At 59.2% G+C, this 56542-nt stretch carries 54 protein-coding genes and 7 pseudogenes (2 of these 61 cut by a window edge); 39 read left to right on the top strand and 22 right to left on the bottom strand.

Going from position 1 to position 56542, the window contains the following annotated elements; genetic code table 11:
- The 7 genes from RHIBUN_RS0111450 to RHIBUN_RS0111415 all read right to left on the bottom strand — a co-directional run.
- Positions 1-219, bottom strand: partial view of an aldehyde dehydrogenase (NADP(+)) gene (locus RHIBUN_RS0111450; protein WP_025659693.1) — the beginning only. The gene continues 1317 nt to the left of window position 1, outside the view; the window shows 219 of its 1536 coding nt (coding positions 1-219); it begins with the start codon at positions 217-219; the stop codon falls past the left edge of the window.
- Positions 220-885: 666 nt separating this feature from the next.
- A complete protein-coding gene (locus RHIBUN_RS0111440) occupies positions 886-1284 on the bottom strand; it encodes a nuclear transport factor 2 family protein (protein ID WP_156932695.1) in 399 nt (132 codons plus the stop codon).
- A gap of 34 nt (positions 1285-1318) precedes the next feature.
- Positions 1319-1834 (bottom strand): cytochrome P460 family protein, encoded by a 516-nt coding sequence (locus RHIBUN_RS0111435; protein WP_025659690.1) that lies wholly within the window; start codon positions 1832-1834, stop codon positions 1319-1321.
- A gap of 34 nt (positions 1835-1868) precedes the next feature.
- Complete coding sequence (locus tag RHIBUN_RS0111430; protein ID WP_025659689.1) at positions 1869-2570, bottom strand: aquaporin; 702 nt, start codon at positions 2568-2570, stop codon at positions 1869-1871.
- Positions 2552-2884, bottom strand: a complete 333-nt coding sequence (locus RHIBUN_RS0111425; protein WP_025659688.1) for an SH3-like domain-containing protein — start codon at positions 2882-2884, stop codon at positions 2552-2554. Before RHIBUN_RS0111425 ends, RHIBUN_RS0111430 begins: the two co-directional genes overlap by 19 nt.
- Positions 2881-3549, bottom strand: coding sequence for a nitrile hydratase subunit alpha (nthA, locus tag RHIBUN_RS0111420; protein WP_025659687.1), 669 nt, complete (start codon positions 3547-3549; stop codon positions 2881-2883). The genes RHIBUN_RS0111425 and nthA overlap by 4 nt, the downstream gene beginning before the upstream one ends.
- The gene (locus RHIBUN_RS0111415) at positions 3536-3892 is read right to left on the bottom strand and encodes an SH3-like domain-containing protein (protein ID WP_025659686.1); all 357 of its coding nucleotides are present in this window, start codon (positions 3890-3892) and stop codon (positions 3536-3538) included. The genes nthA and RHIBUN_RS0111415 overlap by 14 nt, the downstream gene beginning before the upstream one ends.
- Positions 3893-4061: 169 nt before the next feature.
- On the opposite strand from RHIBUN_RS0111415, the gene RHIBUN_RS0111410 reads away from it, so the two are divergent.
- The 9 genes from RHIBUN_RS0111410 (at position 4062) to RHIBUN_RS0111370 (ending at position 10144) form a co-directional block, all read left to right on the top strand.
- Positions 4062-4268 carry a CbtB domain-containing protein gene (locus tag RHIBUN_RS0111410; RefSeq protein WP_025659685.1) on the top strand — a complete coding sequence of 69 codons (207 nt, stop codon included), beginning with the start codon at positions 4062-4064 and terminating at the stop codon, positions 4266-4268.
- A 10-nt stretch (positions 4269-4278) separates the two neighbouring features.
- Positions 4279-5022 carry a CbtA family protein gene (locus RHIBUN_RS0111405; protein ID WP_025659684.1) on the top strand — a complete coding sequence of 248 codons (744 nt, stop codon included), beginning with the start codon at positions 4279-4281 and terminating at the stop codon, positions 5020-5022.
- A 69-nt stretch (positions 5023-5091) separates the two neighbouring features.
- Positions 5092-7395, top strand: coding sequence for a PAS domain-containing protein (locus RHIBUN_RS0111400; protein WP_025659683.1), 2304 nt, complete (start codon positions 5092-5094; stop codon positions 7393-7395).
- A complete protein-coding gene (locus tag RHIBUN_RS0111395; protein ID WP_025659682.1) occupies positions 7392-8045 on the top strand; it encodes a response regulator in 654 nt (217 codons plus the stop codon). Before RHIBUN_RS0111400 ends, RHIBUN_RS0111395 begins: the two co-directional genes overlap by 4 nt.
- A gap of 4 nt (positions 8046-8049) precedes the next feature.
- Entirely contained in the window at positions 8050-8433 is a 384-nt protein-coding gene (locus RHIBUN_RS0111390; RefSeq protein ID WP_025659681.1) for a response regulator, read from the top strand.
- A 114-nt stretch (positions 8434-8547) separates the two neighbouring features.
- The gene (locus RHIBUN_RS0111385; protein ID WP_025659680.1) at positions 8548-8943 is read left to right on the top strand and encodes a DUF6130 family protein; all 396 of its coding nucleotides are present in this window, start codon (positions 8548-8550) and stop codon (positions 8941-8943) included.
- 148 nt (positions 8944-9091) lie between these two features.
- Positions 9092-9280, top strand: coding sequence for a hypothetical protein (locus RHIBUN_RS0111380; RefSeq protein WP_025659679.1), 189 nt, complete (start codon positions 9092-9094; stop codon positions 9278-9280).
- 237 nt (positions 9281-9517) lie between these two features.
- The gene (locus RHIBUN_RS33355) at positions 9518-9838 is read left to right on the top strand and encodes a hypothetical protein (protein ID WP_025659678.1); all 321 of its coding nucleotides are present in this window, start codon (positions 9518-9520) and stop codon (positions 9836-9838) included.
- A gap of 48 nt (positions 9839-9886) precedes the next feature.
- Positions 9887-10144, top strand: a complete 258-nt coding sequence (locus tag RHIBUN_RS0111370) for a hypothetical protein (protein ID WP_025659677.1) — start codon at positions 9887-9889, stop codon at positions 10142-10144.
- A gap of 10 nt (positions 10145-10154) precedes the next feature.
- Here RHIBUN_RS0111370 and RHIBUN_RS0111365 read toward each other — a convergent pair whose 3' ends face one another.
- From RHIBUN_RS0111365 to RHIBUN_RS0111335, 7 genes are all read right to left on the bottom strand, one after another.
- Positions 10155-13340: a multidrug efflux RND transporter permease subunit gene (locus tag RHIBUN_RS0111365; RefSeq protein WP_025659676.1), complete on the bottom strand. Its 3186-nt coding sequence runs from the start codon at positions 13338-13340 to the stop codon at positions 10155-10157.
- On the bottom strand, positions 13337-14488 hold the full coding sequence (locus tag RHIBUN_RS0111360) for an efflux RND transporter periplasmic adaptor subunit (protein ID WP_025659675.1): 1152 nt from the start codon (positions 14486-14488) through the stop codon (positions 13337-13339). The genes RHIBUN_RS0111365 and RHIBUN_RS0111360 overlap by 4 nt, the downstream gene beginning before the upstream one ends.
- 143 nt (positions 14489-14631) lie before the next feature.
- Positions 14632-15183: a peroxidase-related enzyme gene (locus tag RHIBUN_RS0111355; protein WP_025659674.1), complete on the bottom strand. Its 552-nt coding sequence runs from the start codon at positions 15181-15183 to the stop codon at positions 14632-14634.
- 48 nt (positions 15184-15231) lie between these two features.
- Entirely contained in the window at positions 15232-16176 is a 945-nt protein-coding gene (locus tag RHIBUN_RS0111350; protein ID WP_025659673.1) for an AraC family transcriptional regulator, read from the bottom strand.
- A gap of 58 nt (positions 16177-16234) precedes the next feature.
- Positions 16235-17008, bottom strand: coding sequence for an alpha/beta hydrolase (locus RHIBUN_RS0111345; RefSeq protein WP_025659672.1), 774 nt, complete (start codon positions 17006-17008; stop codon positions 16235-16237).
- A gap of 197 nt (positions 17009-17205) precedes the next feature.
- Positions 17206-17787, bottom strand: coding sequence for a chlorite dismutase family protein (locus RHIBUN_RS0111340; protein ID WP_025659671.1), 582 nt, complete (start codon positions 17785-17787; stop codon positions 17206-17208).
- Between the two features lie 36 nt (positions 17788-17823).
- Complete coding sequence (locus RHIBUN_RS0111335) at positions 17824-18651, bottom strand: response regulator (protein ID WP_025659670.1); 828 nt, start codon at positions 18649-18651, stop codon at positions 17824-17826.
- A gap of 464 nt (positions 18652-19115) precedes the next feature.
- On the opposite strand from RHIBUN_RS0111335, the gene RHIBUN_RS0111330 reads away from it, so the two are divergent.
- The 8 genes from RHIBUN_RS0111330 (at position 19116) to RHIBUN_RS0111295 (ending at position 29605) form a co-directional block, all read left to right on the top strand.
- Positions 19116-20084, top strand: a complete 969-nt coding sequence (locus RHIBUN_RS0111330) for an MBL fold metallo-hydrolase (protein WP_025659669.1) — start codon at positions 19116-19118, stop codon at positions 20082-20084.
- A 38-nt stretch (positions 20085-20122) separates the two neighbouring features.
- Positions 20123-20752 carry a pyridoxamine 5'-phosphate oxidase family protein gene (locus RHIBUN_RS0111325; RefSeq protein ID WP_025659668.1) on the top strand — a complete coding sequence of 210 codons (630 nt, stop codon included), beginning with the start codon at positions 20123-20125 and terminating at the stop codon, positions 20750-20752.
- 9 nt (positions 20753-20761) lie between these two features.
- Positions 20762-21226, top strand: coding sequence for a nuclear transport factor 2 family protein (locus tag RHIBUN_RS0111320; protein ID WP_025659667.1), 465 nt, complete (start codon positions 20762-20764; stop codon positions 21224-21226).
- A gap of 23 nt (positions 21227-21249) precedes the next feature.
- Positions 21250-21672, top strand: coding sequence for a DUF983 domain-containing protein (locus RHIBUN_RS0111315; protein WP_025659666.1), 423 nt, complete (start codon positions 21250-21252; stop codon positions 21670-21672).
- A gap of 10 nt (positions 21673-21682) precedes the next feature.
- Positions 21683-22090 (top strand): DUF302 domain-containing protein, encoded by a 408-nt coding sequence (locus RHIBUN_RS0111310; protein WP_025659665.1) that lies wholly within the window; start codon positions 21683-21685, stop codon positions 22088-22090.
- Between the two features lie 202 nt (positions 22091-22292).
- Positions 22293-22904 (top strand): glutathione S-transferase family protein, encoded by a 612-nt coding sequence (locus tag RHIBUN_RS0111305; RefSeq protein ID WP_025659664.1) that lies wholly within the window; start codon positions 22293-22295, stop codon positions 22902-22904.
- Positions 22905-23084: 180 nt separating this feature from the next.
- The gene (locus RHIBUN_RS0111300; protein WP_025659663.1) at positions 23085-23921 is read left to right on the top strand and encodes an alpha/beta hydrolase; all 837 of its coding nucleotides are present in this window, start codon (positions 23085-23087) and stop codon (positions 23919-23921) included.
- Between the two features lie 215 nt (positions 23922-24136).
- Positions 24137-29605 (top strand): AAA family ATPase, encoded by a 5469-nt coding sequence (locus RHIBUN_RS0111295; RefSeq protein ID WP_025659662.1) that lies wholly within the window; start codon positions 24137-24139, stop codon positions 29603-29605.
- 17 nt (positions 29606-29622) lie between these two features.
- On the opposite strand, the gene RHIBUN_RS33350 is transcribed toward RHIBUN_RS0111295, so the two are convergent.
- The gene (locus RHIBUN_RS33350; protein ID WP_198021144.1) at positions 29623-30006 is read right to left on the bottom strand and encodes a PAS domain-containing protein; all 384 of its coding nucleotides are present in this window, start codon (positions 30004-30006) and stop codon (positions 29623-29625) included.
- Between the two features lie 243 nt (positions 30007-30249).
- On the opposite strand from RHIBUN_RS33350, the gene RHIBUN_RS0111285 reads away from it, so the two are divergent.
- Entirely contained in the window at positions 30250-31125 is an 876-nt protein-coding gene (locus RHIBUN_RS0111285; RefSeq protein WP_025659660.1) for an MBL fold metallo-hydrolase, read from the top strand.
- A 4-nt stretch (positions 31126-31129) separates the two neighbouring features.
- Positions 31130-32113, top strand: a complete 984-nt coding sequence (gene tehA / locus RHIBUN_RS0111280; protein WP_025659659.1) for a dicarboxylate transporter/tellurite-resistance protein TehA — start codon at positions 31130-31132, stop codon at positions 32111-32113.
- A gap of 1 nt (position 32114) precedes the next feature.
- Here tehA and RHIBUN_RS0111275 read toward each other — a convergent pair whose 3' ends face one another.
- Positions 32115-33614, bottom strand: a complete 1500-nt coding sequence (locus RHIBUN_RS0111275) for a mechanosensitive ion channel family protein (protein WP_025659658.1) — start codon at positions 33612-33614, stop codon at positions 32115-32117.
- 119 nt (positions 33615-33733) lie between these two features.
- Positions 33734-34489: an SDR family oxidoreductase gene (locus tag RHIBUN_RS0111270; protein WP_025659657.1), complete on the bottom strand. Its 756-nt coding sequence runs from the start codon at positions 34487-34489 to the stop codon at positions 33734-33736.
- Between the two features lie 412 nt (positions 34490-34901).
- On the opposite strand from RHIBUN_RS0111270, the gene RHIBUN_RS37910 reads away from it, so the two are divergent.
- The 3 genes and pseudogenes from RHIBUN_RS37910 to RHIBUN_RS0111260 all read left to right on the top strand — a co-directional run bounded on the left by RHIBUN_RS37910 (position 34902) and on the right by RHIBUN_RS0111260 (position 36491).
- Entirely contained in the window at positions 34902-35591 is a 690-nt protein-coding gene (locus RHIBUN_RS37910) for a LuxR family transcriptional regulator (protein WP_025659656.1), read from the top strand.
- A 61-nt stretch (positions 35592-35652) separates the two neighbouring features.
- Positions 35653-36071 (top strand): annotated as a pseudogene (locus RHIBUN_RS35310) (VOC family protein).
- A gap of 120 nt (positions 36072-36191) precedes the next feature.
- Positions 36192-36491 (top strand): hypothetical protein, encoded by a 300-nt coding sequence (locus tag RHIBUN_RS0111260; protein ID WP_025659655.1) that lies wholly within the window; start codon positions 36192-36194, stop codon positions 36489-36491.
- A 155-nt stretch (positions 36492-36646) separates the two neighbouring features.
- Here the strand turns inward: RHIBUN_RS0111260 and RHIBUN_RS33345 are convergent.
- A pseudogene (locus RHIBUN_RS33345) lies at positions 36647-38966 on the bottom strand (FdhF/YdeP family oxidoreductase).
- A 419-nt stretch (positions 38967-39385) separates the two neighbouring features.
- Positions 39386-40270, bottom strand: a complete 885-nt coding sequence (locus RHIBUN_RS0111245; protein ID WP_037215660.1) for an N-acyl homoserine lactonase family protein — start codon at positions 40268-40270, stop codon at positions 39386-39388.
- Between the two features lie 619 nt (positions 40271-40889).
- Here RHIBUN_RS0111245 and RHIBUN_RS37290 point away from each other — a divergent pair.
- The 5 genes and pseudogenes from RHIBUN_RS37290 to RHIBUN_RS33335 all read left to right on the top strand — a co-directional run.
- Entirely contained in the window at positions 40890-41078 is a 189-nt protein-coding gene (locus RHIBUN_RS37290) for a hypothetical protein (protein WP_245271657.1), read from the top strand.
- Between the two features lie 23 nt (positions 41079-41101).
- On the top strand, positions 41102-41491 hold the full coding sequence (locus RHIBUN_RS0111240; protein ID WP_025659653.1) for a response regulator: 390 nt from the start codon (positions 41102-41104) through the stop codon (positions 41489-41491).
- A 703-nt stretch (positions 41492-42194) separates the two neighbouring features.
- Positions 42195-43184 (top strand): alpha/beta hydrolase, encoded by a 990-nt coding sequence (locus RHIBUN_RS0111235; RefSeq protein ID WP_025659652.1) that lies wholly within the window; start codon positions 42195-42197, stop codon positions 43182-43184.
- A gap of 117 nt (positions 43185-43301) precedes the next feature.
- Positions 43302-43541 (top strand): annotated as a pseudogene (locus RHIBUN_RS33340) (alpha/beta hydrolase); the annotation flags it as partial.
- Between the two features lie 169 nt (positions 43542-43710).
- Positions 43711-44094: pseudogene (locus RHIBUN_RS33335) on the top strand (SDR family NAD(P)-dependent oxidoreductase); the annotation flags it as partial.
- 184 nt (positions 44095-44278) lie between these two features.
- Here the strand turns inward: RHIBUN_RS33335 and RHIBUN_RS0111220 are convergent.
- Positions 44279-45685, bottom strand: coding sequence for a hypothetical protein (locus tag RHIBUN_RS0111220; protein ID WP_025659650.1), 1407 nt, complete (start codon positions 45683-45685; stop codon positions 44279-44281).
- 145 nt (positions 45686-45830) lie between these two features.
- Here RHIBUN_RS0111220 and RHIBUN_RS33330 point away from each other — a divergent pair.
- Positions 45831-46446 (top strand): annotated as a pseudogene (locus tag RHIBUN_RS33330) (DMT family transporter); the annotation flags it as partial.
- An 84-nt stretch (positions 46447-46530) separates the two neighbouring features.
- On the opposite strand, the pseudogene RHIBUN_RS37285 reads toward RHIBUN_RS33330, so the two are convergent.
- Positions 46531-47186 (bottom strand): annotated as a pseudogene (locus RHIBUN_RS37285) (epoxide hydrolase); the annotation flags it as partial.
- A 19-nt stretch (positions 47187-47205) separates the two neighbouring features.
- Here RHIBUN_RS37285 and RHIBUN_RS37280 point away from each other — a divergent pair.
- Positions 47206-47625, top strand: a pseudogene (locus tag RHIBUN_RS37280) (iron chelate uptake ABC transporter family permease subunit); the annotation flags it as partial.
- Positions 47626-47698: 73 nt separating this feature from the next.
- Positions 47699-47833, top strand: a complete 135-nt coding sequence (locus RHIBUN_RS37905) for a hypothetical protein (RefSeq protein ID WP_280949577.1) — start codon at positions 47699-47701, stop codon at positions 47831-47833.
- 294 nt (positions 47834-48127) lie between these two features.
- Here RHIBUN_RS37905 and RHIBUN_RS0111200 read toward each other — a convergent pair whose 3' ends face one another.
- Positions 48128-48331 (bottom strand): cold-shock protein, encoded by a 204-nt coding sequence (locus RHIBUN_RS0111200; RefSeq protein WP_025659648.1) that lies wholly within the window; start codon positions 48329-48331, stop codon positions 48128-48130.
- 629 nt (positions 48332-48960) lie between these two features.
- Between RHIBUN_RS0111200 and RHIBUN_RS0111195 the strand changes: the two genes are divergently transcribed.
- The 9 genes from RHIBUN_RS0111195 to RHIBUN_RS0111155 form a co-directional block, all read left to right on the top strand.
- Positions 48961-49626: a response regulator transcription factor gene (locus tag RHIBUN_RS0111195; RefSeq protein WP_025659647.1), complete on the top strand. Its 666-nt coding sequence runs from the start codon at positions 48961-48963 to the stop codon at positions 49624-49626.
- Positions 49623-50990, top strand: a complete 1368-nt coding sequence (locus RHIBUN_RS0111190; RefSeq protein ID WP_025659646.1) for an ATP-binding protein — start codon at positions 49623-49625, stop codon at positions 50988-50990. Before RHIBUN_RS0111195 ends, RHIBUN_RS0111190 begins: the two co-directional genes overlap by 4 nt.
- 132 nt (positions 50991-51122) lie before the next feature.
- Positions 51123-51806: an MtnX-like HAD-IB family phosphatase gene (locus RHIBUN_RS0111185; protein ID WP_025659645.1), complete on the top strand. Its 684-nt coding sequence runs from the start codon at positions 51123-51125 to the stop codon at positions 51804-51806.
- Between the two features lie 13 nt (positions 51807-51819).
- Positions 51820-53232, top strand: a complete 1413-nt coding sequence (locus RHIBUN_RS0111180) for an aminotransferase class III-fold pyridoxal phosphate-dependent enzyme (RefSeq protein WP_025659644.1) — start codon at positions 51820-51822, stop codon at positions 53230-53232.
- Between the two features lie 4 nt (positions 53233-53236).
- Positions 53237-54190 (top strand): arginase, encoded by a 954-nt coding sequence (locus tag RHIBUN_RS0111175; protein ID WP_025659643.1) that lies wholly within the window; start codon positions 53237-53239, stop codon positions 54188-54190.
- Positions 54187-54537 (top strand): permease, encoded by a 351-nt coding sequence (locus tag RHIBUN_RS0111170; RefSeq protein ID WP_025659642.1) that lies wholly within the window; start codon positions 54187-54189, stop codon positions 54535-54537. The genes RHIBUN_RS0111175 and RHIBUN_RS0111170 overlap by 4 nt, the downstream gene beginning before the upstream one ends.
- Positions 54534-55406, top strand: a complete 873-nt coding sequence (locus RHIBUN_RS0111165; protein WP_025659641.1) for a fatty acid desaturase — start codon at positions 54534-54536, stop codon at positions 55404-55406. The genes RHIBUN_RS0111170 and RHIBUN_RS0111165 overlap by 4 nt, the downstream gene beginning before the upstream one ends.
- A complete protein-coding gene (locus tag RHIBUN_RS0111160) occupies positions 55396-56205 on the top strand; it encodes an alpha/beta fold hydrolase (protein WP_025659640.1) in 810 nt (269 codons plus the stop codon). The genes RHIBUN_RS0111165 and RHIBUN_RS0111160 overlap by 11 nt, the downstream gene beginning before the upstream one ends.
- Positions 56192-56542, top strand: the start of a protein-coding gene (locus RHIBUN_RS0111155) for a peptidogalycan biosysnthesis protein (RefSeq protein WP_025659639.1). The gene runs 804 nt beyond the window's last position; 351 of the gene's 1155 nt are visible here — the first part of the coding sequence; the start codon lies at positions 56192-56194; its stop codon lies off the right edge, out of view. The genes RHIBUN_RS0111160 and RHIBUN_RS0111155 overlap by 14 nt, the downstream gene beginning before the upstream one ends.

The following is a 56542-nucleotide window of genomic DNA, read 5'->3' as shown; positions in this document are numbered from 1 at the left end:
AATCGTTTCAAGAAATGCAGCCCTGCTTTCGAGGTCGGTCTCGCGATAGGATGCGAATGCTTCCCAAGCTTGTGCCGCGGCCGTTTCGACGTCGTCGACCGAAGCGCCTGCGAACGATACCGGAAGGGACTTCCCGGTTGCTGCCTCAGTTGCGTAGAACTCGCCGTTCGAGCCGCGCTTTTCCTTCCCCGCAACGAGCAGGTTTCCGTTCAATGTCATGACCGATTTCCTTTCAGATCGCTGGTTCCCATATAGGAATCCGGATGTCGTTTGTCAGCCTCACACCATCTTCGCGCCGACCAGGGGATAACCATCGCATTGAAGGTCTTCGCGCAGAGCTAGGATATTGAAGACCCTCGGGTTCTCTGTCGTATACCAGAGCGTCTGGCCTCGCGACGTGCCGTGATGAGCTTGAGATGCCGGAGCTTCGACAGATGCTGCGACGTCGCAGACTGGTTCAGAGCCGTCCCGTGACCTCGTCATCGATAAGAGCGGACAGGATCTGCGGTCTTTTCTGGTTGCCAAGGGCATTAAACAGAATGGCATGGTGAGGTGCGATGCGTCTTTCGATCATGGGGCTTCCTCGATGTGCATTGCCCGCCTACGAGCCGCCTTCCGCGCAATACACCAAGTTTGGCGTATGGGAGACAGATATCCCTTACTGCAGCCCGAGCGCAGCAGCGGAACGGTAGCTCTGCTACCAGTTTTCCCTCGCAGTCCGTAATCTCAAAGGTCATGTCGCCAACGGACTCGTCCAGCATGACAGCCTCTGCAACAATTCGACGGGCGACGGCTATGGCCTCGGCGACGCAGTCCTTCACTTGGATTTCAATGCCCTCGTAATCAGGGTCGATGACTTCTGCGACGCGAATGAGGACATGGAACTTACTCATCGAGAATGTTGCCTCCCCATGGGTTACTGACGACAGCCATCCATCGCCCGTCTGCCTGAAGCGCAAGCACGTCCGCGGTCGTCCCGCTGACCTCCTCGGTGGAGGGGGAGCCGTCGATCATGTAGCGAGCAGTCCATCTCGCATGGTAAAGGGCGATGTTACCACGCTGGATTACGACGCGGTCATCGACCACGAGAAAGCGGAGACGGCTCGCCAACTCCCGTAGTCCATCGCCTATAGCGACGCGTCCGACGGCCTGCCTGTCCGGCTCGACGAGCAGGACGCCGTTCTCTGCGAAGTAAGCCGCAGCTTCATCGACTCGACCACATTGCCACATGTCGCGGATCGCTGACATGGTTTCGGCTGGTGTCAACACGCATCTGGTTCTCACGGCGACCTCCTGGTCAGGCCTCGCGCATTTGCCGTCATGGCGAATAGTGGCTGAAGACGAAGTCCTTAGAGGCGTCGAGCTTCACGTGACAGGCGAAGCAGCTTTTGATCAGCGGCTCACTTGGGTTTGCCATGCCGTTCTCGAACTGGCCGTAGCCCCATCCTCCGGTATCGGCGTATTTACCCGAATCCTTGACAGAGAACTGCAGATTGGTTGGATTGCCGGCGACGAAGGACTGCGGCGCCGGAAACACCTTGTCGTTCTGCGGAGAGGACTCGTAGACATACGCCAGACGCGCGATGATCGTGCCGTCGGGGAACGGCCTGGTTCCATCTCGGAAGGCCTTGATCGCGATGTCGTTGCCGAGGACTGCTCTGATGTCGTTGTTCTTGCCAGCTTCGTGGGCGACGGTGATCAGCCGCCATTCCCGGTATCCTTCCGGGATCTTCACCCCGAAAATCGGCGAGGCGTCGCCTGTCAGCCCGCTTGCTGCGGCGGCCGAGATCCCGAGGAGGGCAATTGCTGAGGCCAATAGCTTCGTTTTCGACATCGTCTTCTCCTTGCAGGATCTTGCCTGGCGCCGATCAGCTTCCCGCGGACGGATAAAGGAAATCGACACATTGCACCGCCAGACAGCCGCCAGCAAACTGTACCACTACGAATAGGGCCACCGCGCTTACCGATGCGCTCGAAGGCGACACAAGCAAGCTGATGGCGACGGCGGGGTTGGCGATGGACCCGGTCGGTGTGGCGATGATCGCTCCAAGAAGCCAGAGGCCGACTGCAAACGGCCCCGCCACTTTGGTGGTGCTCCGGCTGCTGCAGAATACGATCATCATCAGCCCGAATGTGGCCAGCGCCTCGCTAACCAGGGTGGCGGCGTTCGGCAGCTCTGCTGTCGGAAAGGCCGGGGATACCGCGAACATGACATCGACCAACAGTGCGCCAGCGATGCCGCCCAAGATCTGCGCTGCCACGTACCAGGTCGTGCACTCGAGGCCGCGCTGTCCCGCGCGCCACTGGACGACGGTGATGACCGGATTGAAGTGACCGCCCGACACCGAACCCAATGCCAGGATCAGCCCGATCAAGGTTCCGGCGATGGCCATGGCTGAGGAGACGGGCGCAGCTTTTCCGCTTATTCCGGCGCCCAGTACGGCCACCATAAGCAGCATCGTGCCAACGGCTTCAGCGAGCGACCGACGGACCAATGACGCGTTGGGATCGTCTTCGACGAAGCACCGGGCCGCGCGCTGGGGCCCGAGCTTCAGGAGTGATCTCTCCATCGATCCTCCACGGCCGACATCTGCCTCGCCAGCTCCTCGGGGGTGATCAGACGCTTCTGAAACGCAATGTTGGCGAAGGCGGCGATCCAGCGCTCGTAGTAGGTCAGCTTTGCCACCATTTCGGATCCGAGGGCCTCGACGCCGCGGCGCTTCTCCTCGGTGTTGATGATCTTGTGGAAGTCGAGCACGTCGGCGAGGGCGTGACAGCGCTTCTCCCAAGGGAGGAGTTCGTGATCGGTCTGCTCGATCTTCGGCGCTTCCTGGCCGCCGACGTCGTTCGGCAGCCGTTTCAGGAGTTGTTCGCTTCCGGTCATGCTACCATTCCTTCGTTTGGAGACCTGACGGAGATCACGCCGATCATCGCGTCGCGGGTGACGAGGGCGGCGAGCTGCTCCTCGCTGTAGCCTTCGGTACCGGAGGGGCGCATCGGCAGGACGAGATAGCGCTGGATCGCGGTGGAGTCGCTCACCCTTACCTCCACGTCGTCCGGAATGATCGTTCCAAACTCCGCCAGCACCTTGCGCGGCTCGTAGACCGCGCGGGCGCGGTACGGCTTCGCCTTGTACCAGTCGGGTGGCAGTCCGAGCACCGGGCGCGGGTAGCATGAGCAAAGTGTGCAAACGATGAGGTTATGCACCTCGGGTGTGTTTTCGAGGACGATCAGCTCGGTGAGGTCGTAGAAAGTGATGCCGAGTTCCTCGCAAGCGGTGCGGCCGTTTTCGAGCAGTCGCGTCTTGAAGTCCGGATCCGTCCACGCGTGAGCGACGACCTTGGCGCCGAGAGCGGGATTTCGCGAATCCAGCACCTCGATCTGATGTCTGATCTCGTCGGCTCCGATGTAGCCCTTTCCGATCATCAACTCCTGGAAGGCCTGCTCCATGATGTCGTAGTAGCCCGGCTTCTCCGTCGTTTCGATCGGTGCGTGCGCATGTTCGTGTTCGGGGTCGTGGGCATGGTCGTGATCTTCATTGACGGTCATCGTCGAGCTCCTCCAGCCAGCTTTCAAAGACTTCGATGCGGAGATTGTCGTCGGGCGATCCGGCATAGTCCTTCCAGATCTCAGTCATCGGGACGGCGATCCGATAATAGACGCCAAGCGATCCGGCGTTGCGCCCGAACCCTTCCTCCTCGTTATTGACGGCCCTGGGCGACATGATCGCTTCGATCACCGCTTCCTTGCCGCGAAGGTATGTGGGGACGCGGTAATGGCCGACTGGGGTGAGGTTGCCGACACGGACACGCTGCCCCGCCCGGAGCCGCGGTAGGTCGGCGGCGGCGGGGACAACGCCCTCGAGCTTCCTTTGTCTGGAATTTTGGTTCATCGCTGCCTCCTGCATTCTCGGGAAGGGTACGAACCTGACAGGCATCGATCTTTCGTATTCGTGCGATGCCGGCAATCCAAGGCCAAATGAGCATCGCACGAATATGAAAGATCGCGTCGGCGAACCCGCCCATGATGGAGGCGTCACAATCCTTCCAAGGAGACTTGCAATGACGCACATCATAAGTTACCCGACGCCCGTCGTGCCGCTGACCGCAGGCGAATTGCTGCCAGGGGTCGTCTTCGTCGGGCTTCTCTCGTTGATGACGCTCTACTTTCTCGGCGCCGAACAGGGGGCGACGTCGCTCATCCAGGGGAACACCGTCCACGAGTTCGTGCACGACGGCCGTCATCTCCTCGGCTTTCCCTGCCACTGAGGGCGCCACGATGGTTCAGCGACTTCTCCTCGCAGGAATGCTGTCCGGCCTGCTCGTGGCGCTAGTGTCCTTCGGTTTCGCACGGGTGTTTTCCGAACCGACGGTCGAACGGGCCATCGTTCTCGAAGAACAGAGCGCCAGCGATCATGGCCACGCCGAAGAAGAAACCGTCAGCCGAGCCACTCAGCGCAACCTCGGTCTCCTGACCGGGATAGTAAGCTATTGCGTCGCGCTTGGGGGCATTCTGGCCGTCGGTCTCGGATGTCTTAACGGACGACACTGTCGGGGGCCGCGCTCGATTGTGTGGACGCTGGCATCCCTTGGATACGTCTCGCTAGTCCTCGTACCGCAGTTCAAGTACCCGGCAAACCCTCCCGGCGTCGGCAGCGCCGAGACGATCGGAAGCCGCACCGAACTCTATTTCCTGCTGGTCCTGCTGTCCCTCGCTTCGATGGCCGTTTCCTTCTGGATCGGGGTTCGGATCCGACGCAGTCATGGGCGTATGTACTCTTTACCCGTCGGAGCACTGGCCTTCGCATCGATGGCGATGATCCTCGTGTCCGCCTTTCCGGACATTTCGGAAGTGCCGAGCGATTTCCCAGACAGCCTTCTATTTACATTCCGCGCACAGTCGGCAATGCTCCAGCTCATCGTCTGGGGAGGCCTCGGCGCGGTCTTCGGACAGTTCGCACCACGCATCCTCGATCCTCGGATCTCAAAGGCCTCGGCAAATTGTGGGTTCCCGAATGCCTGACGCAGGCGACCTACGGTGTAGTATTCGGTCAGGGAAACTGGATGATCCCGGCTTGGAGCTGTGTCGCTGATGGACGAGGGTTCAAGCGCGGTCGAGGCATACCAGAAGGACGCTCACGATGTCGGCCCTTTCATGCGCGCTGCCGTCACCATGTCCGGCGCCAGGCGCGGGTTCCTTATCGTAAGGCAGGGCAACGAGCTTTCAGTGGCTGCGATGGCAGACGCGGCTTCGGTCTCGTTCCTGCCCGAAAGACCCAGAACTTTCGGCATCGACGAAGCGTCAGTCCGCGAGGTCATCTCGACCGGGCGAGGCAGGAATACTCAATCGACCGTCTGCCTGCCTGTGGCTCTTTCTGATCCAAGCGACGGAGCGATCTATCTCGAGATGTCCCACGACATAGCCCCCAGGCGGGTCGAAGATCTCGAGTGGCTTGCGACAGCGTTCTCGGCTGCGGCCGTCGCCAACAACTATCACGGACAAATTGGCCACCGAACCACTGCAAGGGCGACAGACGACCCCAGACTGGGGTGGGACATGATTCCAGCGCTTGCCTGGATCGGTGCGCCGGACGGGGGATTGGAGGACGCCAACAAGCAGTGGTTCGAGTATACGGGGCTCACCCGCGAGGCCGCGCTGGGCTTCGGCTTCGTATCCGCATTTCACCCTGACGATGTCGACAAAGTCATCAAGGTCTGGACGGATTTGTGCACATCGGGCAAGCCTGGAGGCGTTGAGGCTCGAATGCTCCGGCATGACGGCGAGGCACGCTGGTTCGTTCTTCGTGCCGTTCCATTGCTGGACGACGACGGCAACGTCATCAGATGGTATGGGGTGAATACCGATATCGACGAGCTCAAGCGCATCGAGTTCGAGCTTGCTCAGAGCCAGCTGGTGATGGCCGTCGCTCAGCGGATCATCGAGACAGGCACCTGGTCCTGGGACATGACGACGGACGTGTTCACCTGTTCTCCAGAGTGCGCCAGCATCGTTGGTCTCGATGCAAACGAAATCACGTTCGAAACGCTAAGCTCCCGCGTTCATCCAGACGATAAGGAGATGGTCGCGGAAGCCCACCAGCGGGCCTTGCAGGGCGAGGAGCTGAACGTCGAACATCGGTTCGTGCTTGCGGATGGCACCGTGAAGTTCATACATGCTCGCGGACGGCTCATCCTTGACGAGGTTCTATCTCCTCGCGCCTATATCGGCACGATCGTGGACGTGACGGAGACCCGGCTCGCCGAGGATAGGATACGCAGCTCCTTGGCCGACGCCCAGCACGCCCAGGCCTTGCTTGCGGAAGCCCAGAAGCTCACCCACGTGGGCAGTTACCGGATAGGGCCATCGACCGGAGAGGTCGTTTGGTCTGAAGAGACGTACAACATCTACGGCTTCGATCCATCGATCCCGTTGACCTCCAAGGCGATCAGGGAGCGCGTGCATCCCGGTGACCGGGAGATGGTTGCCGCGGTTTTCGACAAGGGAATACGCGACCGCCAGCCATGGGAGATCGAACATAGGCTCTTAATGCCCGACGGCTCGATCCGGCACGTGCACTGCGTGACGCGCGTGGAGACGAACCCTGAGGAAGAGCCGGAGGTGTTCGGCGCCATCATCGACATCACGGAGCGGGTGAAGAGCGAAGAGGCACTCCAGAAGGCGCAGGCAGACATCGTCCGGATGAACAGGCTGACGGCGATGGGCGCGGTGACGGTCTCCATCGCCCACGAGATGAACCAGCCCCTGATGGCAATTGTCACGAACGCCGCGACCTGTCTGAGTTGGCTCGACCGCGACGTTCCGGACGTTGTGGAAGCAAAAATGGCCGCCGAGCGTCTCGTGGAGGAAGGCAAAAGAGCGGGCGACGTACTGCTGAACGTCAGGAGCATGGCCCGGAATTCACGGCCATCCATGGATATGGTCGATATCGCAGAAGTGGTCTCGCATGTGCTGACGATGCTCCGCAGCGAATTCCGGATCCGCCAGATCGATGTGTTTGTCTCGGTTTCCCCGCACATCCCGGCAGTCCGCGGCGACAAGGTTCAGCTTCAGCAGGTGCTGCTCAATCTCATGCTGAACGCGGCCGAGGCCATCGGAGCCAACGACGGCACCCGTCGGATCGACCTCCTCGCCGAGGACGATGGTTCGCGATCCGTTGTCGTGAGGGTCGAGGACACAGGCGTGGGGATCGACCCCATTGCGGCGGAACGGATTTTCGAAGCATTCTTCTCCACCAAGCAGCAGGGCACTGGGATGGGCCTGGCCATTTCCAAGTCAATCATCGGTGCCCATAGCGGCACCCTCTCCGCCCGGCCTCGGGCGGGAGGCGGCGCTGTGTTCGAATTCTCTATACCATTTGCAGGGGAAAGCAGATGACCCAGAAGCCACGCGACGAAGACGCCTCCCATATAGTCGTGATCGAAGACGACATTGGTGTGCGGGAGTCGCTGGTCGGCCTGCTGCGCTCGATGAAGTTCAACGTCACGGCCTTCTCCTCCGCCGCCGACTTCATGAGCAAAGGGAAGCTGGCGAGCGTAGGCTGCATGATCCTCGACGTCCGGCTTCCCGGACAGAGCGGGATCGAGTTCTTCGAAGAATTAAGGGCAAGCGGATTTCAAAGGCCCGTCATCTTCATGAGCGGCCACGCCGACGTTCCGATCGCAGTGCGGGCGATGAAGGCAGGAGCGGTGGAGTTCCTAACAAAACCCGTCCGCGAGCAAGATCTTCTCGACGCCGTTAACAAGGCGGTGAAGCTCGATAGCCGGGCCACCATGAAGCAGGAAGCCGCCAGCAGTGCACGTGCCGACTTCGCTTCCTTGACGAGGCGGGAACAGGAAGTTCTGGCCCGCGTTGTGGAAGGCCAGAAGAACAAGCAGATCTCGGCCGCCCTAGGCATCACCGAGGCCACGGTGAAGCTCCATCGGGGGAATGTGATGCAGAAAATGCACGTGCAGACCCTGCCCGAACTGGTGCGGCACTACGACTTGCTGGAATTGAACGAGCCTTTCGGCCACGCCAAGGATTGAGCCTATGGTCGCCATGACAAAGTCTTCGCTGGTGGTCTGTGTCGAAGACGACGAACCCGTGCGGGACGCTTTGAGAGCCTTCCTGCGAGCCTCGGGCATAAACGCGGCGTCGTTTGCCTCGGCCGAGGAGTTTCTCGACTCCGACGAACTGCAAACGGCGACTTGTCTTGTGACGGATATCCAGCTCGGCGGCATCTCGGGCCTCGACCTGCTGGATAGGCTTGCTGGGATGTCCGTCGTCATTCCCTCCATCCTGATCACCGCGCATACTGACGTTGCTGTGGGCGACCGTGCCCGAAGCTCGGGGGCAATGAAGGTCTTCCTGAAGCCCGTCAGCCCCGCTGATCTGCTGCAGGCGATCCGGACAGCGCTGGCAAACGCCTCCTAACTTGATCTCACGGCATCTTGCTCGACTCCCGATGATCACAGGCGCAATCTCATAGGTGAGATAAGGGCCGCTGGACAGAAATGGCGCCACCGTCCGGAAATTTCGGAGACCGCCATGGCCGATGCCAGTCTGAAGTTCCTGAGTGCCCGAGACGTCAAAGGCCCGTCGCCGCTGGTCGTTATCGAGAACGAAGCCGAACCTAGACTTGTCGTTGACGATCCGCTCCCCGAGCCCCTGTCACACGGGCGGGTGTTCATTCAGTACCGGACTGAGAACATCCGTATCGTCCCCGTATTCGGTAAGGGCGCCCTCGACGTCTCGCCGAGGATCGGGCACCTGCATATCACGGTCGACGACCTGCCATGGCACTTTGTCGACGCGAGTGGCGAGACACTCATCGTGGTCGGACTGACGCCAGGCCGACATCGGATCCTCGTCGAACTCGCGGATCCAACTCATGGGGTCATCACCTCGGAGACGATAGAGTTTGTCGTCCCAAACACGGACTGAAGAATCCACAACTCCCAAGGCGATCGCAGCGGTTCAACTCAGCCCCTACCGCAAGGCCGTCCCCTCGCTTAGGCCGCGATCACCTCATGAGAGGCCCCCGTTCTTCCCCGGCGGGGGCCTCTTCCTTGCAAACCGTCGAGAGATCGCCATGCCGCAGGAGGAAGTCCAGATTTTAAAGCCCGCAACCACCGACGCACTTCAAATCCCGGAAGGTGTCCTCCTGTCGCCCGAGCCAACCGCCGAGGAACTTGACGAGAGACGCGCCAAGCTCGCCCTGGATATCGAGGCCGCGCAAAGGCGCCAGGCTGCTCCACCGCGCCGCTTCGCAGACGACTAGCGCCCTCGTCACCAAAGCTCCCTGTCTTCCAACGACAGCCCCTCCCGCGAGGAGATGATTGCCTCGCGCAGGTCTCCAGTGCCTTCTTGGCATAGATGGCAGCCTTGCAGGCAGTGCTCTCGATTGCCACTTGTGACGACGACGGACACAAAGTTGTCCACCGATGCCTCTCCACCATCACCGATATTGCCAGCAGTGCCTCGCGCGCTTGCTATGGCGGAAGAATGGATGACGATCATGACCGGACGAACTTTGAACGAAATGTCATCGGGCGAAAGACACGACATGGTTTCGCTCGTCGTAAACGCTCTGGAAAGCGTCGCCGAGGATGCTGACGGACGTGGCGACCATCAGTCTGCCCGAAACGCGATCTATCTCGCCTGCTCCCTTCGAGGGTGCAAGATAGAAACATCTACTGACATGCTTCGGGCGGCCGAGATCTTGCTCGAGCAGGGCATCAGCTATGTTGCCAGCCTGTCCGAACGGTTCGATGGTGTTTCAGACGAAGCAGACGACATAGGCGCCCCTCTAGTGGAGCCATCGCGCATTCTGCATTGATCCGGCCAACTTGCCGTTTCCTTGAAGAACCATCGCTAAGGAGGCAAATTGCCCTACGAACCAAAACCAGGCGAGATCTGTATCTTCGAAAACGAAAAAGCTGGACACGAAAACGCACCGGATCACCGCGGCTATTTCGTTGCACATCGTGATATCAAGGCGGGCGAGAAAATCGCGATTGCGCTTTGGGTGGGGAAGCCGGGCAGCGTCCGTACGTTTGGCGGAACTATTGCAGAGCGACCGAACTCCGGCGCCGACGCTGCGGAGGTCCCAACCGACCTGTTCGGAAACCCGCTACAGGAGTGAGGGCTGCACGTCACCCCTCACTCTGTTTCACGATCTCCAGCTTGGGAGATGGCCGCGTTAGAGGGCGCCTTCGTAGCGATCTGAGCACCACGTAAAAAACGGGGGTCAGGAACAGGCCGAAGAAGGTCACACCGAGCATTCCGGAAAACACGGCCGTGCCAAGCGACTGTCTCATTTCCGCGCCGGGACCGGTGGCAATCGCCAGCGGCAGGACGCCGAAGATGAAGGCGAAGGCAGTCATGAGGATAGGACGCAGCCGCAGATGGCTGGCCTCGACCGCCGCATCGACGATCGATTTTCCATCCTCTTCCGCCTGCCGGGCGAACTCGACGATCAGGATCGCGTTCTTTGCGGCGAGGCCGATGAGGACGATGAGTCCGATCTGGGTCAGCACGTTGTTGTCCATGCCACGGAGTAATACGCCGATCAGAGCTGCAAGGACGGCGAGGGGGACGATCAGGATGATCGCCAGGGGAAGGACCCAGCTTTCGTACTGTGCAGATAGTGCAAGGAATACGAAGATCACCGACAGCGCGAAGATGTAGGTTCCCGAACTGCCCGTATGCGTCTCCTGATAGGCGAGTTCGGTCCATTCGAAGGAGACACCCGGCGGCAGCACTTTCGCCGCGATCTCTTCCATTTTCTCGATTGCCGTTCCGGTGGAGGTACCCGGCGTCGGGTTGCCCTGGAGCGGAACCGAAACGTACATGTTGTAGCGCTGGACGAGTGTTGGCCCGCTCGTATCCTGGATGTCCATGATGGTTCCCAGCGGAACGAGTGCACCCTTCGCCGACCTGACCTTGAGCGCAAGGATGTCGTCCTTGTCCATTCGAAACTGGCGATCTGCCTGAGCCCGCACTTGATAAACTCGGCCAAAGGCATTGAAGTCGTTGACGTAGGACGTTCCGAGATTCACCGAGAGAGCGCTGAAGACGTTCGAGATGGGGACGTCCAAATAGCGCGCCTTGTCCCGGTCGATCGCGAGATAATACTCTGGGCTGGATTCCGAGAAGGTGGTGAAGACGCCTGTCAGTCCTTCGGTCGTGGCGGCCTCGGCCATTATCTCGCGAGCGAGGCCGAGCGCTCTCGTCATGTCGAGGTTCTCTTCGTCGAGGATCTGCATCTTGAAGCCGCCGGCGTTGCCAACGCCGCGAACGGACGGAGGCGGAATGTCGATGATAAATGCGTCTTCGATCTCGCGGACTCGCGAGTTGATCTCGGCAATGATCTTGTCGGCGGTGGCGCCGATCTTCTCCCGCTCGGCGAACGACTTGAACGGAGTGAAGATGACACCCGCGTTCGAGGCGGCAGTGAAAGTCGCACCGCTGAAGCCGGAGAACTGTATGGCGTTACGGACACCGGGCACCGTCTTGACGATTCCGCCGACCTTTTTGACGACCTCGTCGGTGCGGGCGAGCGACGCGCCATCCGGCAGCTGAACGACGACGATGGAGTAGCCTTGGTCCATGATCGGCACAAAACCTGATGGTACGACCGTCGACATGAACCATGTGGCCGCCAGCAGGGCGGCGAACACGGCCAGCGCCGCCGTCCGACCGAGCCATCCGCCGACGAGCTTTCTTACGATCCACGAGTAGCCCCGGCTGATCGCATCGAATCCCGAGTTGAAACCGTTAGCCAGCGCGGATCCTGCGCGGCATAAGATGTTCTTCATGTGCGGGACGTCATTGTGCGGCCGTAGCAAAATGCCTGCGAGCGCCGGAGACAAGGTAAGCGAGTTCAGAGCCGAAATCGCCGTCGTCACCGAGATTGTCACAGCGAACTGCTTGTAGAACTGGCCGGAGATCCCGGGAATGAAGGCAGTTGGCGCAAACACTGCAATCAGAACCAGGGAGATGGCGACGACTGCCGTGCCGACCTCGTCCATGGTGACATGCGCCGCTTGCTTGGGCGACATCCCGCGCGCCAGGTTTCGTTCGACGTTCTCGACCACGACGATGGCGTCATCGACGACGATACCGATTGCCAGCACAAGCCCGAACAGCGTGAGCATGTTCAGCGAGAAGCCGAAAGCGAGCAGGAAGGCGAACGTACCGACCAGCGATACCGGGATGGCGATGATCGGGATGAGCGCGTTGCGCCAGGACTGCAGGAAGATGATCACGACGATGGCGACCAGGATCGCAGCTTCGCCCATCGTCCGGTAGACCTCGAAGATCGAATCTTCGATGAACTCGGTGGTGTCGTAATTGATCTGAAATTCAAGACCTTCCGGGAAGCTCTTCGACAAGTTTGCCATGATGTCGCGCACCTGCTTCGCGGTCGACAGTGCGTTGGTGCCCGGACGCGCGAAGATGCCGAGGGCTATAGCGGGATCATTGGTCAGATAGCTATTGGTGACGTAGTCCTGGGCGCCTAGCTCGACGCGCGCGACGTCCTGCAGTTCGACCAGCCGTCCGCTTGCCGTGGACTTGACGATCACGTACCTGAACTCGCGGGCGTCGGAGAAGCGGCCATCGGATCGGACCGTGTATTCGAAGGCGTTCTTGCCGACTACGGGAGGCGCGCCGATGCGTCCGCCGGATATCTGCACGTTCTGCTCCCGAAGGGCCTCGACGACGTCGTCCGAGGTCATGCCATATGCTGACAGTTTCTCCGGATCGAGCCATATGCGCATGGAATACTGGCGTTCCCCGAAGGACTGGATGTCGCCGACGCCATCGAGCCTCAGCAGGACGTCGCGAACTTTCGTGCGGGCGTAGTTCGAGACGTAGAGCTGGTCGTAGCGATGGTTGGGTGAGAGGAGATGAACCACCATCATGAGATCAGGGGAACTCTTGTCGGTTGTCACGCCGATGCGGCGGACTTCGTCGGGAAGCCGGGGCAGGGCGATTGCGACGCGATTTTGCACCAGCACCTGCGCCTTGTTGAGGTCGGCGCCGAGCTTGAAGGTGATCGTCAAGGCCATCGCGCCATCGGCGCTGGAGTAGGAGGACATGTAGAGCATGTCTTCGACGCCGTTGATCTGCTGTTCAAGCGGCGTTGAAACGGTGTCGGCGATCGTCTGCGGATCCGCGCCAGGATAGGACGTCCTGACGATGATCGTCGGCGGGGCGATCTCGGGGTACTGCGACACGGGCAATTGCGTGTAGGCGATGCCGCCTACCACGAGAAGCAGGATGGATATGACGGCCGCGAAGATCGGTCGATCGACAAAGAAATGAGCGAACCTCATTGTGCTGCCTCCACGACTGCGGCCGACTGAGGCAGTTCGGTCATCTTCGGCGTGACCTTCGCACCCGGCCGGATGCGCATAAGGCCGTTGACGACGATCGTCTCGCTGCCATCGAGGCCCGCACGGATGACACGGTATCCATAAAGCCGGGGGCCCGTCCGAACGGCCTTCGTCCGAACCGTGCCGTCCTCGTCCACCACGTAAACGATGCGCTCGTTCTGGTTCGACGAGATCGCCTCGTCGGGGACGAGGACAGCCGAATAGGTGTTCGAGGCCTCAACCTGTATGCGGCCGAATAGGCCCGGCTGAAGTGTCAGATCCGGGTTCGGAAACCGGGCGCGGACGCGCATGGTGCCGCTGTCGCTGTCGACGTGGTTTTCGGCGAAGTTCAGCTTTCCCTTGAACTCGCGCCCTGTGTTGTCGCCGATCGTCGCGATGACGTCCACGTCGCCGCCGGATGCTTGCAGGTCGACCCCTCGCTTCTGGGCAGTCGCCTGGAAGTTCAGCAGCCGTCGTTCGTCCACGTCGAAATAGAAATCGATCGGGTCGAGGGTGACTATCGTCGTCATGACGGACGAGTCTGCTTGGACTAAGTTGCCGATCGAGACGAGGTGGCGGTCGATTCGTCCGGTTAGCGGTGCGGCGATCTTCGTGTAGTCGAGGTCGAGAGCGGCGCGGTCGAGTGCCGCCTGTGCGCCCCGAACGTTCGCCTGCGCCGAGATCCATTCCCGTCTGCGGTCGTCCAGGATGGAAATCGACTGGCTACCATTCTGTGAGAGCGATTCCGCCCGCTTGAACTGCGCGTCGGCATAGGTGAGCGTCGACTTCGCGACCTCAAGCGCTGACGTTGCCTCGTTGAAGGCGGTCACGTACGGCCTCTGGTCTATGACGAAGAGCAGGTCGCCTTGCTTGACCAGAGCACCGTCGGAGAAGTGGATTTCCTGCAGGTAGCCGCCGATGCGCGATCTTACCGACACCTGCTCGACAGGCTCGAAGCGTCCGATGAACTCGTCGTTGTCGACCACGTCCCGTACCACGGGCTTGGCAACTGTGACAGGCGGGGGTGGGCTCTGCCCGCGGCCGTCGGCGGCCGAGAACAGAACCAGCAGACTGCCAAAGCAGGCAGATCGAAGGACGGTGGCTTTCATGCGTTCCTCCATCAGCGGTGCGCCGCTTGTCCATTTTTGGCATGCGGCCGACGCGTGGAGATGCCGGGGAGAGACGACCGGGTCTCCAGCGACGTCGACTGCACTCGGTCGGCAGGGAGGCGGACACCTGCCGACTGCTGCTGTCAGGCCGCGTGATGTTCGACCTCGGGGAAATCGACATCGGTCTTGAAGACCTCGTTCATGTAATTGGTGAAGGTGTTTGCGGCGACGTGGGCCACGATTTCGAGAAGCTCCTCGTCATCGAAGCCAGCGGCTCTCATCGCATGCAGCTCGTCCTCGCTCACGGATCCACGCGCCTCGGCAATCTTGACCGCGAACTTCACGGCAGCATCGGCTCGCGCATCCGAGGATCCGCCGCGACGGGCTGCCGCGATCTCATCGATGCTCAGCTTGGTCACATGGGTTCCGGTATAGGTGTGAGCAGCGAGGCAGTAACCGCAGCCGTTCTTCTGCGCGATGGCGAGCGCGATCCTCTCGCGGATCTTCTTGTCCAGCTTGCCCTTGCCGAGCGCACCGTTGAGCGAGGAATAGGCTTCAAGGACTGCCGGACTGTTTGCCATCATCCTGAAGACGTTAGGGACGCCGCCGATCCGCTTCTTGATAGCCTCCAGCGTGGGGCGAGAAGCTTCGGGGGCAGCTTCGATGGAGGGATGAATCGGGATGCGTGTGGACATGACGAAACTCCTTGGGCTGTCGAAAGCGGACGCGGCCTGCGTCTGGCCTCAGTGAAGATTGGTGTGCTCGCAGGGGTTGGGATCGACGTGTTCGATGACGGGAGCCGAGGAAAACTCGACATCGCCAAGCGACCTGGCACCGGGGGAGCGTCTGGAGCCGCGCCATCTTCCCGGTGTCGACGCCGTCATCTTCTTGAAGACCGTCGTGAAGTGAGCCTGGTTCTGGAACCCGGTCTGCAGCGATATGTCGACCAGCGAGAGATCGGTGCTGAGAAGGAGCTTCGCCGCCGTCTGGATCCGAAGCCGCAGAAGGAACTCGTGCACCCCCATGGAGGTCGCGGCCTTGAACGTGGCCGCAAAGTGCGCCCGCGAGAAACCAGCCACGTCAGCGAGCTCTTCCAGTGTAAGCCGTTGGTCGAGCCTCGATTCCGCATGACGCCTGACACGGTTCAGCCGCCACGCCGAAAGAGGATGCACGCGGGGCAGAGATCGGTACCGCTCGAAGGCGAGCTTCGAGAAGTCGCGCGAAATGTCGCTGCGGCGCGCCGCCGATCCGTCCGAGATCTCGGCGATCAGCTCTGCCAGCCGGGTGTCACGGATGTTGAAGCGGCCGCCGACGACCGGGCAGGGCCCCTGGTAGCGTTCGTGCAGATACGTCAGGACGTAGAGGCAGGCATCGGACTGCAGCTCGAGAGATATAGGGTCGGAACCCTCGATGAAGGTGAGGCTGTCCTCGACCATGACACCGTGATAGAGCAGCCGCCCCTTTTGCTCGAGCCTAAGCTCGGAATCCCGGGCGGCAACGAGGAAGGTGCCGACACCTGAGCTCAGGGACGTCGTGATCGGTCTGCTGCCATTCTCGCGCGTTACCTTTGCGAGGAAGATGTTGGGGTCGTTGACCTTAAAGTGCTCCACATGAAGGCAGTCGTCGATGATCTCGAAAATGTCGCCTATCGTGCCGAGGCTCACCTTGATGGCGATGTCGGTTTGCATCCGCGTTTCCTTTCGTGGGAGGTTTCCGGTCGTGGGAGGTTTCCGGTGGCTCGGGCCGTCACTTGTCTGCGGCGGCGCGCGCGATCATTGCTGCCACCTTGTCGGGGTGCGAGATCATCACGACGTGGGACGATCCCTTGACCTCGACTGCTTCCTTCGCATTGGCGCGCTTGGCCATGAAGGCATGCAAAGCCGGAGGAAGGTTCTTGTCCTCGGAGCCGTAGATGAAGTGCGAGGGCAGGGATTTCCATGTCGGTTCGGTCGAGGGTTCCTCGAACGCTTCCGCCGCGATCGGCCGTTGCTCGACGCCCATCAGGGCGGCCTTGTCCTTCGGGACGTCCGCGGCGAACTGCTTCCAGAACTTGCTCTGCTGGATGTAAAGGTCGTGCTTGCCGTCCGGCTGGAGGACGGGCGGTGCGAGCGTGCCGCCCAGCGTACTGCCGGGGAATTTCTTGCCGAGTTCGCTGACGCTTTCACCCTTGTCCGGAGCAAGGCCCGACACGAACACGAGCGCCATCACGCCCGTATCCTTGATGGAGACATCACTGATGACGGATCCGCCGTAGGAATGGCCGACGAGGACGATCGGCCCCTTGATGGACTTCAGCACTTCGTTGACGTAGTCGGCGTCGTATTTCAGGCCGCGTAGGGGGGTGGCGACCGCCACGACCGGATAGCCGTCCTTCAGGAGTTTGGCTGCCACCCCGTCCCAGCTCGCGGACTCGGCAAAGGCGCCATGCACGAGGACGACAGTGGGCTTGGAGGCTGCGAGCGCCGAGCCGCTGATTAAGAGCGCCGCTAACATCGCGGAGCCTGACAGGAACGTCTTCATGGATGTCACCTCTGCGAGCGCCAGGATCCGAACGTCCAAGGGCACTGGTTTCATTGAGGTGACGCTACATCTTGTGGCGCAGAGATAGTGTGAGATGTCGGGAATCGATGTGAGACGCGGTTGGGTGACGAGAGAGTGTTCGCATGCGCGCGCGGCCCCACGTCGACGCTTCCGCGCATCTGCCCTTCCTTAAGACCCTAGCGATCGGGCTTGACCAAGCGGATATCGATCTCCCGCTCCATGTAGCTCCACTCCTTGGTCGATCTGAGTTGGCCAAGCATGTCTTCGAAAGCAACCTCGTCGGCGGGGGCGAAATCGAGGAATCCCAGGAAATCAAACGGCGCCTCGGATTCCAGATCCCTGCAGTGAAGCAGCCGCCGTGCAACGGCAGGCAGGTAGCGCAGTCCGATAGCTATGTGGTGCGACTGCTCCTCGAGAACGGCTCGGCGTTCGTCCTGGGGCATGGCCCACCAGTCGGCGTTCTTTCGCAGCAGGATAAGTGCTGCTCTTGTGGCTTCCGGGCGGCCGATCGGCACCTGCTTTTCGACCAGCGAATGCTTTTCCTCACGAGTCGTATATCGATCGTTGGTAGCGACCCCACGCAGTATCCAGGCGGCGTCTCTGCAATCGCCTGGAGTGCTTCCGAATATCATGGCCACTCGGGATACCGCCGCAATTGGCGGCCCCAAGAGGGCGCGCTGCGAAACGACGGCCCATTCGCCCCCGTTGCCGCCGATGAACGTCGTCGCTCTGCGATTCGGTGCACCGATCTCCGTCATGGGTAGCTCCGTGGAAGCGTTGCTGAGCGGCTTCGATCAGGCGTTGATCGCCAGATCTACCGCAGACAGCAGATCCTGGTGCCGAACGGGCTTTGTCAGGAATTCTACAGCGCCGGCCTTCATGGCGCGAACCGACATCGGAATGTCCGCATTGCCGCTGATGAAGACGATCCGCTGGCGAAGACCCGACTTCATGAGTTCGGCCTGGAAGTCCAAACCGTTTTGTCCCGGGAGGCCGACGTCGAGTATCAGGCAGTCGGCGCGGTGCACGCTATCGCTCTCTTCGTATGCTCTCACCGAGGGAAATGATCCCACGCAGTGGCCCACCGACCGCAGCAGTCCGGTGATAGCGCGTCGGACGCCATCGTCGTCGTCGATCAGAACGATGTATGGTTTGTTTTTGTCGACCTTCTCGACAATGTCGATTGCCGATTGCGGTGTGATGCCGAGTGAAAGGGCGGCGCCGCCTTCCGCCATGGCATCGTCCCGAACGAGCATGTAGCCGCGGCGAACGATAGTCTTGATCATATTGCCATGATCGCCCAGTGCCCGGCGAAGCGATCCGATCTGGAAACGGAGGTTGCACTCCTCGACGACCATCGATGGCCATACCTCGGCGAAGATCTCTTCCTTGCTCACGATACCACCGTTCGAGCGCAGGAGGACCATGAGGAGATCGAACGCCCGCCCGCCGATTTCGCGGGGCTGGCCGTCCATGAGGAGCTGTCTCGAGTGCGGGACGGCGCAGAAGCGGCCGAAGCGGATGGCGTCGTCACCTGCTTCGCGCGGGGTCTCATTAAGGTGCGGTTGCTCTGCGTGCCGAGACGTCGGACGGTCTGTCGAATTTGCGAACGGAACTTGCATGGCTGACTCCCCGGTCGGCTGCGGATGTCGCCGCATGTGTGGGAGCGCGAAGTTTGCTTCGTTCTCTTCCCCGGCCCGCGGAGGCATCGACATCAATTTGTGATCGCAAGAGCAACCTAACCCCGCAGGCAATGGCGAACAATCCGACTCTTGTCGCTGGAACACGGCCAAGGTCGATCCGGACTCGACCATAGTCTAGGATCCCGAATGGCTCGGTGCATCTCACGGGATCTCACCCGGCTTCACGACAACTACCTCGTGATATTCGTCGGGGGAGAGTATTGCTCAATCGACATTAGCATATGGGTTCGAGCGAACCTCGCATCAAACGAACACGGCACGCGCCTCATGCAGATCAACTTTCCTCGATCGAAGCTCGGCCGGATTTAGATCGAGGCGCCACCACGCTACCTCCCAGCGTGGTGGCACTTCTTCAGGCACGCAGTCAACCAATGGAGCGGGTAATGACCAAGCACGACTATGCCTTATCAAGACGCGGCTTCTGCCTCTGCTGCCTCGGCGGCGCGACGATTGCGGCCACAGGCGGGTGGCTGACGCCCCGGGAGGCCTTCGCCGCCGCCAAGAGCCAGGTCCTGATCATCCGCGAGGCCGCCGCCAAGGCCGACATCGCGACCACCAAGCTGCGCGGAGGCGTGAACGTTCTCGTCGGATCGGGCGGCAACGTGGCCGTCGTCACTGGCAAGGACGGCAAGCTCCTGGTCGATGCCGGAATAACCGCCACACGGCCACGTCTGGAGAAGGCACTGGCCGATATCGGGCCGGAACCGATCACCCATCTCATCGATACCCACTGGCACTTCGACCATACTGATGGCAACGAGTGGCTGAACTCGGAGGGCGCCGCCATCATGGCGCATCCGAACACCCTGAAGCATCTTGAAGCCGCCACCCGAGTCGACGACTGGAACTTCGACTTCCCGCCTTCTCCGAAAGGCGCGCTGCCGGCCCGGCTGATGAAGGGCGACGAGGAAACGCTGAAGCTAAATGGCAAGACCATCAAGCTCAGTTACTACGGTCCGGCCCACACCGACAGCGACATTTCGGTTTTCTTCGAGGAGGACAACGTGATCCATGTCGGCGATACGCTCTGGACCGGGCTCTACCCGTTCATCGACTCGTCGACGGGCGGCAGTATCGATGGCCAGATCGCTGCGGCCGAGGCGAACATCAAGATGATCGACAAGGAGACCATCGTCATTCCCGGTCACGGCGACATTGCGAACCGCGAAGACATCAAGGTCTGGCTCGACATGCTGGTCGGTGCCAGGGACAAGGTGGCCAAGCTGAAAAAGGCTGGGCGCTCCGTCGAGGAAACCATCGCTGCCAACCCGACCAAGCAGTGGGACGCCAAGTTCGGCCAGTGGGTGATCCCTCCGGCGCTCTTCACGCGTGTTGTCTACGAAGGCGTCTGAAGGCATTCTTGCCGAGAGGCTGCCGGAGGAGGACGACAATGGATACCGTGCATCAGGTTTCAAGCGACGTCGCCTTCACGACAAGCGTGAAGGCGATCCAGGAGCGCAAGGGGTCGCGTCGTTCGTATTCGAGGATGGAAGACCGCGGTGGATGGGCGACCACGATCACACCGGAACTCAAAGACTACATCGAGAAGCAGATCAGCATCTTCCTGGCCACGGTGAATGCGAAAGGTCAGCCATACATCCAGCATCGCGGCGGTCCGCCAGGCTTTCTTAGGGTGATCGACGAGACGACGATTGGGTTCGTCGACTTCGTGGGAAATCGGCAGTTCATTTCGCAAGGCAACCTGGTCGAGAACGACAAGGCCCATTTGTTCCTCATCGACTACGGCAGTCGATCGCGGGTGAAGATCTGGGGCACCGCCAAGGTCATTGAAGGCGATGAAAAACTTATCAAGCGGTTGATGCCCGAAGGCTACGCCGCGAGACCGGAACAGGTGATGCTCTTCCATGTGTCGGCCTGGGACGCGAACTGCCCCCAGCATATCCCACTCCGGTTCGAGGCCGACGAGGTGCTCAAGGCCATCGAGACAAGAGATGCGCGCATCAGGGAACTGGAAGCGGACGTCGCCGCGCTCAAATCCGCTGCCACCAATCATGGATAGGGACGACAAATGACACGCCCACCGCTGCCTCCCTTCACGCTTCAGTCCGCGACCGAAAAGGTCAGGCTTGCCGAAGATGGCTGGAACACTCGGGATCCCGCAAAGGTCGCGCTCGCCTATACCGTCGACAGTCGGTGGCGGAACCGAGCGGAATTCGTCGTCGGCCGCCCGGCCATAGAAGCGTTTCTGACGAGAAAATGGACGAGGGAACTCGATTACCGACTGATCAAGGAACTCTGGGCGTTTGCCGGAAACAGGATAGCCGTTCGCTTCGCGTATGAATTCCACGACGACAGCGGCAATTGGTTTCGCGCCTACGGAAACGAAAATTGGGAATTCGATGCCGACGGGCTGATGAAGTCTCGCCACGCGTCCATAAACGAGCACCCCATCGCTGCGGACGAGCGAGCGTTCAAGTGGCCGCTCGGCCCCCGCCCGGAGGGGCATTGGGGGCTGAGCCATTTCGGCTTCTAGCCTTCGTATCCATGGAGACGATGATGTCAAAGCACGCACACGTCGACACACTCACAAACGACAATTACCCGCCACTTTCACCGATGCACACCGGAGTGTGGGGTCTGTGTCCGAGGTGCGGCAAGGGACATTTGTTCAACGGCTTCCTGACGCTTCGCCCGAACTGCGAAGTCTGCGGACTGGACTATTCCTTCGCGGATCCAGCCGACGGCCCGGCCTTCTTCGTGATCTGCTTCGCCTGTATCCCGACAGTCCTATTGTCCGTATGGCTAGAAGTCGCCCATCACGCTTCGATCTGGACGCAGATCTTCGTCACCGGGCCGTTTCTTATCGCCACTTGCATCCCTCCGTTGCGGCCACTCAAGGGGTGGCTGATTGCGAGCCAGTACTTCTATAAGGCAGAGGAAGGCAGGCTCTCCCGCAAGGGCGACACCGCTCCTAACTGAGGACAGTTCGATGAAGCCTGTTGAGCACCGGACGACCCGCACGTTTGACGAATCCCTGGAAGCCATCAAGACGGCGATCCTGAAAGCCGGAATGACCATCTTCGCCGATATCGACCACGCAGAGGCTGCGCGTCAACACGGTCTATCGATGCTGGAAACGCGCGTCCTGGTCTACGGCAACCCAGTCGTTGGCACTCCGGTGATGAACGATACCCCGTTGGCTGCTCTCGATCTTCCTCTTCGGATGCTTGTGCGGGAGCTGCCCGGAGATCGGTCGGCGATTGCGTATCATCCGATCGCCGAGATGTTCGAGATGCTGGGCGTTAAGGGGCCGGACGCAACGCGCTTCGATGCTGCGCAGAGGACGATCGCCGAGGCGGTCGGTGTATTTCGGATCCCCGCCGAACTTCCAAAGTGACGTCGACCTCATCGCTGACGACGCCCTTCCATGCCGAGAACCCTGAAGCCGACGGCTGTATCGCGCCCTCGCGCATGCAGCTAATTCATTGCTTCTAAAGGGTTTCGACCACCCGACAATTTCGAAATACGACTAGTCCTCCAGTCACCATAGTGGTTCAGAGACCGGGGCCAACTCGTCCCGGGAGAACCGGAGACTGCGAATGCTTCTCTATTGCCATCCCCTGTCAGGCCACTCGCATCGTGTGCGGCTGTTCCTCTCGCTCATAAACCAGCCCGTCGAACTCGTTGAAGTCGATATACGACGCGGAGAGCAGAAGACAAACGAGTTCCTGAAGATGAACAGTCTCGGCCAGATCCCCGTCCTGAGAGACGGAGATGTTGTGCTTGGGGATTCGAACGCGATCCTGATCTACCTCGCAAGGAAATATCGCCGGGAGGATTGGCTTCCCGAGGATCCGATTGGTGCGGCGCAAGTCCAACGCTGGCTGTCCATCGCCGCGGGCGAACTCGCGTATGGGATGGCCGCCGCACGGCGCATGCGGCTGTCAAGCGCCAAGCCCATTCCGGAAGACGTGACCTCCCGAGCCTACGCCCTCCTGAACATTCTCGATAACGAACTCGAAATGCGGGACTGGCTCACCGGGAGGCTGACGCTCGCGGACATCGCGCTCTATGCCTATGTCGCCCGTGCCCCGGAAGGTGGCATCGATCTCACGGACTACCCGTATGTGCAGGCGTGGCTCTGCAGGATCGAGTCCCTGCCGCACTTTGTGCCCTTCGTCAAAACACCAGCTGGGCTCGCCGCCGCTTGATCGCGGACGCCCATCCATGAACCAGAGGATACACCGATGACAACGAAGACGGGTTTCGAACTTACAAGGCGGGACGCGATGATCGCGGGATCCGCTGCAGCCCTTGCCCTGGCGATTGCACAACCAGCGTCGGCCGCCAGCAAGCAGAAACATCAGCCAACACAAACGGAGGATAAGCTTATGGACAAAGTGAAGGTAAAGGACGGCACAGAAATCTTCTTCAAGGACTGGGGCCCGAAAGATGCCCAAGTCATCATGTTCCATCACGGCTGGCCGCTGAGTAGCGACGACTGGGACAACCAGATGCTCTTCTTCATCGCCCAGGGATATCGCGTCATCGCGCACGACCGTCGCGGCCACGGCCGCTCCTCACATAGCCGCACCGGGCACGAGATGGACACCTACGCAGCGGATGTGGCGGAAGTGGTCGAGGCGCTCGACCTCAAGAATGCGATCCATGTAGGACATTCGACTGGAGGCGGCGAGGTCGTACACTACGTTGCGCGCGCGAAGCCCGGCCGGGTCTCTAAGGCCGTCATCGTTGCCGCCGTGCCCCCTGTGATGATCAAGTCGGAGAAGAACCCCGGCGGCCTGCCGATCGAGGTGTTCGATGGCCTTCGGAAAGCCTTGGCGGAAAATCGCTCCCAGTTCTACATCGACGTGCCGACCGGGCCGTTCTACGGCTTCAACAGGCCGGGAGCCAAGGTCTCCCAGGGACTTATCGATAACTGGTGGCACCAGGGAATGATGGGCGCCGCCAATGCGCACTACGAGTGCATCAAGGCCTGGTCGGAGACCGACTTCACGGAAGATCTGAAGAAGATCGAGGTTCCGGTGCTCGTCATGCACGGTACCGACGACCAGGTGGTTCCCTACGCGGACGCCGGGCCGCTGTCGGCAAAGCTGCTGAAGAACGCCACCCTCAAGACGTACGAAGGCTATCCGCATGGTATGCTTTCGACGAACCCTGATGTCCTTAATCCTGACATCCTGGCTTTCATCAAGGCGAAAGCATAAGGCTGCTGGGCGGGAGCCGGATCACCAGGCTCTCGCCAAAAAGCGGCCGGAACTCACAGTAACTCACGGTATCTCACGCTAATTGCCATGCCCGCCTGAGCCGCGCCGCGTAATCTAGTCAGCTTGAAAATAATGTCGGGCAGGCCGTGCCGCCTCCTTAAAATTCGACTAGGATCACGAGCCGCCTCCTGTCGAGGGCATGCCGGAGCTTCGTGATGGACCTGTCGCGCTACCAGATGCACCTGCTTCGCGAGGACGCCGTCAGCGCGCTTTATCGGGGTACGTCGAGCGAAGGCGGTGCTCCGCTCCTACTGGTAACGGCAGCGTCCCCCGACACTGTTAGCGAATGCCACCCGCGTTTCGAGTACGTGTTCTCCTTGGCGGACCGCCTCGACGAAAAATGGGCTGCGACTCCACTGTCGCTGGAACGTCACGACGGCCGAGAGTTCCTGGTGCTTCAGGACAAGGGCGGGATGCCGCTGACTGCCGAGCTGGGCCGTCCATTCGAACTGGGCCGATTTCTCGCCGTAGCCACGAACGCGGCCGTGGCCGTGAGACAGGTTCACGAAAGAGGATTGATCCACAGGGATCTTCGCCCGGACCGCATTCTTGCAGACGACTTGGGAAGGGTTTGGCTGCTCGGCTTCGGAAAGTCTGGTCCGCAGACAAACGTTAGCGAACTGCCTGCCACCGCCCGTGGCATGGCGGATTCCCTCCCTTACGTGTCGCCCGAGCAAACGGGCAGGATGAAGTGGCCCGTCGACAGTCGTAGTGACCTCTATTCACTGGGTGTCGTCTTCTATCAGATGCTGACCGGCGGACTGCCGTTCATGGCAACTGATGCGACGGAATGGATCCACTCACATGTCGCGCGACGGCCAATCCCGCCGCGTGAGCGAAACGAGGCGATCCCTCCTGTTCTTGAGTTGATCGTACTCAAACTTCTGAGCAAGAATTCCGACGACCGATATCAAACCGCTGCGGGGCTGGTCAGCGATCTGAGGCGCTGTCAGGATAGCTGGAATTCGACCGGTGCTCTCGAAGACTTCGAAATCGGCACCGCCGACGGGGCCGATCGGCTGCATGTTCCGGATCGGCTTTATGGTCGCTCCTCTGAAATGGAGACCATCGCCTCCGCATTCGATTTTGTCAGATCGGAAGGCGGCAAGGCCGTGGCGCTCGTATCGGGTCCGACAGGGGTTGGCAAATCGTCACTGATCCGCGAACTCCACAAGCTGATCTCCAAAAGTGAATGCATGTTCGCGTCGGGGAAGTTCGATCAGTACACCCGCGACATACCGTATGCGACCATCGTGCAGGCGTTCCGCGGTCTGGTGCGCCAGATCCTTGCTTTAGGGGAAAGCGAGCTGGGCCGCTGGCGCACGACCCTGCTGGCCTCCCTCGGTAGAAACGCCCAGCTCATGATCAACCTCATCCCGGAGCTGGCCCTGGTCATTGGCGAGCAGCCGCCCGCACCGGAATTGCAGCCGCACGAAGCCAAAGCGCGCTTCAATCTGGTCTTCCAGCGATTCATCGAGGTATTCGCGCGCGCGGAGCACCCCCTGGTGCTCTTCATCGATGACGTCCAGTGGCTGGATGTCGCGACCATCGAGCTCATCAGGACGATCACCCTCGACGACCACGTCCGGCATCTGTTCTTGATTTGCGCTTACCGCGACGATGAGGTTCAGGCCGGACACCCGTTGCTTGCTGCGCGGGAAGTGCTGAGAAATGGGACCTGCCGTTTCGAGGAGGTGAAGCTCGGCCCGCTGAACGAGGCCGAGATCTCCCAGCTTCTTGCCGACATGCTCGGAAGGGAGATCGGATCAGTTGATTTCCTGGCGCAGCTCGTAGGACAAAAAACCGGAGGAAATCCATTCTTTGTCCTGCACTTCCTTGAGGCTCTCGAGTTAGAGGGGCAGCTCACTTTCGACCGGAAGCGCGGCGAGTGGACTTGGGACGAGAGCCGGATCAGCGCGACCAGGATCACCGACAACGTCGCAGATTTGGTCGTTTCCAAGCTTGGGAGGCTTCCTTCCCGGGCGCTCGAAATCGTAAAGTTGATGTCATGTCTCGGCAGTGGCGCCCCGGCGGCGATCCTCGCGGTGGTCACGGGCAAGACGCAGCAGCAGATCTCCGAAATCCTCCAGGAGGCTGAAGCTGGAGGGCTGCTCTTCCGGTCTGAAGACGACTTCGTCCTTGTTCACGACAGGGTTCAGGAAGAGGCTTACCGGATGATACCGCAGGCCGAGAGACCAGAAATTCATTTCCGGATCGGCCAGGCGCTTTTATCCAACCTTCCGCCGGGTGCATTGAAGACCCGCATTTTCCAAGTCGCAGACCAGCTTGCACGGGGACTTGGGCGAGTGTTGTCCGGCGAGGAAAGCGTGCAAATAGCCGAAGCATTCCTCGATGCGGGCAGGCTCGCCAAGGCCTCCGTGGCCTATCACGCAGCCTCGAAGTACCTTCAGACGGGCTTAAGCCTTCTCGGGGACGAGGCCTGGGAACTATACGATCTGAGGTTCTCCCTCGAACTGCAGCAGGCCGAATGCGAGTTCCTTACGGGCGAACACGGTGTCGCCGAAAAACACCTCGTCAGATTGGCCTCGCATGCCCGCGACCGAGTCGATCGTGGGGCAGTCGTCGGGCTCCGCTCCTCGCTGTACCTTACGCTCGGCGATCAGGACAAGGCTGTAGAAGTGGCGTTGGAATACCTTCGTGATTTCGGGATCGAATGGACGGCCCATCCAGCGGACGATGAAGTGCGGGCTGGCGTCGAAGAGCTCTATCGGCAGTTGGCAGGGCGGCCCGTAAATGAGCTTGTCGAACTGCCGAAAATCACAGATCCGGATTGGCTCGCCGCCATGGAGGTCCTTGCCTACACGATCCTCCCGGCGATCGTCACGGACAGAAACCTCGAAGATCTCATTTATGCAAAGATGGTTTCCCTCAGCCTTCGGCACGGCAACTGCGATGCATCCTGCTATGCCTACGTCTCAGTCATCATTCCGCTGGGGCTGAGGTTCGGGGATTACCAAACTGGGAAGCATTTCGGAAAGCTGGGTCTGGAACTCGTCGACGGTCATGGGCTGGATCGCTTTAAGGCTCGCGTCTACTCCTGCTACGGCTGCTTTGTAGTTCCATGGACCCAACATCTCCCGGCCTCGGAGCATTATTCCCGCCAGGCGATGGCCGTTGCGATTGCCGCGGCGGATATGGTGTTCAGTGTCGCTCCGGCGCAGGCCCTCGTTTCACACCTTCTTATAGGCGGTGTACCCTTGGACATGGTGCAGAGGGATGCGCAGAGCTTCCTCGTTGGCGCGAGAAGAACCGGTTTCTCGCTCGCGGCAGACGGGGCGGTCGCACAGCTGCTCCTGATACGAGAACTCCGCGGTTTTGACCGAACGGAAACAGGCGACGCTCTGCCGGAGATGACCTCCTTCGAAGCTTATCTCCAAGAAGCGGGTGATCGGCTGAAGATCGTGTCTGAATGGCACTGGATCTATCGCATGCAGACCCGGTTCCTGTCGGGCGACTATCACGGTGTTTTAGAGGCGGCCCGCCAGACGGGAGGCGCCATTCATGTTCGGTCTTTCATCGAGATAGCGGAGTTCCATTTCTACAAGGCGCTGGCCCACGCGACCTTGGCCACCGAGGCCGACAATGGGGATCGGGTATCGCATCTTGAAGCCATCCGCAGCCATCAGGTCCAGATCGATGCTTGGGCACGCAGCAGCCCTGAAAACTTCACCAACAGAAGCCTCCTTTTAGCAGCCGAAACCGCGCGCCTCGAGGAAAGGCAGGTCGAGGCTCTCAGACTCTACGAGGAGGCGGCTGGTTCAGCCCGCCGATATGGGTTCGTTCAAAATGAAGGGCTGGCAAACGAGCTGGCCGCGCGGTTCTGCGCTCACCTCGGACTGAGGGCTACTGCGGATAATTTCCTCAGGAACGCTCGATCCTGCTACGTGCGCTGGGGTGCGCTCGTGAAGGTACGGCAGCTGGACGCAGAGTGTCCCGGTCTGATTGATCAAACAGAGAAGGCCAACGGCGTTCTGGCAGATTCCCAGCCACTGAATATGGCAGCAGTGTTCACTATGTCCCAGGCGGTCTCGGGAGAAATTCTGCTCGACCGCCTGATCGAACGTCTCATGATCACAGTCCTGGAGCACTCCGGCGCCGTCCGAGGGCTGTTGTTGCTTCCCAAGGATGGTCAGATGCAGATCGTCGCCGAAGCCGTTACCGACGACGACCGGATTTCGGTGAGGCTCGAGAATTTTATGCGGAGCCTTCCGGAAACGGTGCTGGCGTATGTGACGAGGACGCAGGAAGTCGTGATCCTCGACGGGGTCCTGAACGACTCCTTTGCCAGCGATCCCTACTTCCGGGATGCTCCGTCGACTTCGATACTTTGCGTCCCGATCGTCAAGCTGAAACAACTGGTCGGCGTCCTCTTTCTCGAAAACGGGCTTTCCACCAACCTCTTCACGCAGGAACAGGTGGCTGTCCTGGAGCTTCTGGCGTCGCAAGCCGCGATCTCCCTCGAAAACGCCGGGCTGTACCAGGCTGCAAGAGACACGCAGGAAAAAGCCCGGCGCACCGCCGAGGAACTTCGGCTCGCATACGACATGATCCCAGCGCTTGCTTGGACCAGCGACATCGATGGCACGCTTCTGAGCTTCAACAAGCGGTGGTACGACTTCACGGGACTGACGCGGGAGCAGTCGATGGGCGAAGGCTGGGCAAAGGCCATACATCCTGAAGACATCGGCAAGGTCCAGCGGAAGTGGTCGGAGGTGCTTCATCTAGGCGAGGCAGGTGAAATCGAGGCGCGCATGCGCCGCTTTGACGGCGCCGTCCGCACTTTTCTTATCCGGGCGACTCCCATGCGGGACGAGCACGGCGCCATCATCAAGTGGTATGGTACCAACATCGACATCGATGACCTTAAGAGAATGGAAGAGGCCCAAAGCCTGCTCGCGCGAGCAGGCAGGCTGACGGCGCTGGGCGAACTGACGGCCTCCATCGCCCACGAAGTCAATCAGCCCTTGATGGCGATCGTCATGAACGCGGCAACCTGTCTGAAGTGGCTCAGCGAGGATCAGATCGACGTCGGGGAGGCACGGGTGGCGGCGGAACGGATCATCCGTGACGGTCACAGAGCAGGGGATGTCATCGCCAGCATCCGGGCGCTGGCAAGGAAGGCACCGTTGTCCATGGAGATCCTCGAAGTCAACTCGATGATTGAGAGCGTGATCGTCTTGACAAGAGGGGAATTGCAACGGCAGGGCATTGCGCTTTCGACGGAGCTCGATCCCAGTGCAGGGGCGGTGGTTGGGGATCGTATTCAGCTGCAGCAGGTCGTCCTCAATCTGATCTTGAACGCTGCCGAGGCCATGGCATCGGCACAGCGCGGAAAGCGACAGCTTCATCTGCGCACCGAACGGCGGGATGATGGCACGACACTGGTCGTGGTGGCCGACAGTGGGACGGGGGTCGATCCACTGAAGAGCGACCAGATATTCGACGCATTCTTCACGACGAAGGAAGCGGGTCTGGGCATGGGCCTGTCGATATGCCGCTCGATCGTCGAAGCCCACGGGGGGACCCTCTGGGTCGCGCCGAACGATCCGACGGGCAGCGTGTTCTCGTTCACGCTGAAGGGAGGGGCCGTTGTCCAGACTTAACCTGACGGAGACACTCGCTACTGTACGGGTTGTACTGGGCCGACTGGATAGATGATCCCGGCGAACTGCGTCATGTCGCGCTCGACGCCCCTGAAACACCGACCGCGGGATGCGACGAGACGGTATATATCGAGTGCGCCTCGAACCCGGTACTCGACGCTGTAGGTCCCGCACGATGCGATGGCATTGTGCATCTGGAGCGCCACTGCCGGGAGGTCGTCCGGGTGTATGCGAGCCAGGTAGGCGGACATTTTTTGCCCGGTCATCGAGACCTCGAAAGGAAAGCCGAAGAGCAGGGCCACAGAGCTGTCGCCAAAAACGAGATCCGTCCCTACGTTCCAGGTGAAAATGCCTGCCTCTTCCAGTTCCAACGCGTCGATCGACTGAAGATCGAAGATCATTGACGGCTCCTGCTCAAAACAACGTGCCTCAATCCGGTACTGCCGCGTCATATTTTTTGCAACTATGAGGCGGTCCTTTCCGTGGGCTTCTAACCAGAACTCACAGAGATGAACAGGCTTCAGATCGGCTCTGCGAAGGCTCACAACAATTCACAACAACGCATTCGCAATGACGGCTTCGACGCGACAAACTTCGGCTTGACCGCGGGAGTTTTCGTCCGCGTGCGAGCTAGGGATTTGATCATGAGTCCAGAACGCGAAATGCTTCCGCCAGGCTCCTTCAACGGCTTCCACACGCTCCGGCACGGCCTGTTTGACATTAAGGTCTTAAGCGACGGCTACATCACGCTGCCAGGCGAGGTTCTCATGCCTGAAGCCGGACGCGAGGAGCGCGTGGCCACCCTCCGGCGGCTTGGCGGGGGCTCGGACAGCGCCCCTTTGCAGACCAACGTTCCGCTGATCCGGAAAGGCACTGATCTCATCTTGGTCGACACCGGGGCCGGAGCCAACTTCCAGCCAAGCGACGGCCGCCTTGCCACCAATCTACACTCTATCGGCGCAGATCCGGCATCCATCACCAAGGTCGTCTTCACCCATGCCCATCCCGATCATTCCGGCGGCACGACGCGACCGGACGGTTCGCTCCTGTTTCCCAACGCGCATTACTACGTCAGCGAGGTCGAATGGTCATTCTGGACGGATCAGGACTACGAAGCCGCGATGCCGAAGGCTTTGCATGAATTTGCCCGTGGCGCCCAGAGGGATCTATTCGCGGTCAAGGATAGACTTACTCTCGTCAAGCCGGGAGACGAAATCGTCTCCGGCATGAGCGTGGTCAGCACGCGAGGGCACACACCTGGCCACATTTCGCTGGAGCTTGCCGGGGACGGCAACTTGCTCATCGCAGGAGATGTCATCCCGAACAATATCGTTTCTTTCGAAAACCCCACCTGGCACTTCGGCTTCGACACAGAGCCGGAAATAGCCCTGGCGAACCGCGCGGTGCTTCTGGACAAGGCCGCCAATGAGAAGCTTCGCGTGCTCGGTTATCACTGGACCTACCCTGGTGTCGGTTATGTCGATCGATACGGAAGCGCCTACAGGTTTGTGGAGGGCTAGAGACATGCATGCTGGAGATCATCGGGGTTTCCCGAGAGTGCCCGCGGGTATGTACGGCATTGTGCTGGGCCTCGCCGGACTTGGCGGCGACTGGAGGCTGGCGCACGAGCTCTGGGGGCTTCCTGCCATGATCGGCGAGGCGGTCAACGCCGTTGCCCTCTGCGTCTGGGCTATCATCAGCGCCTTTTTCGCCGCCAAGTGGATCTTCGCCCGAGAAGAAGCCATGGAGGAGGCCGAGCATCCCGTCCATTGTTGCTTCATCGGCCTTGCGGGCGTCGCGACGATGCTGGTCGCGCGCGCTGTCCTTCCGTATTCGCACTCGATGGCGGTCGTTCTTCTAGCCCTCGGAATGGGGTTCTCGATCGTCTTCGCCACCTGGCGGACGGGCATCATGTGGCGCGGTGGACGCGATCACGAAGCCACCACGGCGATCCTATACTTGCCGACGGTGGCTGGGTCGCTTGTATCGGCCCTCGTGCTCGGTTCTTTCGGATACACGGCGCTTGCGCAGCTTCTGTTCGGCGCCGGAATGTTCACATGGGCTGCAACGGAGTCTGTGCTTCTCCAGCGGCTTCTCACCGCTCCCGAGATGGCGTTGCCACTTCGGCCCACCCTGGGCATCCTTCTGGCGCCACCTGCTGTGGCCTGTGCCGCGTATCTGAGCCTGACGTCCGGCCCCCCGGATCTCTTCGCCAACGGGTTGTTGGGCTACTCTCTGCTTCAGGTCGCACTTCTGATCCGGGCTTCCCCGTGGATCATGAAGCAGCCATTTGCTCCCTCCTACTGGGCGGCCACTCTCGGCACGACAGCGCTCGCATCCGCTTCCATGAGAATGGTGTCCCGCGGGGGCGACAGCATCGGCGCCCAGCTTGCGCCGTACCTGTTCTTCTTCGCCAATATTCTGGTGGGGGCAATTGCGGTGGGAACGATAGCACTGCTGGCACAGGGAAGACTGTTGCCCTCTTCACACATTCGGGCGGCCGAGTAGCTCAATGCGGAAGCCTGAACAGGTGCCGTATCTTGGCAGCCAGCGAAACCGGATGAGCCTCCGCACCAGCGCTGCCATCCGCCCTTAGGTGCTCTTCAGTCTCGACGCGCTTGGCCAAGAGCTGGCTCAGTTCCTCCACAAGCGCCGGGCGCTCGTGCATCACGCTCGCGAGATGATCCTTCGAAATCTCGTAGACGACGACGAAGGTGAGGGCGCGCATCGTTGCGGGCTCCGGCGCCCCCATCAGAACCCCACGTTCGCCGAACAGATCTCCAGGGGCCAGTCGGGTCAGCTCTTCCCGCCCTCCATTGTCGTCGTCCAGCTCGACCGACACGACTCCGCTGCGCACGATCATCAGGGACGTCATGGAGGCATTCTGCGGTGCGATCACCACCCCCTGCTTGAACGTGCACCGCCTCATGCTATTTGCGACCGTCTCCATCTCGTCTTCCGTGAGGGCCGAAAACAGCGGGATCGATGTCAGGAGCCGCCAAGGCGTGCCGGGATGTTTGGAGGAGTCTGACGACGCTGCTTCCATTGGAACGCTCGCCGCCGTCGAGAGCTGGATGCCTGCCGCCTTTGCATGCCGATAAACCAGGTCGAAGATCTCGTTCTTGGCAGTTCTGGTCTGGCCGAGGCTGGCGACCTTGAATGACAATTCGACTTCGACGGCGGAACCGTCGAGACCTGTTACCGACACGGACGGCGGAGGGAACTTCAGGATCGAGTTCGCGCTGAGGAGCACCGTTTTCATTGTCTCCTCGATTGCTGCCGGCGTTCGTGTCGGAAGTGCCCTGATGACCACCTTGGACCCATGAACGGAGTCAGTACCAGTAAGGTTCGTCAGCGTGGCCTTGGCGAGAGTGCTGTTGGGCACGATCACGAGGTCGTTTGTGTCATTGAGCAGATGGGTAGACCGCCAGTTCGTCTCGACCACTTGGCCACGGACGCCACCTTCCACCTCAATCCAATCACCCACTGTATAGGGCCGCCCGAGATTGAGAGCGATCCCCGAAAAGACGTCGTTCAGCGTACTTTGGAGCGCGAGACCGAGCACGATGGCGAAGACGCCGGAAGTTGCGACAAGGGTCCGCACTGGAAGATCGAATACGAAGGCGATGATCGAAAGAGCGGCGCCGAGATAGATAAACGCGACCAGCAAGTCCTGGATCAGGCGTCCCTCCCGAGGCTTTCGCTCGAAGATCAGGAAGACGCGTACCGAACTCGCGAGCACCATCGCCCCGCCCACCCACCAGGTGGCCTTGGCGACTCCGATGAACATCTTGTGGGTGAGATCCTCGTCAACAGTGACCGTCGTCCATGGAGCCACGTCGTGACCGACGAGCAGCACGGTCAGGAGGGCAAAGAACGCTATGTGGACGATGAAGCGGTGGGTTGGGTGACCCCGAACAAGGGTTCTCGCCACGACGAGCACAATGACCAACGCCGCGAACTGCGTGATCGGATCGAGTACAAGGCGGAGGGCATCGCCTGGATTCATGGCGTCACTTCATGTGGTAGGTTTCGATCCGCGCAATTGACAGTGCAAGGGTTGCTCTCGTCAAGGAGGGTTGTGACGAGAGTTGGATGGGCGGCCGAGGGACGACCGCCCATGGAAACTCAGACCTGCGCTTTGCCGCCATCGGCGAAAAGCTCGACGCCGTTCACGAAGCTGGAGTCGTCGGATGCTAGGAAGAGCGCCGCCTTGGCAATCTCCTCAGGTTCGCCAACACGGCCAAGCGGAATTGACGAAGAGAAGGAATCCAGGAAGCCCTGCTGCACGGTCTTGTCGTCACCGACGAGTTCCACGAGGCCGGGAGTGCGGGTCGGTCCGGGCGACAGCACGTTGACGCGTACACCCGTGCCCTTGAGATCAAGCGCCCAAGAGCGTGCCAGGTTGCGGACAGCCGCCTTCGAAGCCGAGTAGACGGAGAAGGCTTCCGTGCCCTCGACACTGGTCGTGGAGCCGATGAGGACGACCGACGCGCCCTTGCCGAGAAGGGGGAGCGCCTTCTGCACGGTGAAGATCACCGCCTTGACGTTGCGCCCGAAGGTGTCGTCCACTTGCTCTTCCGTGATCTGCCCAAGCGGCAGCACGCTTCCGCCACCGGCGTTGACGACGAGGGCGTCCAGTCGGCCATGGTCGGCCTTCACCTGTGCGTACAGGCGGTCAAGATCGTCCATGTTTGTGGAGTCGGCGTTGACAGCGGTTACCTTGCCGCCGATCTCGGCTGCCGCCGCGTCGAGCAATTCTTTCCGGCGTCCAGTGATGTAGACGTGCGCGCCCTCGGCGGCGAACAGCTTGGCGGTTGCCAATCCGATCCCGCTGTTGGCGCCGGTCACGATGGCGACCTTGTTTTCAAGTCTTTTGGTCATTCGTTTCTCCATAATGAGGACGTGCAAAGGCGTTCGGCCAGAGCACACTCGGGCTGTTGAGGGCATGATGAAGTTGGGGAGCAACCGGGGCGCTCTCATCCTTATGAAACACCGCCGCTCGACGATGACCCGAATATAGCTGGCTCAAAGCTGCGCGGCTTTCGATTACGTCGGATGGATTTATCCCCATGCGGCACAATTGCGAAAACGGCTTCCGCCTCGTGACGGAAGCCAACGTCGAACTCAGGAGGGGGGTGTTCACCCAGGTCCGCTGTTGTTGCGGAGGTAGGTGCTGGTCGGGACGGCGCCAATGCCCCAAATTTGGCGTATGCAGCGGATCGGAACGAAGCCGTCTAACGCAAACTCACAGCGAGACTGCGCAAATCGTGATAGAGACGGCTAGGGGTAGGTCATGGGCCATCACGATCATCACATCTGGGATAGGGAACCCCGCCGACTGGCGACTTTCAAAAGCGCGGTAGGCGAACTGGTGGGGAAGTTCGGTCTCCACTTCTACCTGGCTTCCGTGTTTCCGGAGGCCGATCGTGGCTGCCTTCTCGAGAACCTGATCACGACCAATTGGCCAGACGATCTCCTGCAAAGCTATCGGTCGACCGATATGTTCAGCCAGAGCACGGTCGTTGCGAAGCTGAAGGAAAGCGTGCTCCCGGTTTCGTCGGAGGAATTGCTCTTCGCCCGTGCGGAGAAGCAAGGCGTGGTCAGCAAGATCGCCGGGGTCTTCTACGACGACGGTTTCGCCTGCAATCTTGGGATTTCCCTGCATGACGCCAAGGGCCGACAATATCTTTTCATGCTCTCGGGATCGAACTGCTCGGAAGCGGAACTCGCCGATCTGGTTTTCGACCTGATGACCGCCTTGGACAATCTCACGCGCGGGGGCAGCGACCTCAAGCTTCTCTCGCGAAGGGAAATCGAGTGCCTCCGCTGGTCGGCGGCAGGCAAGAGCAGCGAAGAGATCGCCATCATCCTCAGCCTGAGCAGCCACACGGTTACCGCCTACCTGAAGACCGCGATGAAGAAGCTGGACGTGACAACCCGCATTCAGGCAGTCGTCATGGCGTATCGGCTGAAGTTGCTCTGAAAAGGACGGCCCCGACCAAGGCTTTCGAACGTAGACTTGGACTCGATGCCAACGACGGAAAATCCTCAATATCGCGATTGTCGTCGAAGACCTTGAAGCGGGCATCGAGTTCTTCCTGGAACTCGGGCTAGAACTCGAGAAGCAGACGGCCATAAGGCGAATTGGCCGGAAAAACTCACGGGGCAGGCAATCAGCGGATCGACGCCGCGATGATGCGGTCGGCAGATGGCAACGCCAGAGTCGAACTTGCCCGGTCTCTCGACCCCATCGTCGTTGCAGACATCGGACGGCTCCCGCGAATTCCTTGGGATATCTCTACGCAATGTTTGCGGTGGCCGACCTCGAAGACATGATCGAGCGTCTCGAAAGGCGAGGGGGACGGTTTGCCGGCGAAATCGGCAATACAAGGATGCTTATCAGCTCTGCTACATGCAGGGGGCGAGGGGATCGGGCCGTGCCAAGTGCTCTGACGCGTGCTGAACATCAGTGCTGCTGGCCGAACCCCGTATCCTTGGCCGGTGTCCTGAAGTTGCCATCGTTTGCCGCGAACAACGTGTCGCCGACATCCGGCCCGATTCGAAACGACACGAGGAATTTCTGATGCTGAAGAACGCGATTGCCACAGCCATTGGCCTTCTTTCCCTTGCACCGCTGGCCAATGCCTCAAGCGATGGGGCCTGGAACGCGTTGTTTGCAAAGGCCAACGGCACGTGCATCGGCCAGTCGCGCATGTTGTCGCCGGAAGCGACTGCGCCAGTCGTTTTCGACGACGCCACGGGGAAGATCGCAGTCCTCCTTCGGGAGAAGAGCCAGAAGACGAAGAAGATGGTCAACGTCATCTGCCTGTACGACAAGAAGTCTGGAAAGGCTTCGATCGCAGAGTATCAGTGGGGGCAGTAACGAATTTTGCTCGACGTCCCCGGATGTCGGCCGCCGAACGAGACGGGAAGCGGCGTGCCAGTGGAAGCCTCAACCCCTTGGAAGTCGCCACCGGTGCCGCGTTTTTCCGATCCCGCGATGAGCAGGTTTCCATTGATGGTCATCGTCGAATTTCCCTACTGGGTTTCGGGGCTTGATACAGGAACCCGAGTTTCCGGTGTCACCACCACCGGAACCCCCTTATATGAGGGTGTACCCGATTGCCGATCGAAATGAGAAAGCGACATCAGCGCGTTCATTTCGGGGTAATAGCCCGCAACACAGCCAATTGGAATGTCGTACGCCACGGCTGTCAGACCACTGATCAAATGCGACGGCTCGTCGCCGATGAGGCCCCGGATGTCAATCCGATCTCCATCGGCAAGGCTGCGGCGGGCCAGGTCCTCCACGCTCATGAAGACGACGTCGCGGCGACCGAAAACCCCACGATAACGATCGTCGAGGCCGTAGACCGTCGTGTTGTATTGATCGTGGCTGCGGATTGTCGTTAGTATTAGGGCGTGCTTTCCGGCAAGCGCCGGATCTTCTCGCAGTCCGGGGGCGACCAACAAATTCGCCTTGCCGCTCGTCGTGTTCCAGCGACGAAACGAGGCCGCAACATCCAGCCGGAATCCACCATGTTTGCGGACGCGGGTGTTGAAATCGAAGAAATCTGGGAACACTGCCTCGATCTTGTCGCGGATGCGATCATAATCGCCCTTAAGACCGTCCCAGGCTATCCCGTGCCGAGTGCCGAGCGTGGCCTTGGCGATTCCGGCGATGATAGCAGGTTCAGATCTAACCATGTCGCCCGGTGGCTTTAGGAACCCTCGTGATGCATGCACCATCGACATGGAATCCTCGACAGTGACTGCCTGAGGACCCGAAGCCTGGGTATCGAGGTCTGTCCTGCCAAGACACGGCAGAATAAGGGACGTCTTTGCTGCAAGCAGGTGGGAGCGGTTCAGTTTCGTTGCGATATGGACGACGAGATCAAGTTTTCGCATTGCCGCGAAGGTGACCTTGTGATCTGACATCGCGACTGGAAGATTTCCTCCAAGGCAAATCAACGCTTTAGAGTGCCCAGCGATGATCGCTTCCATAGCCTCAACAGCGTTGTGCCCCTTGGTTTCGCGGGGCCGGAACCCGAAGGCCCTTTCCATGCCGTCCAGAAGAGCATCGTTCGGGATCTCTGTGATACCAACGGTGCGGTCGCCCTGGACGTTTGAGTGGCCACGGATTGGAGCAATGCCAGCCCCTTGGCGGCCGATGTTCCCTCGCAGCAGGAGCAAATTGGCGATCTGCTGAACGTTCGACGTACCCCTAGCGTGCTGTGTGATGCCCATTCCGTAGCAAACAATGACATTTCTGGCGTGAGCGTAGACCGCCGCAGCGCTTTCGATTGCCTTTTGTGACAATCCGCTTGCCGAGACGATTTCTTCCCAACTGGTAGCTTCGATATCAGCCGCGAGGTCCTCTATGCCGATCGTGTGTTCTGCGATGAATCCGCGATCCAATACGCCTGGCCCCCCCGCGGTTCAGACTTTCAGCGTCAAGGGCGAAGACAGCCTTCATGATGCCCTTGAGTGCAGCAAGGTCGCCGCCAACCCGCAGCTGATGATAGGCAGAAGCGATGCGGGTTGAGGAAAGCGTGACCATCTCGATCGGATCCTGCGGCGCCGCAAAGCGCTCCAGTGCCCGCTCCTTTAACGGGTTGAAAACGATGATTGGCACACCGCGGCGGGATGCTTCATGAAGAGTGGACATCATGCGTGGGTGATTTGTGCCGGGATTGTGCCCAAAGCTGAAAATGGCGTCGGCATGGTCGAAATCTTCGAGGGTTACAGTGCCCTTGCCCACCCCGATGGATTCGGGCAAGCCGACGCTGGTGGCTTCATGGCACATGTTCGAGCAGTCCGGAAAGTTGTTGGTGCCGAAGGCACGCACGAAAAGCTGGTAGAGGAACGCTGCCTCGTTGGAAGCTCGTCCAGACGTGTAGAATTCCGCTCTGTCGGGATCATCAAGTTTGTTGAGTCCGGCAGCTACCAGCGCAAATGCCTCGTCCCAGGCGATCGGCTCATAGTGGTCCGTCTTGGCATTATACCGTAGCGGCAGGGTCAATCGGCCCGCATCTTCGAGCTGATGATCGGACCACTCCCATAGTTCTGAAACTGTATGTTGCCGGAAAAAGTCTGCATCCGTCCGCTTCGCGGTGGACTCCCACGTGATGGCTTTGGCACCATTCTCGCAGAATTCGAAGGACGAGGTGTGCTTGGGATCTGGCCAGGCACATCCCGGGCAGTCAAAGCCCTCGGGTTGGTTTGCCTTCAGCAGCGTTCGGCTGCCCTGAGCAACAATCTGCTGACGCGCCAGTGTCTTCGCGACCGCCTTCAAGGCATCCCAGCCTCCAGCTGGGTGATCGTATTCTTCGATTCCGTCTGGACGTCGCTTCGTCATCACTGGCTCCTTGCATGGCGTTTCAAGCAAATGGAGGCGCCGCCCACCACGACGGCGGCGTTCGTTTCCATCACATAGCGCAGTTGGGTGCCGAGGGGACCGCAAATTGTCACCGCTTGGAAGTGCGAGCTATGTAAGCTTCGGCGATGAACACAGGGCATGTCATTAATCCGAACATGTCAGAAAAACTGTTCAGTCCGTAAAACTTCACCACAAAGTCGAATGGGATGGGCGTGGGAGTGTATGTCAGCCGCGCAATCGTCGAGAGGACCGGCCGTCTTTGGGCTGAAGCAAATGATCCACACGGAGCAGTCTTCAACTTCTCAATCCCTGTGCGAGGGCATGGAGACAGTCGGATGGAGCGAACGCTTAGGAGTGATGCGTCCTCGCGCGTCGACAGCGAAACTCTCGGTTCTGTCTCAGTCGTAGAAATCCGGCAAAAGCTTGAGCCCATCTGCTTGGTGCTTGTCGTGGTTGATAAAAAGCTGCGCATCGTAGTCGCTCATTATTTTCTTGATCCGGTCCATGGACGAGATGGATTCGAGCTTGTCGACATTCAGCGCGGGAACAATGTCTCGCTCGAAGTTGTCCTCGAGATGCGCTACATCGCCGGACAGGATGACGTAACCAGTCTTGGCTAAATGGACCATCAGTGACTGGCTTCCTGGGGTATGCCCCGGCGTGGACATCAATCTGACACTGCCGTCGCGGAACAAGTCGACGTCGCCAGTCACGAGTTCGAGACGGCGAGGATGTCCGAGCAGCTTCCAAGCAAGTTGCACGAGGGTATTGAGGTTCGGGTCTGAAGGTGGTGGCGAATTGATCCATTCGTATTCTGCCTTCTGCATCACGACTGTAGCCGCCGGAAAAAGACCGACGTTTCCGATGTGATCGCCGTGTGTATGCGACAAAACTACATAGTCGATATCGGCTGGCTTCAGTCCAATTTGAGCCAGCTGCGAGGAGATCGTCCTGTCGAGATGGTAGACGATTAGACTGGGAAGTGTCGACCAGCCCTTTGGATCGCCGACGGCGGTCTCAGGTACCCCAGTATCCCACATGACGTACTCGTTCTCGTGCTGGATGAGATAACATGTTGAGGAGAATTCAATCGCCTTGCCCTTATTCTCGCCGGGCGTCCAGACAGACTCGTCATTGGCGAGAGAATGGCCGCAGTCGATCCGGTAGAGCCGATCGATCGTTGCAGCCGAGCTTTTTGCATCCGTCGCCGACAGTTGCGGGGGGTGTGCCGTTGCAAAGACCGCGAGGCAAAGGGCTTGAGAGATTGCAAAACGGAATTTCATTATGTGTCTCCGATATTGCGCCATGGACGTTTGCTCGCGCGGCGGTCGGGAATTTCGTGATGTCCGAACAACATCCGCGGCATCCGAGGTGATCGAATAACGTTAGCTAGACGGCGGAAAACGTGTAATTGCACTTAGGTATGGAATGTAATCGCTGTTCCACTTCAGGATCGTCAGAGCACCACGGAGGTCCGTCATCTGGACCGTCGCTCCCGAGTCTCAGGCCGTGAATCTTCCCGAGGAAAAGTTGCCGCCTTGATCACGCATCGCCATTTGTGATCCTTCGGATCCGTCGTGCGCTGCGTCCCATGGCACACGGACGAGGAACCCGAGCGAGGTCTCTTCCGGCGCACGGCTCTCAGAAACTCGCGCCATTCATAGCGATCTCTGCGATCGTAGAGACGGCACCGGTGCATCACCGCCGAACTTCGGACAGCAACCCGCATGATCACGCTGCCACCCATCTCGTTCCTCGTACCTTTCCACGAGGGCTCCTCTGGGGCGCTAAGGCGGCCGCAAACGTTCGGACCGACTTCGAAAATCTCACCAGGCGCGAACAGGAAGTGTTGGCCGTCGTGGTGGAAGGGAGGCGCATAAGCAGATTTCAGCGACACTGGGCATGACAGAGGCGACAGTCAAGCTGCGCCGTGGAAATGTCATGCGGAAGATGCACGCTAAACCACTACCCGAGCTCGTTGCTACGATCTGCTCGACTTCGACGAGCAGCGGGATTCCTCGACCAAAGGCTAGGTTCCTCGCAATTTTTACAGACATAAGTCGCATTGTGAGCGGGTCGATACAATCATAGGATCATCGAAATAGGATCGATCGATGGTTGACGCTTCGAAGCTCTCTCTGGTCGTGTGCGTCGAGGATGACGAACTAGTTCGCGACGCTCTCCGGGGACTCCTTCGTGCATCGGGCATCCGCGTTGCTGCATTCGCTTCTGCAGAAGAATTCCTCAATTCCCCGGATCTGCGAACCGCGGCCTGTCTCGTGACAGATGTGCAGCTTGGCGGCATCTCAGGACTGGACCTCTTGGACAGGCTCTCCGGGATGGCAATTTCGATGCCTTCGATACTCATCACCGCCCATTCCGATGTCGCGACCGGCGACCGGGCGAGGAACTCAGGCGCATTGAAGATTTTCGTAAAACCCGTCAGCCCTGCAGATTTGCTAGACACAATAAGGGACGCGCTGGCGGCCGATCCGCCTGACTGATTTCGGGGCTGGGTTCATGGACGACGGCCTTTGTGCGCACTCGGATTTGGCAGTCTCGTCCACAGCCTTCTGTCCCGAAAATCCCATAGCGGCTCACGCCATCTCATTCGACTACAATCAACGACGTGATGCGCAACCTAGCGGGCGATCTGACGGGCTCATCCATTTGTAATCCCGCAAGGTCGCACATCTGAGAACCGAAACGAAAGCGATCGTTCGCGGACCGCGCCATGCCCGCATTACTTGATCCAGCTCAGGGCGCTCCGGAGGCGGGGCCTCGCGGAGCTCAGGGCGCTCCGGAGGCGGGGCCTCGCGTAATCCCCGACGCGAGGGCCTGTTCCTTTCTGTCGCGATCGGCGTGAATTCAACGAGTGTTCTGAACTCAGAGACCTGAGGAGGGTCGCCCGCTCAGAGAGCTTCAAGCCTCACAACAATGCATTGCCGATTGCGGTGACAAGACTATCCCGGTGCGGGAGCTCGACAATTCGCCTTATGGCCATCCGGGACCGGACATGGTCGAGTGAAACCAGACCTAGGTCGGGGGTTCAGGCAGCTCGGCTGCCTCCGGAGATACCTCACGCGAATTCACGACGACTTACGACAATTAACTCGTCCTAGAGCTTCGTCTGGGGTAGCAATCTAGGCATCCGACGGCCGACCATGCCCACGATCCATCAGTTTCGCCGTCACTTTGGAGGTTGAAATGAACAGATTGATGCTGAGCCGGGCAACGCTTGTGTTGGTGTTCGCACTCTCCGCGTCCACAGCCATTCCAACGACATCCCTTGCCGCCAAGAAGTCCGCAGCCGCCCACGAACTTATCGTGCCTCAGGTCGCCTACCACACGGTTGATATTGACGGCACCAAGGTGTTCTACCGTGAGGCGGGGCCAGCCGACGCTCCGGTCGTGCTCCTGCTGCACGGCTTCCCGACGTCGTCGCACATGTTCAGGAATCTGATTCCGATCCTTGCTGACAACTACCATGTGATCGCGCCCGACTATCCCGGCTTCGGTCAGAGCGACGCGCCCGATCACACCAAGTTTGACTACAGCTTCCAGCACTATGCGGACATCGTCGACAGCCTGATGGGCAAGCTGGATGTCAAGCAATATGCAATGTATGTCATGGATTACGGCGCCCCCGTCGGCTATCGGCTCGCATTGAAGCACCCCGATCGCGTGTCGGCGCTGATTGTCCAGAACGGCAACGCCTACGAGGAAGGCCTCAAGGAATTCTGGGATCCGATCAAAGCATACTGGAAGAACGACACGCCGGAGAACCGCCAGGCATTGATGGTCCTGTTCAAGCCTGAAACGACGAAGTTCCAGTACACCGATGGGATGAGCGATATCACTCATATCGACCCCGACAACTGGGGGCACGACCAGGCGCTTCTTGATCGTCCCGGAAACAACGACATTCAACTGGACCTGTTCCACGACTATGGGACGAACGTCCCCCTGTATCCGAAATTCCAGGAATTCTTCCGCGAGAACAAGCCGCCGACCCTTATCATCTGGGGCAAGAACGACAAGATCTTCCCGGCTGACGGCGCGTCGCCATATCTTCGAGATCTGCCCCACGCCGAGATGCACCTCCTCGACACCGGGCATTTCGCGCTCGAAGACAAGCTTCCCGAGATGGCGCCTCTGATCCATGATTTCCTCGATCGGAAGCTCAGCCGAAACTAGATCGAGGTCTAGCCACCACGCACGCCTCCCTGCGTGGGGGCGCTCTCTTCATTGAGACTGTCAACACTGATGGAGCCGGCTGGTGCGCCAGAGCATGATGGGCGCTGGGAACGCGCATACGAATGCATCAAGGCCTTCTCCGAAACGGACTTCACTGAGGACTCGAAGAAAATCGACGTCCCTGTCTGCGTGATTTACGGGCCTGACCATCAAATCGTCCCCTACAAGGATGCTGCCGAGCTTTCCTTGAAGCTCCTGAAGCACGGTACGTTGAAGCTATAGGATGGATGCCCTCACGGAATGCTGTCCACTCATCCAGAAGTCCTGAATCCGGACATTCTGGCGTTCGTCAAGGCGTCACCCGACTTTCCAAGAGCTATCAGTCGCGTCTCCCGGTTGCCCGTTACAAAGCCCGCGTCCGATCTCGCAGGAACTCACAGCCTTTCCCTCCAACTTCTTAGCCATGCTGAAACGCTCGGGGTACGGTCGTTATCGTGGATCTTTCTAGCTGCCATAGGAGTTGGAGATGCGACTTGAAGGAAAGGTAGCCGTTGTCACCGGAGCGAATAGCGGCATCGGCCTTGCCTCGGCCAAGCGCTTTGCAGAGGAAGGCGCCCGAGTGTTTATGACGGGGCGACGCAAAGAGCAGCTCGATGAAGCTGTGCGTGAGGTCGGCCGAAACGCCCGGGGCGTTCAGGGCGATATCGCCCGCCTGGAAGACCTCGATCGGCTTTACGAAGTCGTGAAGGCTGAGGCCGATCATCTGGACATCGTCTTCGCCAACGCAGACGGCGGCAGGGTTCGCACCGTTCGGCTCGATATCGGAGGAAGATTATGATCGCACCTTCGACATCAACGTGAAGGGCACGCTCTTCACCGGCAGAAGGCCCTGCCGCTACTGAAGGATGGAGAACTCCTGCGCCTGAATTTGCAGTGATCAGCGATTCCTGGTGGATGGATTTCGGCTTTGTCCGTCATATTGGACGAGTTTTCGTCTCGAGGACGTAACGCGGGACTCCGTTGTCGCCACTCTGCCCGTTGGTCGGGCGGGCCGCAATTGCGCGCAAGGGGCAGTCTGCCGGCGCCAGCGGATTCTAACTTGATGCAAGGCTGATTTCCGACAATGCAGACAACGAGGCGCTGTGCGACACCTGCATTGTTGCCGATATCGAACTGCTTGTAGGAACCTCGTAGGTAGCATTCAGGCGACGGGCCACGACATCGTGGTTCAACCACTGGATTGGGCCGCCCGGTGATGACGATGCACCGAAGATCAGCTGACCCGTCGCTTCGACCACAAGCGCGCTCAGTAGATCGCTGATGAGGACCTTACCGCTGCGGTGCATTGCGGTGACGTCATTCGAGGTGCCGATCGTCAAATCAGCCTGTGCCTGACTGTTGGGCATTGGCCATGCTGAGAAGTCGTAGAATGGAACCATGACGTCGCTCCCTTGCAGGTCTCTGATCTTCGCAATGACGTCTTCCAACGTGAACCCGTCTGACAGCAGCTCCTCGCATGCCCGCCATTGTTCGTCGGCCCACTGGCCGCCGTTCTCTTTTCTCAACGCCAGCAGGAGCGGAATGAGAGGCAGCTCGATGCCCGTGAACACGTCCGAGGAATTCGTCCGGATTTCGGGGCAGTTATAGACGGTCGCCTTCACACCCTTGGACCACGCATCTTCGGCAATGCCTTCGAGGCGCATTTTGGCATAGCCCTGGGTGTAGTTGGTATAGGTCTGCCAACGATACTCGCCGTCGATCAGGATGCCCGTTCCGTGGTAACCGTATGCCGTATATCGAACTTGGCCGCCCGAGGCTTCGATACGCTCGCGGATCGCCCCGCTGAAATCGATCAGATGTCGGAACGTGTTGGCCGAGACTTCGTCGAAATTCCGAAGAATCAACTTGCCCATATCACTGTCGAGCAGTGCCTGCGATGACATGTGGCGCGGACCCGTTCCCTTGTAGATACGGTTTGCGACAACAAGGAACACCTTCGCCTTCGGAATGCCCCCGGCCATCGTGTGCGCGAAGAATACGTTGCTACCTTCGGGGATCATACCGTCGAGGATTGTCATTACCTGTGCCAGCGCATCCGTGAACCGTTCCGTGGCGACGGCCTGACACGTTTCGATGCAATCCCAGTCAAGTTTTTCACGCTCCCAGCTTTCCAGCGTCAGGCCTGCCAGAAGGTCGGTAGGAGTGGGGCCGCCCCCGGGAGCATCGAGGTCGAAACCAGCCATCAAGGGGATGTTGATAATCTCGCCGCCCAGCCGCGCCTCGGCTTCCGAAAGCTCTTGATCCGTCAGGGGCCGCAGGCCATTGTTCTCGTCTCGACGCCCGACCGTGATCCCAACGATCCGCATTCCCGCTTGCCGAGCCTGATCGACGAGACCAGTTGCATAGCCACGGCCGAACAGTTCGCCAAACAGGACGAAGATATCGCCGTTTCGAAACACCGTGTTTTCGGAGATGGTTTCCAGCGAGATTGGATTGTTCATGAGTTCATTTCTTCAATCGTCAGCGTCGTCGGACTCTAATTGTACAAAGCCAGCTTCGTTGGAAAGTCATTTAAAGTGACCGAACATCTCAAAACGTGAAGTAACCTAACAACTTGCTGGCCGCCGCCACTACTGGCGACCTTGGGGTGTCTGGCGGGCGGTGGCGTACGGAGTTCCGGCTGGCATCTCAGGCATCATTGCCGCCATGCAGCCTCTTCTCACGGCACTGGCGGCCAGCGTCCTCATCGGCGAACGGCTGCGCCCTTCACAGACGGCGGGCCTGGCATTCGGCTTCGTCGGCATCGCTGTCGCCATTTCACCGAAGCTCATGCAACCAGGTGTGTCCGATCTCCTTCATGCTGGCATTCCGCTCGCCGTCAATCTGGTGGCCATGTTCGCTGTCACCTACGGGACGATTTATCAGAAGAAGCACCTTCAAGATGGTGACCTGACCGCAATTGCGACGTTGCAATATCTTGGTGCGTTGGCCTTGACCGCTCCATTCGCGCTCGCCTTCGAGACGTTCCGCTTCGATGGCACATTCGAGACCTACGCCGCTCTTGCCTGGTCGGTATTCGGGATATCTGTGGGGGTGTTGCGCTGCTTCTTTATTTGATCCGCCGAGGTCAGGTCTCGCGCGCTGCATCCCTGATCTATCTCTGCCCGCCTACGGTGGCGATCCAGGCTCGCACGCGTTCGGCGAGCCACTAACCCCTCCACTCATCGTTGGCACGGTCATTGTCGCCGCTGGGGTTACCTTGCCAATCGGAAGGCACCCCGAGCCGCGAAGGCTGACCTCTTCGTTCTGCGCGCAGCGGTTATGGGCCGCTGCGCGCAGAGAGTTTTCAGCTAGCTTTCCTCAGGCTTCGCAACCCTGTCCGAACCTCGTCTGTGAAGAGCTTCGGCTGTTCCCAAGCTGCGAAATGCCCCCTTGGGGAGTTTGTTATAGTGAATGAGGTTAGGGTACGCCCTCTCGGCCCACGTCCGCAGCGTTACAAATAGCTCATCCGGGAAAACACTCAACGCGACGGGCAACTTGATGCCCTTCGCGAAAAGAATGCGATCTTGTTCTCCCAATAGGAGACGAGCAGCGGAAACGCCGGTGTTCGTCAGGCAGAACAACGTTACATTGTCGAGCACGTGTCGTCGGGCGTCAATCCTTCCGGTTTGCCGTCAAAGGAGCGGGAGATCATCTCCAAGCTTCGTGCGTCGTGGTCAAGCATGAAGGTTGCGAGACCCATAGGCGAGTCCGTCAACGCGACCGGGTTTGTGGTCGAGTTCCCATTTCGAAGGCGTAGTAGACATGCTTATAGAAGAATGAGAGCTGTTCGTAGGTCGCCTTCTCCTCGTCAGACAGACCTGCGGGAGCTGGTCGGCCAGCGAAAGCCGCTTGGTCAAGCTCCGGGGGAACTGTTTCAGGGAAGTTGGTGTGGATGCCGAGCAATTCCGGCGGAGCCTGGACGGCGATCTGGTTGGTGACAATTCCACCCCAATCGCCTCCCTAAGGGGCGACGCTCGCCATCACTGTCTTCCTCTTTTTCGCGGTCTACCGCTTCAATTCGGATTCCAACACCCTGTGCGCCCTCCCGATCCGGTGGTTGCCGCTGATCGGCTGCGCGGGCGGACTGGTCAGTGGGCTGGCGGTGTACGCGCTAACGCTTCGCAGGCAGTTGAGTTCATTGCAGCTCACGATCAGCGGAATAGCCATCGGTGCATTCCTGCATGCGTTGTCCATGGGCATCATTGTCGGATGGGGCAGTGCTCGCATCGAGATCGTCATGCAGTGGTTCTCGGGTAGCCTTTATGCGCGTGGCTGGGAGCATGTCCGGTTCCTTGTGCCCTTCACGGTAGCCGGACTGGCGACGCTCCCGTTCATTCATCGCCCCGTGGCGCTGCCTAGCTTCCGGGAGGACGCCTCGCCTTCCTTCGGGCTCGCACACGGATTATGGTTCAGCATCGTACTCGCCGTCGCCTGCCTGCGAAGCGCTTTCTCGATTAGCGACGGGAGGCGCTTTGAACGATACGGTCGAAATCGGTGGCCCCGAGCAATTCGGCCTCGACGAAATCGCCCGCATGCACATGACTGCAAACGAAGACACCGCGCCGTTGTTACGAATGACAACGCCCGCTACTACGGCGTCCGACTGAACGACGACACGCTGCTGCCACGTAGTGACGCTCGGGTCGCTTCGATGAGGTACGTTGACTGGTTGAACCGCTCGATGGCCAATTAGATTGAGAGTGCCTGCAGTTCCCGAACGGCCGTTCCTCCCATGTCAGCTGAAAAGCCCGACCGCGACGTGAACTCGTAGCCGCTTTGTAGAGATGCTCCGTGTCAGGCTGATCAGCATCAGTCGGCCAGGCCGTGGGATTGATAGCGGTGTCCGCTGTCCTTGGACGACGGACACTTTGTACCGATTGAACGTGCCCTGAAACCGTGATTCAGACGGTTCTGACGTTTTCTGCCTTTGACTTGCCGGTCTTGCGGTCCTGGCCGAGGTCGTAGCTGACCTTTTGCCCGTCCCTTAGTGAGGTCGCTCCTTGGAGAGCGGATACATGGACGAACACATCTGCGCCCCCATTCTCGGGCGTAATGAAGCCAAAACCCTTGTCCTGGTTGAAAAACTTTACTGTGCCGATTGCCATTGTTGCTCCCGTCGCGTGCGAAACTGCTTTGCGCCGCGACCCTATCCCCGCAACGGCCTTCTCGCAACTCCGAATAGAACTGTCGCTTGGCGGCCAAATTTGAGAATATAGCTGTTTTGGCTGCGCTTGGCATTTGAAGCTGAGAATCTGAGCGGGCCGGGTTCTCAAATTGACTGCTGCTGCCAAGACGCCATTAATCGGCATGCATCGGTCATGATCTTGTCGATAGCGCCGCTGACTCGCACCAGCAATTCAGTCGATCGAGCATCAGTTGGCAGGTGGATAAACAGGCCAGCGGCGCGACCTGATCGCGCGGATACGCGCAGTTCGTCATCAGTTCCGCGGCGCCCGCGATCAGGTGGGAGAATTCGGGTTCGTGCCAGCTCACTCCGTGTCCTTGTCAAAGTCCCACAGACTTGCAGGACACGACCCCGCAAAGCGCGCCCCATCCGCCGTCATCCACCCTCGTTTCTGGCCTACTGGGATCTTCGAGACGAGCATTCATTGTTCGGCGATGTGGAGGTTTGAGCCAGCCGCCCAGTCTGCCGCTCCCGGATTGGGTGCTTCGTCCGATTTCGGCCCAGATCTGGGCGAACAAGTAGACCAGAGATCAACACGAGAGCACGACATTGCGCATATTGCTGGTGGAAGACGACCAGATTCTCGGCTCGTCATTGACACGTGCGTTTGAAAAGCACGCCTACGGTGTCGATTGGTTTCGCGACGGCGAAGCCGGCCTTTTGTCGCGGCGCGACAACGAGTACGCCGCCATGGTGCTCGATGTGAATCTTCCGGCGATGAGCGGCTTTGACGTCGTGCGTTCACTTCGTGCGCGAGGCGACGGAATTCCCATTCTGCTGCTGACGGCTCTGGACGGCGTCAAACATCGTGTCGAAGGTTTGGACGAGGGGGCCGACGACTATCTCATAAAGCCCTTCGACCTTGACGAATTGCTCGCGCGGCTGCGCGCGCTCATTCGACGGCGAGACGGTCGGGTGGAGTCGACGATCCGATGTGCGGACGTTGAGCTCGATCCCGCGGCCATGGTTGCCCGACGGAACGGAACGCACTTGCACATGCCGGCGAAGGAATTTCATCTGCTTCGACTTCTTATGGAGCGCAGCGGTCGATATGTCACGAAGGCCGATATCGAATACGCGCTCTATGACGCCGAATCGGCGGTCGAGAGCAATACGATCGAAGTGACTATCTACAGTCTTCGAAAGAAACTCGGCGCAGATTTTATCAAATCGATTCGCGGCGTGGGTTATATGATCGAGCGGACGACGCCGTGACGCTAAGCCTCAGACTTTTCTTGAGAATTCTACCCACCGTGATCATAACGATCGCTATTGTCGGGGTATTTGCATACAGAAGCGCCACACGCGAAATCAGCAACATCTATGACGCACAACTGATCAACGACGCCAATGTCATCTGGTCGTTGCTCAATCGTCCGTTAACGCGATCAGCTCAGCAGCCGACGTTCCAGATCCCTGATCTTGATTTCAACATGGATAATCAGCTCGCGCTGAATGAGGATGCGGACGACTACGCCGATGCTCATTCCTTTCGCTCATGGAGAGGGGATGATCTGGCTATTGTCAGCAGCAATGCCTTCCCCAAGACCGTCAAACGGTTCGAGGAGGGGTTCTCAGACTACCAGTACGATAATGAGCTGTGGCGCGTCTATTCATTGCCAATTCCAGACGCGAAAATCACGATCGAGGTCGCGGAGAAGATTGGTCTCAGGCAAGGGCTCGTCGAAAAAATCCTGTTGAACCTCTCGTTTCCGCTGCTGGTTCTGATCCCCGTCATCGCGGTTCTGATTTGGTTGGGTATTGCCAGCGGACTGAGCAATATTCGCGGTCTTGTCCGTCAGATCAGATCTCGCACGCCGGATGATCTTTCCACCATTTCGACGCAACGTCTTCCAAAGGACCTTGTGCCACTGGCAACGGCCTTGAACAACCTCCTGGAGAAGCTCGGTCGGTCGCTCACCATGGAACGTAGGTTCTCTGACCTTGCCGCTCACCAGCTCCGAACCCCGCAGGCAGGCATCAAGCTGCTGCTTCAGCTGCTTGCGCGTGCCGACTCGAACGAAGAGCGGCAAGCGCTGCTGAAGGACCTAACGTCCAGCAATGAGCGCGCCATGCATATGACCGAGCAACTGCTGGGGCTCGCGCGTGTAAGCCATCAGCCGGTTCAATTGGAAACGGTCAACCTTCAAAACGTCACTGCCTCCTCAGTCGCGGACTTCGGAGGTGTCCTCGACAGTCGCGGCTTCGCGCTCGAGTTGGACGGCAACGATCATGCCTTCGTTCATACCGATGCGTCGCTGCTTCGCGTGATGATCGACAACGTGCTCGACAATGCCATCAAGTATTCGCCCACGGGCAGCAAGATCGACGTAAGGATCGAGGACCAACCAAAGCGCTGGCTTCTTTCCGTAAGCGACCAGGGCCCGGGGATTGCCCCCGAGCAACGCCAGGCGGCATTCCAACGCTTCAACCGCCTGCATGCCAGCGATCGAGATGGCGCCGGACTCGGACTACCTATTGTCGCCGATATCGCACGCCGGCTAGAAATTGAGATCAGGCTGCTCGTCCCCACCTGGGGTACCGGATTACGATTCGAGATGGCGATCCCAAAGCCCTAGGCACGCACTATAAGCATAAAAATCTTACGGGAATCGCAAATTCTGCAGATTTCAGTTTGGCTTCATCCTGGTCTAATCCTGCCTTCAGCTTGCGACGCTACACGCTCCTTCACACGATAGAAGGAGAGCCTGATGCAGGCATTCTGCGATTTCGACGGGACCATTTCGAGTGAAGACGTAACAGACTTAGTACTTGAGCGCTTTGCGCTTCCCCAGTGGCGGGACATCGAGAAAAAGTGGGTAGAGGGGCACATAAGCTCCGCCGAGTGCATGCGCCGCCAGATCGCGCTGGTCCGTACGACAATCAGTGGTCTCAACAGGCTGCTCGACGACGTGGAAGTGGACCCGGACTTTGCTTCATTCAAACACTTCTGCGACGCTAACGGCATTCGCCTCACGATCGTGAGCGACGGCGTCGATTACTTCATCAAGCGTGTCTTGGCCAACAACGGTCTGTCCGATGTCAAGGTTGTGGCAAACCGACTGGTCATCCACGCCGAAGCGGGACCGGCGTCCTTTTCCCTTGCCTCACCGTTTGCAAGCCCGCGCTGTGAAGCCGGTGCGGGCGTATGCAAATGCGCCGTGCTGGATGGGGCCGGCAGCTGTTTTTACGTGGGCGACGGCCGCAGCGATTTCTGTGCGGTGCAACAAACGCCTCTCGTCTTCGCCAAGGCGAAACTTGCCACCTACTGCGAACAGAACCGCATTCCCTTTACCGCCTACGACAACTTCGCTGACGTTCTCACCGCTGTCGAAGCCATCGTCAAAAACCCGTCAAGGCAGCCATTCTGGATGCCGGTGACGCAATCTGCATGACAAGAGGATACCTATGCGCTCATCTCTGAAGCTCGCCGCCAATTCCGATGCCGTTTCATCAGAGGAACAGCTAAGGGAACTGGAGGCAACATATTGCTCCCACGGCGATACCGTACATTACACGGACAAGCCCAAGTTCTTCGAATCCTGTGAGGGGTCGTTTGTCTTCGACGCGGCTGAAACGCCGTTTCTTGATCTTCAAATGTGGTATTCGGCGGTCAATTTTGGATACCGCAACGAACGCCTCAATACAGTGGCACATCGGCAGCTTGATCGCCTGCCGCAGGTCGCCTCTCAATATCTGCACCGCGAAAAGGTCGAACTGGCGACACTCATTGGTCAGGATGCCGAACGAAAATTCGGGCACAAGGGCCGCGTCCATTTCAATGTTGGTGGCTCGCAAGCGGTAGAGGATTCGCTGAAGATCGTGCGCAATTTCACGGGCGGCAAGAGCCTGATGTTCGCTTTCGAAGGCGGATATCACGGTCGGACGTTGGGGGCGACTTCGATCACATCAAGCTACCGCTATCGCCGCCGGTATGGCCACTTTGGCGAACGTGCGCAGTTCATCGAGTTTCCATATCACTTTCGGGGCCCGAAGGGGATGTCGAAGGAGGAGTACGGACATTATTGCGTGCGCAAATTCGCACGCCTTTTTGAGAGCGAATACAATGGTGTGTGGGATCCGAAGGCGGGAAAGTCCGAGTATGCGGCGTTCTACATAGAGCCGATTCAGGGCACTGGCGGTTACGTCATTCCGCCGATGAACTTCTTTAGCGAATTGAAGAAGGTCCTGGACGAACATGGCATTCTGCTGGTGGTCGATGAAATTCAGATGGGCGTTTACCGAACCGGCAAGCTCTGGTCGATCGAACATTTTGACGTCGCGCCAGATGTTCTGGTTTTTGGCAAGGCCATTACGAATGGTCTGAACCCATTGTCTGGAATCTGGGCAAAGGAGGCGTTGATCAATCCCACAATCTTCCCGCCGGGATCCACTCATTCGACCTTTGCAAGCAATCCTATGGGAACGTCCGTAGCATTGGAAACACTGAGGATGGTCGAAGAGACCGATTTCGGTACGAGCGTGATGCAAAAGGGCGCTCATTTCCTGGAGGGACTGAAGGATCTCCAGTCGCAGCACCCGATCGTCGGTGAAGTCGACGGACTTGGTCTTGCGTTGCGTATGGAGATCTGCAGACCCGATGGGTTCACTCCTGACAAGGCCACCCTCGACTGGATGTGCGACGAAGGCATGAAGGGAGACCTCATCACCAACGGAAGGAAATACGGGCTCGTTCTTGATGTCGGCGGTTACCACAAGAACGTCATCACGCTCGCACCGAGCCTGCTGATCTCGCATGAGGAAATTGAATTGGCGATCGAATTGCTGGGACAGCTCCTCTCACGTGCAGAGCGGAGATAGCGTCTTGCAGCTCCTCCTCCTTCATCTCGACGATGCCCTGGAGTTGCAACCGGATTTTGTCGATTGCTGCGTGAGTGCGGGAGCGCGCGAATTCACCGACAAGGCTATCGGGCGTGAAGTCCGGCTTTGGGGGCGCCAGTCGTCGCTTGACGCGCTGTGGCGTGACATCGCCATAGGGCATCCGCACAGCCGCAGGAAACCGCGGCTGTGTATCATGGGGTCGGGTGATTTTCATCATGTGTCGGCATTGCTGCTCGGGCTTGCGCTTGAGCAGCAATCAAAGCCGGTTACGGTCATTCATCTCGACAACCATCCGGATTGGGTTCGTTTCGAAGGCGGCATCCATTGTGGTTCGTGGGTCAACAGCGCTCTGGCTAACCCGTTGGTCGCCAAGGTCATAACCGTCGGTGTCTGCAGCAGCGATCTTCGCTCACCTGAGCGAAAGGGAGCCAACCTCTTGCCCTTGGCAAATGGGCGTCTCGAGCTATACCCATTTGCGCACCCGCCAAGCCGCGTGAGAGCCGTATATGGATCGGGACCAAGCTTCGAACAGCTATGTGGTTCACTGCACTGGAAGTCGATCGTCGAGTTTGGCGAGGCCAACTTCCTTGATCGGCTGCTCGCCCGCATCAAGACCGAGGCCGTGTATGTAACGATCGACAAGGACGTTCTTTCAGCGGCCGACGCGGTGACAAATTGGGACCAGGGCTCCATGCGGCTGCCGTATGTCCTCTGGTTGATAAGCAACATTGCTGAGCGCCATCGCATCATTGGCGCGGACGTTACCGGGGACTACTCGGCGCCCCAATACGGGGGTAGCCTGTGGGCGCGATCGATCAAGCGCGCCGAAGCGCTGATTGATCAACCCCTCCAGCGTTCGGACCTTCGGTCGAGCAGGAATATCAACAGCTCGGCAAACCTTGCTCTGATGGAAGTCCTAGAGGAGGGAATGCAATGAGGGGCGATCTAAGCCTACCAATGGTCGGTGCCATTGCATTCTGCGTCGTGGCAGAGACGGGCAGGGAAATCTGCTTCAAATACGGTGCGGCAGCTGAACTGACGACTGCCTTGAAGAAGCCGGTCATATGGCTTGGCCTCGTGTTGTGGGCTGTTGAGCTCGGCGTGTGGACGATCGTGCTTGGGCACGTGTCGTTGTCCACTGCGTTCCCCCTGATGGCGTCCAGCTACGCATCGATTGCCTTGGCGGGGGCGCTCATCTTCAAGGAACCGATCAGTAGTCATCACGCGGTTGGGCTTGTTCTTGTGACCGCCGGCGTGATTTGCGTTGGAGTGACTGGGCTATGAAGATCTTTGCGCATTCGAAGTGGGACCTGATGCCGGTTCTCGCGGCAATCGGTCATCTGGCATTCAACCTCTATCTCATTATTGGTTTCGAGAGTCGCCCGTTGTGGATGTCCGTTGTGTTGGGTGTACTTTATGCCGTCTCCATTTCCTGGAACATCAACAGCATATCGCACAACTTCATCCATACCCCGTACTTCAAACCTAAATGGATAAACTATGGTTTCAGTCTGTTGGAGTCGGTCACGATCGGCTTCTCCCAGTCCTATTATCACTGGGTACACATGCGTCATCATTCCGGCAACAGCGATAGGCCGGACCATGCGGGCGACACTGTCGACCTGCTTTCGATCTACAAATACGGCAAGAATGGTCAGCCCGAAAACGTGCTTTCCTATACATTCCTGAGCTTCTTTCGGGACGATCTCGGTGAGATTCACCGAGCCATTGCCAGCAAACGGCCGGGGTTTGCCCGATGGGCTAGATTTGAACTGGCAGCATTCGTCTTGATGGTAGTGCTCGCGCTGATTTACGACTGGCGGGCGACATTCTTCTTCGTGCCCTTCTACTATCTCGGCAACTGCCTTTCGTCTCTAAACGGCTATTACGAGCATCTGAATGGTGATCCCGACGAGCCGATCGCCTGGGGGGTCAGTAGCCACAAGGGCTTCTACAACTGGCTCTGGTTCGGGAACGGCTATCACGCCGAGCATCATTATCGGCCCAAGACACATTGGACGAAGCTGAAAGAGCTGCACGAGCGGATCAGAGCAGAACAGGTCGCGGCAGGAACGCACGTAATCGGGACCTGTCATGCACTCGGCTTCATGGCCCGGGAAAATCGCCGCGTGGAGACCACGCATGTCAGCTGATCGGTTAAGCTTTCATCTCGAAGGCACCAACGGCAAGGGGGTGTTGCTGATCCATGGATTGACCGGCGCACCCGCCGAGATGCGGCTCGTGGCCCGTCAGTTCCACAAGAAAGGCTACAGCGTCTTTGCACCTTTGCTGGCCGGTCACGGCGACAGCGAAGCCGCACTGCGCCGGTCGCGATGGGAAGATTGGCTGGAAAGTGTCCAGGCAAGCGCAAGTTGGCTCGCGTCCACCGTGGACACGGTTTTCGCTGCAGGTATCTGCGTAGGCGGAAAACTGGCCATGATGGCTGCAGATCGTAACCCTGGATCGATCGACGCAGTCGCGGTTTATTCGCCCTGCTTTCACTACGACGGTTGGGATGTTCCGCGCTACTACGCGCTCTTTTCCCCGCATATCAGGTGGATCTCGCTGATTCCGTTTATCGATCGTCTGAATTTCCGTGAAACCACGTCGCTCGGCATTAAGGACGAGCGCATGCGTCGAATGGTCTCCAACATGATCGGCGAGGGGATGCTGGAAACATTTCCCGGCCGCGGGCTCATCGAAATGCATGAGCTTGGGCGAAGCCTCAAGGCAAGGCTGCCCAAGATGAAAACGCCCACACTCGTCCTTCATTCGCTGCAGGACGATCTAAGCGGCCCCGATCACGCGCGCTATATCGCAGCTCATCTTGGAGGGCCATCCGAGCTGCGCTGGCTGGATGACAGCTACCACATGATTCATGTCGATCGGCAACACCGCGAGGTCGTAACCATGACCGCTGATTTCTTCGAGGCCAATCATGCTGGCGTCTAACCCAATCGTGGCTGCGAACCCTGGCGATCCATACAAAGCGACTGTTGCGCACAGCATTCGCGAAATCGGGCGCGACGCCTGGAATGCCTGCTTTCCCCACGAGGTCGAAACATACGACTATCTTGAGGCGGTCGAGAACGCTGGTATCGAAGGCTTCTCATGGTGCTATGTCGTTGTTTACGACGGGCCGGATGTCATGGCCACGATGCCGGCGTTCCTATGCAATTACGGCTTGGAAACGACGTTGCCGGTGGGTGTCTTCCATGCAGCTATCGAGCGTGTCCGCAAGGTCTACCCCGGCTTCCTGAAACTGCGCCTTGCCTGCCTCGGTTCACCC

Source organism: Rhizobium sp. IBUN (assembly GCF_000510625.1).
In the GTDB taxonomy this organism is placed as follows: Bacteria; Pseudomonadota; Alphaproteobacteria; order Rhizobiales; family Rhizobiaceae; genus Rhizobium; species Rhizobium altiplani.
This window is presented reverse-complemented; position numbering and strand designations above follow the sequence as displayed.

Coding starts and splice junctions, on each gene's coding strand:
- RHIBUN_RS0111435 (WP_025659690.1), bottom strand. CDS start 1,834: ATGTCGAAAACGAAGCTATTGGCCTCAGCAATTGCCCTCCTCGGGATC.
- RHIBUN_RS0111430 (WP_025659689.1), bottom strand. CDS start 2,570: ATGGAGAGATCACTCCTGAAGCTCGGGCCCCAGCGCGCGGCCCGGTGC.
- RHIBUN_RS0111425 (WP_025659688.1), bottom strand. CDS start 2,884: ATGACCGGAAGCGAACAACTCCTGAAACGGCTGCCGAACGACGTCGGC.
- nthA (WP_025659687.1), bottom strand. CDS start 3,549: ATGACCGTCAATGAAGATCACGACCATGCCCACGACCCCGAACACGAA.
- RHIBUN_RS0111415 (WP_025659686.1), bottom strand. CDS start 3,892: ATGAACCAAAATTCCAGACAAAGGAAGCTCGAGGGCGTTGTCCCCGCC.
- RHIBUN_RS0111410 (WP_025659685.1), top strand. CDS start 4,062: ATGACGCACATCATAAGTTACCCGACGCCCGTCGTGCCGCTGACCGCA.
- RHIBUN_RS0111405 (WP_025659684.1), top strand. CDS start 4,279: ATGGTTCAGCGACTTCTCCTCGCAGGAATGCTGTCCGGCCTGCTCGTG.
- RHIBUN_RS0111400 (WP_025659683.1), top strand. CDS start 5,092: ATGGACGAGGGTTCAAGCGCGGTCGAGGCATACCAGAAGGACGCTCAC.
- RHIBUN_RS0111395 (WP_025659682.1), top strand. CDS start 7,392: ATGACCCAGAAGCCACGCGACGAAGACGCCTCCCATATAGTCGTGATC.
- RHIBUN_RS0111390 (WP_025659681.1), top strand. CDS start 8,050: ATGGTCGCCATGACAAAGTCTTCGCTGGTGGTCTGTGTCGAAGACGAC.
- RHIBUN_RS0111385 (WP_025659680.1), top strand. CDS start 8,548: ATGGCCGATGCCAGTCTGAAGTTCCTGAGTGCCCGAGACGTCAAAGGC.
- RHIBUN_RS0111380 (WP_025659679.1), top strand. CDS start 9,092: ATGCCGCAGGAGGAAGTCCAGATTTTAAAGCCCGCAACCACCGACGCA.
- RHIBUN_RS33355 (WP_025659678.1), top strand. CDS start 9,518: ATGACCGGACGAACTTTGAACGAAATGTCATCGGGCGAAAGACACGAC.
- RHIBUN_RS0111365 (WP_025659676.1), bottom strand. CDS start 13,340: ATGAGGTTCGCTCATTTCTTTGTCGATCGACCGATCTTCGCGGCCGTC.
- RHIBUN_RS0111360 (WP_025659675.1), bottom strand. CDS start 14,488: ATGAAAGCCACCGTCCTTCGATCTGCCTGCTTTGGCAGTCTGCTGGTT.
- RHIBUN_RS0111355 (WP_025659674.1), bottom strand. CDS start 15,183: ATGTCCACACGCATCCCGATTCATCCCTCCATCGAAGCTGCCCCCGAA.
- RHIBUN_RS0111350 (WP_025659673.1), bottom strand. CDS start 16,176: ATGCAAACCGACATCGCCATCAAGGTGAGCCTCGGCACGATAGGCGAC.
- RHIBUN_RS0111345 (WP_025659672.1), bottom strand. CDS start 17,008: ATGAAGACGTTCCTGTCAGGCTCCGCGATGTTAGCGGCGCTCTTAATC.
- RHIBUN_RS0111340 (WP_025659671.1), bottom strand. CDS start 17,787: ATGACGGAGATCGGTGCACCGAATCGCAGAGCGACGACGTTCATCGGC.
- RHIBUN_RS0111335 (WP_025659670.1), bottom strand. CDS start 18,651: ATGCAAGTTCCGTTCGCAAATTCGACAGACCGTCCGACGTCTCGGCAC.
- RHIBUN_RS0111330 (WP_025659669.1), top strand. CDS start 19,116: ATGACCAAGCACGACTATGCCTTATCAAGACGCGGCTTCTGCCTCTGC.
- RHIBUN_RS0111325 (WP_025659668.1), top strand. CDS start 20,123: ATGGATACCGTGCATCAGGTTTCAAGCGACGTCGCCTTCACGACAAGC.
- RHIBUN_RS0111320 (WP_025659667.1), top strand. CDS start 20,762: ATGACACGCCCACCGCTGCCTCCCTTCACGCTTCAGTCCGCGACCGAA.
- RHIBUN_RS0111315 (WP_025659666.1), top strand. CDS start 21,250: ATGTCAAAGCACGCACACGTCGACACACTCACAAACGACAATTACCCG.
- RHIBUN_RS0111310 (WP_025659665.1), top strand. CDS start 21,683: ATGAAGCCTGTTGAGCACCGGACGACCCGCACGTTTGACGAATCCCTG.
- RHIBUN_RS0111305 (WP_025659664.1), top strand. CDS start 22,293: ATGCTTCTCTATTGCCATCCCCTGTCAGGCCACTCGCATCGTGTGCGG.
- RHIBUN_RS0111300 (WP_025659663.1), top strand. CDS start 23,085: ATGGACAAAGTGAAGGTAAAGGACGGCACAGAAATCTTCTTCAAGGAC.
- RHIBUN_RS0111295 (WP_025659662.1), top strand. CDS start 24,137: ATGGACCTGTCGCGCTACCAGATGCACCTGCTTCGCGAGGACGCCGTC.
- RHIBUN_RS33350 (WP_198021144.1), bottom strand. CDS start 30,006: ATGATCTTCGATCTTCAGTCGATCGACGCGTTGGAACTGGAAGAGGCA.
- RHIBUN_RS0111285 (WP_025659660.1), top strand. CDS start 30,250: ATGAGTCCAGAACGCGAAATGCTTCCGCCAGGCTCCTTCAACGGCTTC.
- tehA (WP_025659659.1), top strand. CDS start 31,130: ATGCATGCTGGAGATCATCGGGGTTTCCCGAGAGTGCCCGCGGGTATG.
- RHIBUN_RS0111275 (WP_025659658.1), bottom strand. CDS start 33,614: ATGAATCCAGGCGATGCCCTCCGCCTTGTACTCGATCCGATCACGCAG.
- RHIBUN_RS0111270 (WP_025659657.1), bottom strand. CDS start 34,489: ATGACCAAAAGACTTGAAAACAAGGTCGCCATCGTGACCGGCGCCAAC.
- RHIBUN_RS37910 (WP_025659656.1), top strand. CDS start 34,902: ATGGGCCATCACGATCATCACATCTGGGATAGGGAACCCCGCCGACTG.
- RHIBUN_RS0111260 (WP_025659655.1), top strand. CDS start 36,192: ATGCTGAAGAACGCGATTGCCACAGCCATTGGCCTTCTTTCCCTTGCA.
- RHIBUN_RS0111245 (WP_037215660.1), bottom strand. CDS start 40,270: ATGAAATTCCGTTTTGCAATCTCTCAAGCCCTTTGCCTCGCGGTCTTT.
- RHIBUN_RS37290 (WP_245271657.1), top strand. CDS start 40,890: ATGACAGAGGCGACAGTCAAGCTGCGCCGTGGAAATGTCATGCGGAAG.
- RHIBUN_RS0111240 (WP_025659653.1), top strand. CDS start 41,102: ATGGTTGACGCTTCGAAGCTCTCTCTGGTCGTGTGCGTCGAGGATGAC.
- RHIBUN_RS0111235 (WP_025659652.1), top strand. CDS start 42,195: ATGAACAGATTGATGCTGAGCCGGGCAACGCTTGTGTTGGTGTTCGCA.
- RHIBUN_RS0111220 (WP_025659650.1), bottom strand. CDS start 45,685: ATGAACAATCCAATCTCGCTGGAAACCATCTCCGAAAACACGGTGTTT.
- RHIBUN_RS0111200 (WP_025659648.1), bottom strand. CDS start 48,331: ATGGCAATCGGCACAGTAAAGTTTTTCAACCAGGACAAGGGTTTTGGC.
- RHIBUN_RS0111185 (WP_025659645.1), top strand. CDS start 51,123: ATGCAGGCATTCTGCGATTTCGACGGGACCATTTCGAGTGAAGACGTA.
- RHIBUN_RS0111180 (WP_025659644.1), top strand. CDS start 51,820: ATGCGCTCATCTCTGAAGCTCGCCGCCAATTCCGATGCCGTTTCATCA.
- RHIBUN_RS0111170 (WP_025659642.1), top strand. CDS start 54,187: ATGAGGGGCGATCTAAGCCTACCAATGGTCGGTGCCATTGCATTCTGC.
- RHIBUN_RS0111165 (WP_025659641.1), top strand. CDS start 54,534: ATGAAGATCTTTGCGCATTCGAAGTGGGACCTGATGCCGGTTCTCGCG.
- RHIBUN_RS0111160 (WP_025659640.1), top strand. CDS start 55,396: ATGTCAGCTGATCGGTTAAGCTTTCATCTCGAAGGCACCAACGGCAAG.